Source organism: Maribacter aquimarinus, assembly GCF_047345505.1.
Classification (GTDB): Bacteria; Bacteroidota; Bacteroidia; order Flavobacteriales; family Flavobacteriaceae; genus Maribacter.
In genome coordinates, this window is sequence record NZ_JBLFEO010000001.1 from 288,358 (window position 1) to 346,028 (window position 57,671).

General features: G+C 52.4%; 44 protein-coding genes (1 of these 44 running past the window's edge). 33 read left to right on the forward strand and 11 right to left on the reverse strand.

The window, feature by feature from the left end; all coding sequences use genetic code 11:
• The 7 genes from ACKWCC_RS01215 to ACKWCC_RS01245 form a co-directional block, all read left to right on the forward strand.
• Nucleotides 1-2,082 carry the 3' portion of a bifunctional alpha,alpha-trehalose-phosphate synthase (UDP-forming)/trehalose-phosphatase gene (locus tag ACKWCC_RS01215; RefSeq protein WP_413994063.1) on the forward strand. 132 nt of this gene lie to the left of the window's left edge, so the window shows 2,082 of its 2,214 coding nt (coding positions 133-2,214); its start codon lies beyond the left edge, outside the window; its stop codon occupies nucleotides 2,080-2,082.
• A gap of 17 nt (nucleotides 2,083-2,099) precedes the next feature.
• A complete protein-coding gene (locus ACKWCC_RS01220) occupies nucleotides 2,100-3,629 on the forward strand; it encodes a nuclear transport factor 2 family protein (RefSeq protein ID WP_413994064.1) in 1,530 nt (509 codons plus the stop codon).
• 8 nt (nucleotides 3,630-3,637) lie between these two features.
• Nucleotides 3,638-4,828 (forward strand): MFS transporter, encoded by a 1,191-nt coding sequence (locus tag ACKWCC_RS01225; protein WP_413994065.1) that lies wholly within the window; start codon nucleotides 3,638-3,640, stop codon nucleotides 4,826-4,828.
• A gap of 161 nt (nucleotides 4,829-4,989) precedes the next feature.
• Nucleotides 4,990-5,334: a DUF3024 domain-containing protein gene (locus ACKWCC_RS01230; protein WP_413994066.1), complete on the forward strand. Its 345-nt coding sequence runs from the start codon at nucleotides 4,990-4,992 to the stop codon at nucleotides 5,332-5,334.
• Nucleotides 5,331-5,759: a UPF0158 family protein gene (locus tag ACKWCC_RS01235; protein ID WP_413994067.1), complete on the forward strand. Its 429-nt coding sequence runs from the start codon at nucleotides 5,331-5,333 to the stop codon at nucleotides 5,757-5,759. Before ACKWCC_RS01230 ends, ACKWCC_RS01235 begins: the two co-directional genes overlap by 4 nt.
• 70 nt (nucleotides 5,760-5,829) lie before the next feature.
• Entirely contained in the window at nucleotides 5,830-7,161 is a 1,332-nt protein-coding gene (locus tag ACKWCC_RS01240; RefSeq protein ID WP_413994068.1) for a M28 family peptidase, read from the forward strand.
• A 29-nt stretch (nucleotides 7,162-7,190) separates the two neighbouring features.
• The gene (locus ACKWCC_RS01245; RefSeq protein ID WP_413994069.1) at nucleotides 7,191-8,852 is read left to right on the forward strand and encodes a M1 family metallopeptidase; all 1,662 of its coding nucleotides are present in this window, start codon (nucleotides 7,191-7,193) and stop codon (nucleotides 8,850-8,852) included.
• Between the two features lie 50 nt (nucleotides 8,853-8,902).
• On the opposite strand, the gene ACKWCC_RS01250 is transcribed toward ACKWCC_RS01245, so the two are convergent.
• Nucleotides 8,903-10,198 (reverse strand): sensor histidine kinase, encoded by a 1,296-nt coding sequence (locus ACKWCC_RS01250; RefSeq protein WP_413994070.1) that lies wholly within the window; start codon nucleotides 10,196-10,198, stop codon nucleotides 8,903-8,905.
• A gap of 452 nt (nucleotides 10,199-10,650) precedes the next feature.
• On the opposite strand from ACKWCC_RS01250, the gene ACKWCC_RS01255 reads away from it, so the two are divergent.
• Nucleotides 10,651-11,742, forward strand: coding sequence for a glycosyl hydrolase 53 family protein (locus ACKWCC_RS01255; protein WP_413994071.1), 1,092 nt, complete (start codon nucleotides 10,651-10,653; stop codon nucleotides 11,740-11,742).
• 63 nt (nucleotides 11,743-11,805) lie between these two features.
• Here ACKWCC_RS01255 and rimO read toward each other — a convergent pair whose 3' ends face one another.
• The gene (gene rimO, locus ACKWCC_RS01260; RefSeq protein WP_413994072.1) at nucleotides 11,806-13,113 is read right to left on the reverse strand and encodes a 30S ribosomal protein S12 methylthiotransferase RimO; all 1,308 of its coding nucleotides are present in this window, start codon (nucleotides 13,111-13,113) and stop codon (nucleotides 11,806-11,808) included.
• A 123-nt stretch (nucleotides 13,114-13,236) separates the two neighbouring features.
• Between rimO and ACKWCC_RS01265 the strand changes: the two genes are divergently transcribed.
• The 3 genes from ACKWCC_RS01265 to ACKWCC_RS01275 all read left to right on the forward strand — a co-directional run bounded on the left by ACKWCC_RS01265 (nucleotide 13,237) and on the right by ACKWCC_RS01275 (nucleotide 16,236).
• Complete coding sequence (locus ACKWCC_RS01265; RefSeq protein WP_413994073.1) at nucleotides 13,237-14,334, forward strand: serine hydrolase domain-containing protein; 1,098 nt, start codon at nucleotides 13,237-13,239, stop codon at nucleotides 14,332-14,334.
• 646 nt (nucleotides 14,335-14,980) lie between these two features.
• Nucleotides 14,981-15,253 carry a hypothetical protein gene (locus ACKWCC_RS01270; protein WP_413994074.1) on the forward strand — a complete coding sequence of 91 codons (273 nt, stop codon included), beginning with the start codon at nucleotides 14,981-14,983 and terminating at the stop codon, nucleotides 15,251-15,253.
• Nucleotides 15,254-15,423: 170 nt separating this feature from the next.
• The gene (locus tag ACKWCC_RS01275) at nucleotides 15,424-16,236 is read left to right on the forward strand and encodes a copper resistance protein NlpE N-terminal domain-containing protein (protein ID WP_413994075.1); all 813 of its coding nucleotides are present in this window, start codon (nucleotides 15,424-15,426) and stop codon (nucleotides 16,234-16,236) included.
• Between the two features lie 10 nt (nucleotides 16,237-16,246).
• Here ACKWCC_RS01275 and ACKWCC_RS01280 read toward each other — a convergent pair whose 3' ends face one another.
• Nucleotides 16,247-18,946 (reverse strand): carboxypeptidase-like regulatory domain-containing protein, encoded by a 2,700-nt coding sequence (locus ACKWCC_RS01280; protein WP_413994076.1) that lies wholly within the window; start codon nucleotides 18,944-18,946, stop codon nucleotides 16,247-16,249.
• 207 nt (nucleotides 18,947-19,153) lie between these two features.
• The gene (locus tag ACKWCC_RS01285) at nucleotides 19,154-19,996 is read right to left on the reverse strand and encodes a GLPGLI family protein (RefSeq protein ID WP_413994077.1); all 843 of its coding nucleotides are present in this window, start codon (nucleotides 19,994-19,996) and stop codon (nucleotides 19,154-19,156) included.
• A gap of 96 nt (nucleotides 19,997-20,092) precedes the next feature.
• Here ACKWCC_RS01285 and ACKWCC_RS01290 point away from each other — a divergent pair, with 96 nt between their 5' ends.
• The 9 genes from ACKWCC_RS01290 to ACKWCC_RS01330 all read left to right on the forward strand — a co-directional run bounded on the left by ACKWCC_RS01290 (nucleotide 20,093) and on the right by ACKWCC_RS01330 (nucleotide 29,768).
• Nucleotides 20,093-21,115 (forward strand): sugar phosphate isomerase/epimerase family protein, encoded by a 1,023-nt coding sequence (locus tag ACKWCC_RS01290; protein WP_413994078.1) that lies wholly within the window; start codon nucleotides 20,093-20,095, stop codon nucleotides 21,113-21,115.
• A gap of 25 nt (nucleotides 21,116-21,140) precedes the next feature.
• Nucleotides 21,141-22,337: a Gfo/Idh/MocA family protein gene (locus tag ACKWCC_RS01295; protein ID WP_413994079.1), complete on the forward strand. Its 1,197-nt coding sequence runs from the start codon at nucleotides 21,141-21,143 to the stop codon at nucleotides 22,335-22,337.
• 58 nt (nucleotides 22,338-22,395) lie between these two features.
• Nucleotides 22,396-24,093, forward strand: a complete 1,698-nt coding sequence (locus ACKWCC_RS01300; RefSeq protein ID WP_413994080.1) for a GMC oxidoreductase — start codon at nucleotides 22,396-22,398, stop codon at nucleotides 24,091-24,093.
• Between the two features lie 38 nt (nucleotides 24,094-24,131).
• Complete coding sequence (locus ACKWCC_RS01305; protein ID WP_413994081.1) at nucleotides 24,132-24,680, forward strand: gluconate 2-dehydrogenase subunit 3 family protein; 549 nt, start codon at nucleotides 24,132-24,134, stop codon at nucleotides 24,678-24,680.
• A gap of 119 nt (nucleotides 24,681-24,799) precedes the next feature.
• Entirely contained in the window at nucleotides 24,800-25,597 is a 798-nt protein-coding gene (locus ACKWCC_RS01310; RefSeq protein ID WP_413994082.1) for an SDR family NAD(P)-dependent oxidoreductase, read from the forward strand.
• Nucleotides 25,594-26,508, forward strand: coding sequence for an ROK family protein (locus ACKWCC_RS01315; RefSeq protein ID WP_413994083.1), 915 nt, complete (start codon nucleotides 25,594-25,596; stop codon nucleotides 26,506-26,508). The genes ACKWCC_RS01310 and ACKWCC_RS01315 overlap by 4 nt, the downstream gene beginning before the upstream one ends.
• The gene (locus ACKWCC_RS01320; protein WP_413994084.1) at nucleotides 26,505-27,305 is read left to right on the forward strand and encodes a sugar isomerase domain-containing protein; all 801 of its coding nucleotides are present in this window, start codon (nucleotides 26,505-26,507) and stop codon (nucleotides 27,303-27,305) included. The genes ACKWCC_RS01315 and ACKWCC_RS01320 overlap by 4 nt, the downstream gene beginning before the upstream one ends.
• Nucleotides 27,295-28,668 (forward strand): FAD-dependent oxidoreductase, encoded by a 1,374-nt coding sequence (locus ACKWCC_RS01325; protein WP_413994085.1) that lies wholly within the window; start codon nucleotides 27,295-27,297, stop codon nucleotides 28,666-28,668. Before ACKWCC_RS01320 ends, ACKWCC_RS01325 begins: the two co-directional genes overlap by 11 nt.
• Nucleotides 28,669-28,796: 128 nt before the next feature.
• A complete protein-coding gene (locus tag ACKWCC_RS01330; protein WP_413994086.1) occupies nucleotides 28,797-29,768 on the forward strand; it encodes a phosphotriesterase family protein in 972 nt (323 codons plus the stop codon).
• A gap of 90 nt (nucleotides 29,769-29,858) precedes the next feature.
• Here ACKWCC_RS01330 and ACKWCC_RS01335 read toward each other — a convergent pair whose 3' ends face one another.
• Nucleotides 29,859-30,569, reverse strand: a complete 711-nt coding sequence (locus ACKWCC_RS01335; RefSeq protein ID WP_413994087.1) for a GntR family transcriptional regulator — start codon at nucleotides 30,567-30,569, stop codon at nucleotides 29,859-29,861.
• Between the two features lie 31 nt (nucleotides 30,570-30,600).
• Nucleotides 30,601-31,500 (reverse strand): nucleoside hydrolase, encoded by a 900-nt coding sequence (locus ACKWCC_RS01340; protein ID WP_413994088.1) that lies wholly within the window; start codon nucleotides 31,498-31,500, stop codon nucleotides 30,601-30,603.
• Nucleotides 31,501-31,620: 120 nt separating this feature from the next.
• On the opposite strand from ACKWCC_RS01340, the gene uvrA reads away from it, so the two are divergent.
• The 6 genes from uvrA to ACKWCC_RS01370 all read left to right on the forward strand — a co-directional run bounded on the left by uvrA (nucleotide 31,621) and on the right by ACKWCC_RS01370 (nucleotide 43,681).
• Nucleotides 31,621-34,458: an excinuclease ABC subunit UvrA gene (gene uvrA / locus ACKWCC_RS01345; RefSeq protein ID WP_413994089.1), complete on the forward strand. Its 2,838-nt coding sequence runs from the start codon at nucleotides 31,621-31,623 to the stop codon at nucleotides 34,456-34,458.
• Between the two features lie 23 nt (nucleotides 34,459-34,481).
• Nucleotides 34,482-35,168, forward strand: coding sequence for an LOG family protein (locus ACKWCC_RS01350; protein ID WP_413994090.1), 687 nt, complete (start codon nucleotides 34,482-34,484; stop codon nucleotides 35,166-35,168).
• Nucleotides 35,169-35,170: 2 nt separating this feature from the next.
• Entirely contained in the window at nucleotides 35,171-38,026 is a 2,856-nt protein-coding gene (locus ACKWCC_RS01355) for a gluzincin family metallopeptidase (protein ID WP_413994091.1), read from the forward strand.
• 353 nt (nucleotides 38,027-38,379) lie between these two features.
• Nucleotides 38,380-40,791, forward strand: coding sequence for an alpha-ketoacid dehydrogenase subunit alpha/beta (locus tag ACKWCC_RS01360; RefSeq protein ID WP_413994092.1), 2,412 nt, complete (start codon nucleotides 38,380-38,382; stop codon nucleotides 40,789-40,791).
• 208 nt (nucleotides 40,792-40,999) lie between these two features.
• Entirely contained in the window at nucleotides 41,000-43,267 is a 2,268-nt protein-coding gene (locus ACKWCC_RS01365) for an aminotransferase class III-fold pyridoxal phosphate-dependent enzyme (protein ID WP_413994093.1), read from the forward strand.
• Between the two features lie 36 nt (nucleotides 43,268-43,303).
• A complete protein-coding gene (locus ACKWCC_RS01370) occupies nucleotides 43,304-43,681 on the forward strand; it encodes a DoxX family protein (protein ID WP_413994094.1) in 378 nt (125 codons plus the stop codon).
• A gap of 1 nt (nucleotide 43,682) precedes the next feature.
• On the opposite strand, the gene holA is transcribed toward ACKWCC_RS01370, so the two are convergent.
• A complete protein-coding gene (holA, locus tag ACKWCC_RS01375; protein WP_413994095.1) occupies nucleotides 43,683-44,684 on the reverse strand; it encodes a DNA polymerase III subunit delta in 1,002 nt (333 codons plus the stop codon).
• Here holA and ACKWCC_RS01380 point away from each other — a divergent pair.
• The 3 genes from ACKWCC_RS01380 to ACKWCC_RS01390 all read left to right on the forward strand — a co-directional run bounded on the left by ACKWCC_RS01380 (nucleotide 44,684) and on the right by ACKWCC_RS01390 (nucleotide 47,113).
• A complete protein-coding gene (locus tag ACKWCC_RS01380) occupies nucleotides 44,684-45,157 on the forward strand; it encodes a type I restriction enzyme HsdR N-terminal domain-containing protein (protein ID WP_413994096.1) in 474 nt (157 codons plus the stop codon). The two genes, holA and ACKWCC_RS01380, sit on opposite strands and share 1 nt — an antisense overlap.
• A gap of 12 nt (nucleotides 45,158-45,169) precedes the next feature.
• The gene (locus ACKWCC_RS01385) at nucleotides 45,170-46,171 is read left to right on the forward strand and encodes a glycosyltransferase family 2 protein (RefSeq protein WP_413994097.1); all 1,002 of its coding nucleotides are present in this window, start codon (nucleotides 45,170-45,172) and stop codon (nucleotides 46,169-46,171) included.
• Between the two features lie 84 nt (nucleotides 46,172-46,255).
• Entirely contained in the window at nucleotides 46,256-47,113 is an 858-nt protein-coding gene (locus tag ACKWCC_RS01390) for an OmpA family protein (RefSeq protein WP_413994098.1), read from the forward strand.
• Nucleotides 47,114-47,405: 292 nt separating this feature from the next.
• On the opposite strand, the gene ACKWCC_RS01395 is transcribed toward ACKWCC_RS01390, so the two are convergent.
• Nucleotides 47,406-48,026: an L-threonylcarbamoyladenylate synthase gene (locus ACKWCC_RS01395; RefSeq protein ID WP_413994099.1), complete on the reverse strand. Its 621-nt coding sequence runs from the start codon at nucleotides 48,024-48,026 to the stop codon at nucleotides 47,406-47,408.
• A 110-nt stretch (nucleotides 48,027-48,136) separates the two neighbouring features.
• Nucleotides 48,137-50,464, reverse strand: a complete 2,328-nt coding sequence (locus ACKWCC_RS01400) for an ATP-dependent helicase (protein ID WP_413994100.1) — start codon at nucleotides 50,462-50,464, stop codon at nucleotides 48,137-48,139.
• Between the two features lie 134 nt (nucleotides 50,465-50,598).
• Here ACKWCC_RS01400 and ACKWCC_RS01405 point away from each other — a divergent pair, with 134 nt between their 5' ends.
• The 4 genes from ACKWCC_RS01405 (at nucleotide 50,599) to ACKWCC_RS01420 (ending at nucleotide 54,238) form a co-directional block, all read left to right on the forward strand.
• Nucleotides 50,599-51,150 (forward strand): DsrE family protein, encoded by a 552-nt coding sequence (locus ACKWCC_RS01405; protein WP_413994101.1) that lies wholly within the window; start codon nucleotides 50,599-50,601, stop codon nucleotides 51,148-51,150.
• A gap of 9 nt (nucleotides 51,151-51,159) precedes the next feature.
• Nucleotides 51,160-52,461, forward strand: coding sequence for an amidohydrolase (locus ACKWCC_RS01410; protein ID WP_413994102.1), 1,302 nt, complete (start codon nucleotides 51,160-51,162; stop codon nucleotides 52,459-52,461).
• Nucleotides 52,462-52,655: 194 nt separating this feature from the next.
• Nucleotides 52,656-53,426 carry a hypothetical protein gene (locus ACKWCC_RS01415; RefSeq protein ID WP_413994103.1) on the forward strand — a complete coding sequence of 257 codons (771 nt, stop codon included), beginning with the start codon at nucleotides 52,656-52,658 and terminating at the stop codon, nucleotides 53,424-53,426.
• Nucleotides 53,427-53,719: 293 nt separating this feature from the next.
• Nucleotides 53,720-54,238: a DUF7935 family protein gene (locus ACKWCC_RS01420; protein WP_413994104.1), complete on the forward strand. Its 519-nt coding sequence runs from the start codon at nucleotides 53,720-53,722 to the stop codon at nucleotides 54,236-54,238.
• A gap of 389 nt (nucleotides 54,239-54,627) precedes the next feature.
• On the opposite strand, the gene ACKWCC_RS01425 is transcribed toward ACKWCC_RS01420, so the two are convergent.
• Together ACKWCC_RS01425 and ACKWCC_RS01430 are read right to left on the reverse strand one after the other, a co-directional pair.
• Nucleotides 54,628-55,542: a patatin-like phospholipase family protein gene (locus ACKWCC_RS01425; protein ID WP_413994105.1), complete on the reverse strand. Its 915-nt coding sequence runs from the start codon at nucleotides 55,540-55,542 to the stop codon at nucleotides 54,628-54,630.
• Nucleotides 55,539-57,632: a M1 family metallopeptidase gene (locus ACKWCC_RS01430; RefSeq protein ID WP_413994106.1), complete on the reverse strand. Its 2,094-nt coding sequence runs from the start codon at nucleotides 57,630-57,632 to the stop codon at nucleotides 55,539-55,541. Before ACKWCC_RS01430 ends, ACKWCC_RS01425 begins: the two co-directional genes overlap by 4 nt.
• Nucleotides 57,633-57,671: the final 39 nt, after the last annotated feature.

Consider the following 57,671-nt stretch of genomic DNA (forward strand, 5'->3'; position numbering starts at 1 on the left):
CTGTGGATCGGTTGGAGCGGCCTAACGGACGAGGACATCCCAAAGGCGCTGGCACCCAAGATAGACCAGGCCCTGGCCGAGCACGGTTCTGCCAAGGTGAAGCTCACCAAGGCCGAGGTGGATGGGTTTTACTACGGTTTTAGCAACCGAACGGTATGGCCCTTGTTCCACTATTTTTTGGAGTATTCGGAATTTGAGCTCTCCAATTGGGAAACCTACAAAAAGGTGAACCAAAAGTTTGCGGACGCCATTTTGGAGCAGGCCGGCGATGATGACATTGTCTGGGTGCACGACTACCAGTTAATGCTGGTGCCCCAGATGGTTCGGGAAAAGCGGCCCAAGGTATCCATTGGTTTCTTTTTGCACATTCCCTTCCCTTCCTTCGAGATTTTCCGCACCCTTCCCTGGCGCCGTGAGATCTTGCAGGGGCTCTTGGGATCGGACCTCATAGGCTTCCACACCTATGACTACGAACGCCATTTTCTAAGCTCGGTTCGGCGACTTTTGGGCCTTGAGGTGAGCTTTAATGACATTTACCAAGACGATCGGGTGATCAAGGTGGACAGTTTTCCCATGGGCATCGACTACAAAAAATTCAACACGGCGGCCAAGGAGCACGCCCAGCGCAGTGAAGCTGAAAAGTCCGACCTGCAAAAGCGGCTGGACACCCACAAGAAATCGGCCCCCGATGCCAAGTTCTTCCTGTCCATAGACCGGTTGGACTATACCAAGGGCATTGCCAAACGACTTAACGCCTTTGAGTATTTTCTGAACAAATACCCCCAGTACAAGGAAAAAGTACGGCTCATCATCCTGGCCGTGCCCTCCCGCTCCAACGTGCCACAGTACCAAGTGCTGAAACGTGAGGTGGACGAACTGGTGGGCCGCATAAACGGGGAACTGAGCACGGTGAGCTGGACCCCCATCTGGTATTTTTACCGATCCCTGCCCTTTGACAGTCTCATAGACCTGTACACCAGCTGTGACATTGCCTGGCTCACGCCCATACGGGACGGGATGAACCTGGTGGCCAAGGAATACGTGGCAACGAGAACGGACCGCACCGGAGTGCTCATATTGAGCGAGATGGCGGGCTCCGCCAATGAGATGAACGAGTCCCTGCTCATAAACCCCAACAATTTTGAGCAGATCGCAGATACCCTCTACGAGGCCATTAACATGCCGGAAAAAGAACAACAGGCCAGAAACAAGATATTGCAGAAGCGCCTGGCACGCTACAACGTGGAAAAATGGGCCAATGATTTCATGACCTCCCTGGTGCAGCAGAAAGAGAAAGAGGCCGTATATGTGTCCCGTAGGCTGTCCGTGGATTTGATGAACACCATCATGAAACGCTATATCGATGCCAACAGGCGTCTGGTCTTCCTGGACTATGACGGTACGCTGGCCAATTTTCACAAAGACCCCCAAAAAGCAAACCCGGACAACGCCCTCTATGCCCTATTGGACGAGGTGGCGGCACAGCCCAACACGGACATGTACCTGATCAGCGGACGGGACAAGGAGACCTTTGGCAAATGGTTCCTGCACAAAAAGTACAACATGATCGTGGAGCACGGCGTTTGGATATCACAGGGTGGCGAGGAGTTCCGCATGTTGGAAAGCGTTAAAAAAGACTGGATGGAAAAAATTCTTCCCGTACTGGAGTCTTTCGTGGATCGCACCCCGGGCAGTTTCATTGAGGAAAAAAACTACTCCCTGGCCTGGCACTACCGCAATACCGACCCCGATTTTGGCCAGAAACGCTCCGTGGAGCTCAATACCGTCCTTACCAGCCTCATTGCCAATGACGATCTCAGTGTATTAAACGGCAACAAGGTCATGGAGATCAAGAGCAGCAACGTGAACAAGGGCAGGGCCGCCATGCGCGTCTTTGCCGAGGACGAATACGATTTTGTGTTTGCCATTGGCGATGACTGGACGGATGAGTTCATGTTCCAGGAACTGCCGGAAGAGGCCATTACCGTGAAAGTGGGGCGGCAGAAAACGGTGGCCAAATATTTTGTGGACAACACCAAGAATGTGCGCGACATCCTCTCTCGCTTTGCCAACAACCGTTGAACCAATCCTTACATAAGATGAAGCATCACTTGTTTTTTCTGGGGCTACTGTCCCTTTTCCCCTTCCCTGTGCTGGGCCAACAGGAAACCGAAGTGTTTTTGGTGGAAATGGGTTGGGAAGAAAAAGGCCCTGTTTTTGGCATCCCCATCAACCTTTCCAAGAATCACGGGTATGACAACCAGCCCAGCTTTGATGGGCCCGATCACCTGCTCTATGCCGCCACGCGAAATGGGCAGACCGATGTGGTTCGCCAACATCTTGTGGACCATACCAAACAATGGCTCACCCAAAGCCCCCAGGGCAGCGAGTATTCTCCCACCAAAATGCCCGTTGGCCCCGGTTTTTCCACCATACGGTTAGATACCAGCGGCTTGCAGCGTTTGTATGTCCATGAGACAAAAGACGCTCCGGGGCGCATGCTGCCAAAGGACGCCAAGATCGGGTACCATCTCTGGTATTCGGCCAACGAGCTGGTGGCCACGGTATTGGTGCAGAACAGGATGGACCTGTTCCTCTTTGATGTGGAACGGAACTCCCGCAAGCAGCTGCACCAAAATGTGGGACGTTCCCTGCACCGGCTGCCCCATTCGGAGATGATCAGTTTCATTGCCTTGAACAACAAGGAAAAGACCCTCTTTTCCCTACATCCCATATCTGGAAGAAAAGAGGCCATTGCCCCTTTGCCCAAGGGCACCGAGGATGTGTGCTGGCTCCCCAATGGCAACGTGCTCACCGGGGTAAAAAACACCATCCTTCAGTGGGATCCAAAGACCTCAAGGGACTGGGCGCCCCTTCATTCCTTTTCCCAAGATCACGTGAACGACATCAGTAGGATGGCCGTGGGCCCCGAAGCAAAAAGGATGGCCTTTGTGAGTTCGCTCACCCCACCACAGCTCATAGACAAGCAGATGGCGGCCTTCAGCAAGAAAGAACTGGATGTTTTCTCCCAATGCTTTTCCAAGGAAGTCCTGGTCACCCGCTTTTGGGCAGATACGCTGCACACCGGCAGGGATGCCGTAAAGGCACATTACAGGAACTTTTTTGCGGAACACGACCCGGTGGGCGCCTCGGCCGGCAACAGGATACGGCTGGGAAACACGGTCATTGACCACGAAACGGTGATCAAGGGCGACCAAACCAAGGTCCAGGCCGTGATCTACCAGGTTCAAGATGCAACCATAGACCGCATGGACTTTGTTGCCCTGACGCCCAACGAGGGCACCGATGCCGAAAAAGTGGTGCAAGAACAACTGGAGGCCTACAACCAAAGGGACTTGGATGCCTTTGTGGCCACCTATGCGGAAGATATTTCAATATACAATTACGGCGGCAACTTGCTTTATAAAGGCCATGATGCCCTACGGGCCGGGTATGCCCGCTTCTTTGAATCTGCTCCGGACCTGCATTGCCAGATTCAGAACAGGATCGTTCTGGGCAACAAAGTGATCGATCTGGAGCACGTGACGGCCAGGGGGTCACAGTTCCAGGCCATTGCCATTTATGAAGTGAACGGTGGAAAGATAACCAAGGTCACCTTTATCAGATAAGAGCGAACTTGAGGCCCAAACCCCACATTCTCCCGGTCATCATCGGCTCCCAATTTGCCTGCACCTCCCTTTGGTTTGCCGGGAATGCGGTAATGGACGATTTGGTGGAAAAAACGGGACTTGGGCCACAGATCATGGGCTATGTGCTGTCTTCCGTGCAGTTGGGCTTTATTGTGGGGACCCTGGTGTTCTCGGTGTTCACGGTGGCCGATCGGTTCAGTCCCTCCCGTGTTTTTTTCTGTTGCGCGCTCCTGGCGGCGACCTGCAACGCCCTCTTGCTCTTGAACCCCCTAACTGCATCACTGCTGCTGTTGGCAAGGTTTGGCACCGGGTTTTTCCTGGCGGGCATTTATCCGGTGGGCATGAAGATTGCCGCCGATCACTTTGAGAGGGGCCTGGGCAAGGCCTTGGGGTTTTTGGTGGGCGCCTTGGTGCTGGGCAGCGCCCTTCCCTATCTCTTGAGCGGAGTGTTCTTGGCACAACCCCCGGCGCGTATTGTCCTGGGCGTGTCCCTCTTGGCCGTTTTTGGGGGCGCACTGCTGTGGGCCATGGTACCCAACGGTCCGTTCAGGGCGCCCGGTAGCGGCCTTCGATGGCGCCGGGGTGTTCAGCTTTTTAAAATGCGCCCTTTCAGGAAGGCCTCCTTTGGTTATTTTGGTCATATGTGGGAACTGTACGCATTCTGGGCCTTTACCCCATTGGCACTGTCGCACTACGCACAATGGCACAACACTTCCCTGAACGTACCCCTGTGGACGGGCATCGTCATGCTCTTGGGAGCCCTTTCCTGTGCTTGGGGCGGTATGCTATCCCAGAAATACGGTAGCGGAAAAGTGGCCTTCGTGGCTCTGGCCACCTCCGGCGCCTGTTGCTTGTTATCGCCCTTCTTCTTCTTTGCCCAGACCCCTCTTTTTCTTTCCATTTGGTGTTTTTGGGGAATGGCCGTCACGGCAGACTCCCCCCAATTTTCCAACTTGGTGGCCGGGTCTGCCCCGCCAAACATTAAGGGCACGGGGCTTACCTTGGTCAACGGCATTGGCTTTGCCATCACCATTGGAAGCATACAGCTCTTGGAGTCACTGGGCAACCACGTGCCCGTGCACGGGATGTTCACCATATTGGCCCTTGGCCCCATCATTGGTCTTTGGCAGCTCGGCGCTGGCCCCAACAGAAAGATGGGGCAGCGCAGCAGAACATAGCCACAACCAAAGATGGGCTGCACGCCCCATCACCAAAAAAGCCCCTGAAAATTATGGGCAGTGAACACGGAAGCCCACGGGAAACCCATCAGCAAGGAAGACCGGAAGGGACATGGTTTGGATTAATTTTGATATCTTGCTGTTCCAATCCCATTACGCCAATGGACAGCAGTACAACAGATATCAATGAGCTTACCATAAGGGACTATATTGAGTCGCTAAGGCCGGAAGACCCTGAAATACGGAAGGAGCTGGATTACGGCCACAGCTTTGACGGCAAGGTGGCCGAACTGTTTGCCCTGCGGCCCGTATTCGATGATCCGAATACCATTCTGCAACTTCCCTTTGCGAAAGTGCGGTATTTTAAGTCCAAGCAGCTATGGCGGCTGTACTGGAAACGCGCCCGCGGTACTTGGGAAATCTATGAACCCTATCCCGAGGCCACGCACCTTACCCCTTTGTTGGAGGTGGTACAAAAGGACGATCACGGTTGTTTTTTTGGATGATGGATACCAAAAGCCTCATCACCGAAATTGCCTCCCAATGGGAATGTGGGTACAATTGTTACCTTGACCCCACCTCCGGCGAGCTCATTTCCATTCCTTCCGTTTCCGGGGTAATGGACGAGGACGCCATGCAAGACGCTTTCGCGGCCGAACTGAAGAAACTGGAAGAGGCCCCGGGCTCGTTTGTAAGGTTTGAAGTTCCGGCTTCGTTTGAAGCCTTTGCCATAATGGAGCGTTTTGCAGACCAATTGGAAGAGGGCTCCTTAAAAGAAAGCTTGCAGAAAGCCCTGTACCATAGAAAACCTTTTCATCACTTTAAAAACATCATAGACCGATCCCCGATGAGGGAAGACTGGTTTCGGTTCAAGGCAAAAGAGTATCGGCTCTTGGTGGAGCAACAGTGGGCAGCGATGGACGGGGGCTGACCCCAATGTCCATTTTAGCCTACGGTCTTCAACAATAAACTAAAGAACATCACCCTAAAAAACATCGAAAATGAAAAAAATCATGGTTCTCACGGTATGGCTATCGGCGCTATCGCTTTCGGCACAGACCGATCCACGTTTGTACGACATTATCAATGCCGTGTCTGCCGAACGCATTGGCAAGGATGTGGCCACCCTGGCCAATTTTGGCACCCGCCACACCTTGAGCGATACGGTCTCCCCAACCCGGGGCATTGGGGCGGCCAGAAGATGGATCAAATCGGAATTTGAGCGCACCTCGAAAGCCTGCAAGGGTTGTCTAGAAGTGTTTTACCAAAGAGATTTCGTGGAAAAAGGCACCAACGCGCGCATTGTCAAGGATGTGGAGGTGGTGAACGTATTGGCCATACAACGGGGCACCAAATACCCCAACCGCTACATTGTCATGAGCGGTGACATTGATACCCGGGTGAGCGATCCCACCAACTATACGGACGACTCCCCCGGGGCCAATGACAATGCCAGTGGCATGGCGGGCACGCTGGAGGCCGCACGGGTGCTCTCCCAATACCAATTTGAGAACAGTATTATCTATATGGGGCTTTCCGGCGAGGAACAGGGGCTCTTTGGGGGTGCCGGAGTGGCGGCATACGCCAAGGAAAAGGGCTGGGACATCATTGGGGTGCTCAACAATGATATGATCGGCAACATAAAGGGCGTGGACGGCGTGGTGAGCAATACCGATTTCAGGATATTTTCCGAGCCCGTGCCCCCCACGGAAACGGAACAACAACGGAGGGCAAGGCGCTTTTACGGGGGCGAGGTAGATGGCATCTCCAGACAGTTGGCACGGTATGTGCACAAAATGACCAAGACCTATATGCCCGAGATGAACCCCATGCTCATTTACCGCTTGGACCGCTTTGGGCGCGGTGGGCACCACAGGCCCTTCAATGATGTTGGTTTTGCCGGCATACGGATCATGGAGGCCCATGAGAACTATACCCAGCAGCACCAAGACATAAGAATGGAAGATGGCATTGCCTACGGGGACGTGCTGGAGCACGTGGACTTTGACTATGCGGCCAAGCTAACGGCTGTGAACGCCATATCCCTAGCCGCCATTGCCTGGGCCCCTCCCGCCCCAGAGGAAGTGAAGATAGGGGGCATTGTGGAACCCTCGGCCAAGTTTGAGTGGAGTCCGGTGGACGGGGCCGTGGGCTATAAGATCTATTGGCGGGACACCACCAGCCCCACCTGGGACCACAGCCGCTACGTGGGCAAGGTCACCGCCTTTACCTTGAAAGGCATTGTGGTGGACAATTACCTCTTTGGAGTGGCGGCCGTGGGCAAGGACGGCCACGAGAGTCCGGTGGTGTTCCCCAACGCCATCTTACGTTAATTGGGCAACGATTTAAAACGAAACACACCATGGCAACAAATAAAGAGATGATGAGAAAATTGGCAGTCGCCGTAACGGCAACCCTGGTCTTTTCAAGTACCGGGAGCGGCCAGCTGCTACAGCAAAAAACCACCTTTACCGAGCAGGACACCCTAAGGGGCAGCATTACGCCAGAGCGCGCCTGGTGGGACCTGAACTACTATCATTTGGATATTGAGGTACAACCGGACCATAAGTACATAGCCGGCAAGAACACCATCCGGTACAAGGTGCTACGGCCCAACAATGTGCTTCAGATAGACCTCCAAGCGCCACTGGTCCTGGAAAAAGTGACCCAAGACGGCAGGCCCCTAAACGTAAAGAGCAAGGGCAACGCCCATTTCATCACCTTGGAAAAAGAACAGCGGCCAGGAGCATACCATGAGGTGGTGGCACATTACTCCGGACACCCCAAGGAAGCCGTGAACGCCCCCTGGGACGGTGGGTTCTCCTGGAAACGCGACGCCAACGGCAAGCACTTTGTGGCCACCTCCTGCCAAGGGCTAGGGGCCAGCGTCTGGTGGCCCAACAAGGACCATATGTACGATGAGGTGGACAGCATGCTGATCAGTGTAAAAGTGCCCAAGGGCCTCACCCAAGTGGCCAATGGGCGTTTGCGCCATCTGGATACGCTCTCCAACACCTCCCATTGGTTCGTTTCCAACCCCATAAACAACTACGGGGTAAACGTGAACATTGGCGACTATGTACACTTTGGCGAAATACACCAGGGCGAAAAAGGTCCCCTGGAGATGGACTATTGGGTCTTACGGGACGATCTGGAAAGGGCCAAGGAACATTTTAAGGACGCGCCCAGGACCATTGAGGCATTGGAGCACTGGTTTGGCCCCTACCCTTTCTACGAAGACAGCTTTAAATTGGTACAGGTGCCCTATTTGGGGATGGAGCACCAAAGCTCGGTGACCTATGGCAACCAATTCTTGCGGGGCTACCTGGGACGGGACCTCTCCGGTACCGGCTGGGGACTAAAGTTCGATTTTATCATTGTCCATGAAATGGGCCACGAATGGTTTGCCAACAACATCACCTACCGTGACATTGCCGATATGTGGATCCACGAGGGCTTTACCTCCTATTCGGAAAACCTTTTTCTGGACTACCACTACGGCACCCGTGCCGCAGAGGACTATGTCATTGGCCTACGGCAGAACATTGCCAATGACGCTCCCATCATTGGGCCCTATGATGTGAACCAGGAGGGGAGCAAGGATATGTACTACAAGGGATCCAACATGCTGCACACCATACGGCAACTGGTTCGGGACGATGAGCAATGGCGACAAATCCTCCGGGGCCTGAACAAGGACTTTTATCACCAGACCGTGACCACGCAACAAATTGAGGCCTACATTTCGCAGAAAGCGGGCATGGACCTCTCCAAGGTCTTTGATCAGTACCTGCGAACGGCCCAGGTGCCCGTGTTTGAATATCGCGCCAAAGGCAAAAAGCTGCAGTACCGCTACACCGATGTCTTACCGGGCTTTGATATGCCCTTGAAGGTATCCATCAATGGCAACGCACAATGGTTGGCACCCACCACCAAGTGGCAGACCCTAAAGGAACCGCAGACCATAACCGAGTTATCCGTGGATCGTAACTTCTATGTGAACACGGAAGAAAAATTGGAATGAGCCTATGGGAAACAGGCCATAATGGTAAAATGACCGATCCCTTTCGGGCATCATTCGCCATCCTTGTCCTTTGGCTTGGGAAGGGTAAAGTAAAACGTGGACCCAACCCCTGGTTCACTTTCCAACCAAACGGCCCCTTGGTAAACATCAATGATCCTTTTCACGATGGAAAGTCCAACGCCGGAGGAGGTACTGTCCGCATCCAGTTTGTGGAATACCTTGAAAATACGATCAAAGTATTTTTTCTCGATACCCATGCCGTTGTCCCTCACAAAAAACTCAAAATAACGGTCCCGAGCTGTACATCCAATGTGCACCACCACCTTTTCCGAAGTGGAAAAGGTTATGGCATTGCCAATGAGATGGTTAAAAACCTGTTTGACGTGCCATGGGTTTCCCGTGATGCAGGGTAGGTTGTCCTCCACCGAAATCGTGGTTTCCCCGGGCAGGGTGATGGCTTCCAAGACCTCTTGGACCAAGACATTGCAATCCAATACCTGTTCTTCAGATCGGACCCTGCCGATGGTGGAATAATCCAGCATGCCCTTGATGAGCGAGTCCATTTTTTCCACGTTGAAAAGCACTAGGCCAAGGGGCCTTAGCTCCTCTGGCGTTAGTTTGTCCTTTTGATCGGCCATGAACCAGCTCACCAGGGTATGGATATTGGTTATGGGCGATTTTAGGTCGTGCGATACCACATGGGCATATTCGCTGAGTTCCTCATTTTGTCGGGACAGACTGCTTAACAGTTCTTCTTTTTTCCTTTCCTGCGCCTGGATGTACTCTTCGTTCTCCTTGCGCTGAATGACATTGACCAACATGTTGGCAAAGACAAAGAGAATTTCTTTTTCGTTCTCGCTGTAGGCATTTATCTTTCTCACCGAATCGAACCCGATGAAGCCAATGAGCTCATTGTTCTTTATCTTGGGAATGGTGATCAGGCTCTTTATGCCCTGTGGCTCCAGGATGGCCCGTAGCCCATGCTCGCCATCCTCCGGCAAATGGGCCACGTTCTCCACATAAAAGGCTTGGCCCTTACGGTGTGCTTCTAGCCATTGCGGAATAAATTCTGTGGGCACCTGCTGTAAATTATCAAGTTCAGGTTTAATTCCCTCGGCGCACCATTCATAGGTATTGGAGGTGGTATGGTTCACAAAGTCGTAGGAAAAAATATAACTGCGGTCCGCCCCCACAAATTCCCCGATCTGCTTTAGGGAGCCGTTTACCAGCCGGTCGATGTCCGAAAGATCCGAGTTGATGTACTTCGTGGAAATGGCCATTAGCAATTCCTGAAAACGAAGCTGTCGTTCTATGATTTTGTCCTTCTCCAACTGTTGTAGGTGCATATCCCTTTATCTAAAATGGAAAAATGTTTCCAACTTGCTATTTTCCGGTGGTCTTGCGTTAAAGCCAAAAAATGGCCCGAGCCGTTTCACACTTATCAATTTGAGCATATAACGTGACAATCAAAATAGGTATTGCCTTACTTTACCATCTTATATCCAGAACACCGGGTTTCCACTTCCAAAATAGCACATTTTGGTCCTTTGTTCAATAGGCAAGATTTCCAATGGACCACCAAAACCCGTAGATGTCCTGGGAAACAAAACGATTACGAATTAGACACCCCTGGGCCGTAGCTTCGGCCAAAGGGGGCTGGGGCAGTGCAATTTTCTGTAAACCGATGCCCAAAGTTGCGGTTTTAAGAGAAATAGGACGCAATAAACACCTGCTTTACAGCGTTTTACATTAGCTACAGAAAGCACTTGAATTCAGTAGCGCAAAACAACCCATTGCCATGAAAGCCAAGCACCTGCCCTATCTCTTTATCCTAGGCCCCATATTTTTGGGCTGCTCCGGCAATGGCGATGATACCGCTGCGGAGCACACCCAACGAACCTTTGGAATGGGCTTCACCAGTTGGAGCTTTGGCCCCCAAATGCAGGATGTGGACGCTACCTATGCCTTCATTGAAAACAACGCGGACATCTACACCGAGCACATCGATACCAACATCCCTTGGAAAGCCTGGATGGACAACGGGATACTGCCCACCCCATTTACCAACGACATCTTGGGCAGGTCCAACCGAAGAATGCCCAACAAACAGCTCTTGCTATCCGTGAGTCCGTTGAACCAGAACAGGGACGAACTGGCCCTTGATTTTGATGGCACACTTCCCGAATACACGAGCCTGGACGATGCCAACATAGCCAATGCCTACGTAAAGCACATCAACTATCTGGTGAACCAGTTTGCACCGGACTATCTGGTCATTGGCATTGAGGTAAACGAGCTGCGAATGCGTAGTCCCGAAAAGTGGCAGGGGTACACTGCGTTAATGGAAAAAGTTACCCTTCGCATAAAGGAACAACATCCAGACCTCCCCATCTCACAATCCATTTCCCTGCACAATTTTTATGGGCCCATAGTGGCAAAACCGGAACAATTCATTGAGGATATTGTACAACATATAGACCGCTTGGACTTTGTGGCCATTAGTTTTTACCCATTTTTCAAGAACCAGGCTACTCCGGAAGAATTTCAGGCCGCCTTCAACTTTCTGCACCAGCGCACCAACAAGCCCATTGCCATAGTGGAAACCGCACATCTGGCGGAAGACCTGTCCGTACCGAGTTTAAATGTGTCCATAGCGGGCAACGAGGCCCAACAAAACCGCTACCTGCAAACGCTGTTTGCCAATGCCCAGCAAGAAGGTTACCTTTTTGTTATCTGGTGGGCGCACCGGGACTTTGACCGCCTTTGGGAAACCTTTCCCGAGGAGGTGAGGGATTTGGGCAAACTGTGGCGCGATACCGGGCTTTTGGATGAAGGCGGGCGGCAACGCCAGGCCTTTGGTACGTGGCAAGCACATTTGAACAGGCGCTAACGGGCAGCGCAACCGGCGACTCCGCTTGTGCCCTTATGGCATCAGATTGTTTTGGGGTCGGGCTCACTCGGTCACGGGCACACCGTACAGGTCAAAATCTGCCGCCTCGGTGATCAGAACCTCCACAAACTCGCCCTGTTTTACGTAGTGTTTGGCCGCATCAATGAGCACCTCATTGTCCACGTCCGGGGAGTCGTGTTCGGTCCTGCCCACAAAGTGGTTGCCTTCCTTTCGGTCTATGATGCAGCGAAAGGTCTCCCCTATTTTCTGTTGGTTCAGTTCCCAAGAAATCTGTGATTGCAATTCCATGATGGCATTGGCGCGTTGTTGTTTTACCGCTTCGGGAACATCATCCTCCAAGTTGTAGGCATGGGTGTTTTCCTCGTGGCTGTAAGTGAAGCAGCCCAGACGCTCAAACCGCATTTCTTCGACCCATTTTTTCAGGGTCTGGAAATCTTCTTCCGTTTCTCCCGGGTAGCCCACGATCAAGGTGGTGCGTATGGCCATTCCGGGCACGGCGGCCCTGAAATCTTGCAAGAGCTTGGTGGTCTTGGCCTGGGTGGTGCCCCTGCGCATGCTCTTTAGAATGGCATCTGAGATGTGCTGCAGCGGAATGTCCAGGTAATTGCAAATTTTTGGTTCGCGCTTCATCACCTCCAGCACATCCATGGGGAAGCCCGTGGGAAAAGCGTAGTGCAAGCGTATCCACTCAATGCCGTCCACCGCGGCCAACCGCTCCAAAAGTGCTGCCAAATGGCGTTTCTTGTACAGGTCCAGCCCGTAGTAGGTAAGGTCTTGGGCGATCAGAATAAGCTCCTTTACCCCGTTAGCGGCCAATTTCTCGGCCTCCGTCACCAATGCTTCCATCGGTTTGCTCTTGTGCTTGCCCCGCATGAGCGGTATGGCGCAAAAGGAACAGGGCCGGTCACAACCCTCGGCAATTTTCAGGTAGGCGTAGTTCTTTGGGGTGGTGGTCAGGCGCTCGCCTATGAGTTCGTGCTTATAGTCGGCCCCCAGGGCCTTTAAAAGGCTGGGCAGTTCACTGGTGCCAAAATAGGCGTCCACATTGGGAATTTCCCGCTGTAGATCGGGCTTGTAGCGCTCACTCAGGCAACCGGTCACAAAAACCTTGTCCACCACCCCGGCTTCCTTCTTCCCCACATATTCAAGAATGGTGTTTACGCTCTCTTGCTTGGCATTGGCTATAAAGCCACAGGTGTTGATCACCACCACATTGCCCTCGGCTTCGTGGGCCACTTCCTTTTTGTTGGCGCGCAGTTGGCCCATGAGCACTTCAGAGTCATAGACGTTCTTACTGCACCCTAGGGTAACCACGTTGATCTTGTTCTTTTTGAGTGATTTTGTACGCATAGCCTTCCAATGGGCTGCAAAAATACGATAAGGGAAATAAAGGCAACGGTTTCCTGAACTATTTCTTGCGGAACGGCGTTAAACCTATGGACCCATTGGAGGTCTTACCCTAAAAAAAATCTTATGTGGCATAAACAAAACCTTTCTGTACTGTCTTTATTATGTATGATGTTGGGCTGCTCCAATGCTACGGAAACCTCCACGGAAACAGAACCGGACAAGGTTTCGGATGCGCTTTACTTCCCGCCATTGGCTAGGGACAACTGGGAAACCATTGCCCCCGAAGCCCTTGATTGGAATGCTGAATCCCTAACGGAACTGCAGACCTTTCTGGCGTCAAAGAACACCAAGGGCTTTCTGATCCTTAAGAATGGTAAAATGGCCATGGAGTGGTATGCCGATGGTTTTACCAAGGATTCCCCTTGGTACTGGGCTTCGGCCGGTAAGACCCTGACCGCTTTTACCGTGGGCCTTGCGCAGGATGAAGGTTATCTGGGCTTGAACGACCGCACGGCCGATCATCTGGGCCCGGGCTGGACAGCACTGCCCCAGGAAAAAGAGCAATTGATCACCATATGGCACCAACTTACCATGACCAGTGGCATGGACGATGAACAGGGAGATTGCAAGACACCCGATTGCCTAACCTATGTGGCCGATGCGGGAACAAGATGGTCCTACCACAACGCTCCCTACACCCTGCTGCAAGATGTGGTGGCACGTGCGGCCAATACGGATTTTGAAACCTACTTTGACCTCAGGTTGAAATCGCGTGTTGGCATGACCGGACAGTGGATCACCACCAATGGCAGCAACAATGTTTTTTGGAGCAACGCAAGGAGCATGGCCCGTTTTGGCTTATTGAATCTGAACAACGGCCAATGGGAGGAAACCCCCATTTTAGCCGATGGACAATTTATGGAAGCCATGCGCAACACCTCGCAAGACCTCAATAAATCGTATGGGTATCTATGGTGGTTAAACGGGAAGGAAAGTGCCATGCTGCCCCAATCGCAATTGGTATTTAACACGGTCCTCATCCCCAATGCCCCGGACGACCTGTACGCAGGGCTGGGCAAGAACGATCAAAAACTCTACATAGTGCCCAGTGAAAATCTGGTGGTGGTGCGTTTGGGCGAATCAACAGGCGAGCCCACCTTGGGCCCATCCAGTTTTGACAATGAGCTCTGGGGGCTACTGGGTGCCCTAATGGATTTATAAACCTTGGCAGAAGGCTCACGGCATGCACCCATATCCATTGGCCAGCGCAATTAAACCAATGGGGCAAGACCACTTGTCCGCCTCGATCTTGTAACTGCGGGCCACCTTAACCCAGATCATGCACTAAACTTTCGTTATGAACTGTGTATGCCGAGTACTGGGGACCAATAAAATCAAGACTTTTGCGATTGAGGCGCCCGCCTGAATGGATCGGTCGGGCAGGCCAGCGCTGCGGTGAGTGGGCAAAAGTCAGTGCAACGATCGGTTTTGCAGGGATTTGCAACCATAATGGAATTTCCATTGCTTCATCTGGGTTTAAACATTGGGCATCTCAACAGCGATGTTGCCTAAAACAAGTGGAATTTTTTTTTGAATTCACGATAATGTAATTTCTTTGTTCCTGGTATCTCCATTTACAAACCTAGGCAGTGCAAAGGGAGCTGTACCAAAGTCCTTTTGGGAAGGCCCACATCAAATGATCTATATGTCCAAAAAAACACCAAGCCCATCCGTCATGCTCTTTAGTGTGCTCCTTCTTTTTTGGAACTGCAAACCGGAAGCAAAAAAAGAAACGCCCCCCCAAGAAATTCCCCGGCAAACCACCGAAACGGTCCTGCTTCCCGACTCCGGGGAAAAAAAGCAAGACATGCGGTTTAACCAAAACATCCCGGATTGTTTCCAGGACCAGCTACGTACCGGAAGCATCGCGAGCCTCTACAGCTATACATTTGGGGAAGATGAACTGGTGTACCTGGTCACTTTTACCGAGACCATGGACAAGGGCAGTACGCTTTTTGATGCCAATTGTGAGCCAATATGTGACTACGAAATGGACACCAACACTTGGCAGCACCCCTGCGCCAGTTTTCCGCAAAGAAGCGACAATGAAACAAGATTGTATCCGAATCCGTTGGACTGAGCAGAGACCCACCCATCCCATGCTTTGTCCACTTTTGCCTCCGTGCCGGAACATAAAGTACACTATGGCAAGGTAAGCGAAACGGATTTTCAAACCCAATGCCTTATTTTTGTGGGAAATAGGAGTCTTTTTTAACCAATGGACCCCAGTTAACGAATAAAAAAAGAAAAATGAAGAAAGGACTGTTTTACCTCTTGGCGGTTGTGCTTTTGGCCTGTGGGGAAACCAAAAAGACCACGAACACCACGGAAACGGATGGTGAGGGCCACACCTCCAAAGAAGCGCTACCTGCACCGGACATGCACAGCAGTGAAAACGCGCTGGACTGGAGCGGCACCTACAGGGGCGTTGTCCCCTGTGCCGATTGCGAGGGCATTGCCACCACGGTCTCCCTGATGGAAAATGGCCAATTTAGCCGGGAGACCACCTATTTGGGCAAGGGCAATGAAACCTTTACCAGCACGGGCAGCTTTGTCTGGGATGCCGACGGTAGAAAAGTGACCCTCACGGAAACCGATGGCACAACCCACAAATATCAAGTGGGCGAAAATATACTGTTTCACCTGGACAGGGAGGGCAACCGCGTCACCGGCGAGCTGGCCGATCACTACCGCCTTATGAAGCAAGTGCCCGATCCCCTTGTGGAAGGGAAGAAGTGGCGCTTGGTCCAATTGCAAGACCAAAAAGTGGCCTTGGAAGGAGCGGATACCGCCCCGCACCTCACCCTAAATGCCGAGGACACCAGGGTCTTTGGCAGTACCGGTTGCAACAATTTTTCCGGAGCGTACGTTCTTCTTGCCGGCAACCAATTGACTTTCGGTAAGATTGCGGCCACGATGCGGGCCTGTCCGGACATGGAACTCCCCACGGCCTTTAAGAAAGTACTGGAGCGCACGGCACAATATGCCCTTGACAATGGGGTGCTCCACCTAAAAACCGATCAAGGGGAGACCTTGGCCCAGTTGGAGCAGGTCCAGGAATAAGTGCCCTTCCCTAAAGGGTATATACCACCCGAAAGGTCAAGAAACGGGGCAGGATAAAGGTCTCCGAAGTAAAGACCGAAATGTTGTTGGCGCTGTTGCGCACTTGGGCGTCAATGTTCAGGATATTGGTGGCCCGTACCTCATATTCCCACTTGGCATCCCTGTCCTTCCTGTAGCCCAGCGTGGCGTCCCAGTTTTGAAAGGATTGGGAAACCCCGTTTTCCAAACGCTGCTCCGTATAGGTGTAATTGCTCTTTAAGGTCACGGATTTCCAAATATAGGCGTCAAAGGAGGCCCTGGGGGCGTGGGTTATGAACTTGGTGCTACGCCCACCTTGGTCGTTGTCCGTTACGCTGTAGCGGTAACTGATGTCTATATTGGGGGCCACCTTAAAATTGGTGCGCAGGCCGGGGGTATAGGTCTGGGTAAAGCCCTCGTTCAGGGAGCGGCGGTTTTGAATGAACTGGTTGATCTTACTGTAATTGAAGCTGCTGTTCAAGGTGGCCCTTATCTTACCAAAGGTGCGCTGTACGCGGCCAAACAAACTTGCGGTCTCATCTGCAAAACTACTGTTAAAAAAGGTGCTGGTACGGATCACGTTCTCAAAATTGGTAAAGCTCCGAATCTGGTCTATGTTGTTGGAATAGGCCGCACGCGCAAAGACATTGGTATAGTTAAAGAGGTTAAAACTGCTGTAGAACAGGCTCACGTTGTGCGAGAGGGCATTTTGCAGCTCCGCCTCGCCAAACTGCAAACTGTTAAAGTTGTTCAGCACCAACCCTTCCGCCAGGCGGGTCACGTCCGTGAACTGGTTGCGCATGTTGTAGGTCAGGGTAAGGGACTCACTGGTCTTAAACTGCATCCGGGTCTCGAACTCGGGCAGGAACCTGAAAAAGTTTTCCTTGAACCCCTCGTTGAACTGTTCGTTTTGGTTACCATAGGCGTGCACGGAAAAACCTGGGGTCAGGGTAAAGATGCCCGCCTTGAGCCGGTAGCGCACGCCCAGGTAAACATCACTGAAATCATACCGGGTGTCATTGCTGGCCCTACCCTCGTTAAAACTGGGCTCAGGGGAAAGTGCCGTGCCATTGTCCAAAAATTGGAAGATGTTGGAGTTGAATTCCTGCCGGCTCAAAATGGTGCCCAAGGTAAAATTGAGGTTGCTGGTTTTGTTCAAAATGTGGTAATAGTCCAACTTGGCGTCCAACTGATTGGAGCGAATGCGGCGCTCCTGATCAATGTTATAGGTGGCCTGGAGCGTGTTCAGGCCAAGGGCATCGGCCGTGTTGTCAAAGGCATCGTCGCCATTGGGGTCGTTCAACAAAATGGCATTGTAAAAAGGATCTTCGTTCTGCAGCAGGTGCTGGGCCTCAAACGCAAAGATATTGTTCTCGTCCAGGGTGTAATAATAGTTGATGTTCTGGTTGATGCGGTACGGGGTCACCTCATCGCGCTGTTGGGTGCTTCCCAGAACGGAGGAAACCAGGTTCTGGTCTTGGGAGTCATTGGATATCCGGGCCAGTACATCATAGTCCAACTGGTTGTTCACATTGGGCTGATACTTGGCACTCAATTTCAGTAGGCCTTGGTTGGATCGCTCCCTGCTGGTCTGTTCCGTGGCCTCGTCCGGTATGCCCAGGTCGGCATCCGTGTACTGTATGAAGTTGAGTTCCCGCGACAAGATGCGACTGCTGTTAAAAATGGCAAACCCGCTGAGGTCCAAGGTGCTTTTGGGCGAGTAGCTAAAGTTTCCGGAGAGCAATTTGTTGTCAATGTCCACCGCGTTGCCTTGGCTGGTGAGAAAATTTAAACTGTTGTCCCCCAGGTTCAGGGCCGTACCACTGTCCCTGCTGGGCGATCGCAGGCCACCGCCAAAATTCCTGATGTCCCTCCGGGTCAGGGCCGCTTCCCCGGTATTGTTCATGTCCCCGATGAAGTTAAGGCTGTACTTGGGGCTGTAGTAGAACAATTTGGGCTGGGCAATGTAAAGGGCTTCTTCCGGGGAGGCACCCGCACCGGCCGTCACCGTCCCGAACCAAAAACTTTCCTTGCCCTCCTTGAGCTTTATGTTCATGGCCACGTTGTCCTGGTTGTTGGTCACGCTGCGCAACTGGCCCACCTCGGCATAGTTCCGAAGCACCTGGACCTTGTCCACCGCATTGCTGGGAATGTTCTTGGTGGCCAGTTTGGTGTCCCCATCAAAAAAATCCTTGCCGTTCACCATCAGCTTGTTCACCACCTTGCCCTCTACCTCGATCTGTCCATCTTCATTGATCTCCACCCCGGGCAGGTTTTCCAGCACGTCTTCCAACTTGCGCTCGGTGCCCCGGTTAAAGGAGTCGGCATCATAGACCAGGGTGTCGCCCTTCACCGCCACCGGCATTTTATAGACCACCTCGGCCTCGTCCAGGGCTATGGAAGATTGCAAGATAAAATCCTTACTGATGTCCTCTTCTCCGGTCACCACCACCTCCTTCAGGGTCTCCAGACCTATATAACTGATCTGAAGCTCGTAAGTGCCCTGTTTTCCCAGTTTCAATTTAAACTGGCCGGCTTGATCCGTGATGCCATAGCTCTCCAGGCCCTTGGTGGCCTGGTTTATGGCAATGACGTTGGCCAGTTCCAACGGATTGCCTATACTGTCCAGCACCTTCCCCTGAAAAGTGACCTGCCCTGTGGCGGAAGTAAACCCAAAAAAGAGCATTGACATCAATGGGCCCAAGAGATAAGGGCACTTAACAAAAATGGAATAAGGGTTCAATGAGCGCATAGAGAGGTTGGCAAAAGATGTATAGGGAGTGTATGACCCAAAAATGGGGAAATGGTTTAAGGGTGTTTAAATTTAGGGCTACCACTGCCCCCAACCAAGGGGGCGCAAACAATGGGAAGGGTTTATTTACCAAAGGGGGACCAATGCCTACCTGCTGCGTCTTCTGCCGCGGTTGTCCCTCATTTCCTGCATTTTCTCAATGATGGTGGCCTTATAATCCATTTTGGTGATGGATTTTCCCTTGTCCGGGGCCTCGATCTTTATTTTTTCGGCAGGATTCATCACCACCTCCGAACACAGCATCACGGTCTGGCCCGCGCTCACCTCCAAAATGAGCCCCGGCAGCCCGTAAAACTCTGCCGGTCCGTGCGAGACGGGAATTTGCGGGGTGTACCAGGCCTCTACCAAGATCATTTCCACCTCGGGTTCCCCACCCGCATTTCCGGTGGAATCCTTGGCCCGTTCCCGGTTGCGGAGCTCGCCCCAGGAGAAATCGAACCATTTCAATTCCTCGTAGGGGATCGTGGCCATCGCCTTGAAGCACATGTACTGTCCTATCTGTTTGCTCTCCTCCCCCATTTTCCAGTCTATCCGGTACAGTTCATCCTCCACCAAAAATTTTTTGCCATAAAATTCCTGGCTTTGCACCAAACTGTTTTCCTTTACGTTCTTGTACTGTTTGCCACGGGCAAAATTTTTGCCCCATGAATCCGTGGCGCCGGACATGGCATCCAATTTATCCTCCTCGTAGAACACGGAGGCCTCCCGGTTAAAATTGAGCACATAGCTTTTCTCCAAGCGGTTCTTTAAGCGCGCTTGGACTTCCTTTTTCTGGGCCTCGCTCATTCTGGCGCCCCACCGTCCCAGTTCCATCGTGCTTTTGGCAAAATAAACGGCCTTACCCTGAAATTCCTGTGGGGGCGGTGTGTAAGACATGATCAAAAAAGCCAAAGCGGCCCCAAGAACTCCCATAAAACCAAATACTTTCATAATAAGACACAACTTTGTTTAACGAATATAACCAAACAGTTAACAGGAATACGGCTCTTATCAAAAGATTAACAAACAAGCAGGGGAATCGTCAACTTGTACATACAAGTTAAAAAGACTATTTTTACCAAAGATGTGTTCAATAGGGTTTCCGAAGCCACGGAAGACCGCCTGCTAAACCAACGACCTTTGAAACAAACCTCCAGAAGGGCCTTTATTCAAAAAACAGCGCTGGGCTCCGCTGCCACAGTCCTGCTCCCCTCTTGTTTGGGGGCCGCACGCCCGGCAAGGGCCAAAAATACCGTTCCCATAAGCGGGCATGTTTGGGTGTATGCCAGTAATTTTCCGCCCCATTGGGACTGCACCCCCATTTTGGAATCGGTTTTTTCCGACTTTCGCTACGCGGGAATGGATGGGGTGGAACTTATGGAGGGCCAATTGCGGCATGACGATGCGGTACAGCGCATAGGCGCCCTTTCAAAAAAGTACGGGGTTCCCGTCACCGGGTCCTCCTACGGGGTGGGCCTTGGTATGTGGGACGCCTCCCAACACAAGTCCATCATAAAGGACCTTGAAACCGTGGTGCCGCGTTTGGCACAATTGGGCGGGACCACCTTTGGCATCTCCGTGGGCAGCAAAAAAGAAACCCCAAAGACGGAAAAGGAACTGGATGCACAGGCCTATCTTCTCAACATCATAAGGGATCGATGCAAGGACCATGGCATTGTGGCCAATTTGCACAACCACACCTATGAAGTGGCCAATGACATGCACGATCTCAAGGGCACCCTACAGCGTCTTCCCGACTTTAAATTGGGGCCGGACATCAATTGGCTCATCAGGGGCGGTGTAGATCCCCTTTCCTTTATTGAGACCTACGGGGAACAGATCGTGTACCTGCACCTCAGAGATCAGTACGCAGATGGGGTCTGGACAGAATATGTGGGTCAGGGCAGTACGGATTTTGGGGCCATTGCGGCGGCCCTCAGGGCCAAGGAATTCTCCGGTAGCTGCGCAGTGGAATTGGCCTTTCCAGCCAAGTTTGAACCCCAACTGCCCCTAAAAAAAACCTGGAAAAAGAGCAGGAAGTACGTGGAACGGACCTTTGGATGGTCCTGATGCCTCCTCCCAAAATAGCGATGATATGAAGATAGCAATGCTTGGTTCGGGCTTTATAGCCCGATTTTATGCCGAATCCCTTCACGCACAGCGACGTAAGGACAAAGTGGTCATGGTGTACTCCAGAAGCGAGGAAAACGCAAGGCGCTTCGCCAAGGACTACGGCCTGCCCCATTTTAAGACGGATATGGAGGCCGCCATTGGGCATCCCGATGTGGAGGTGGTGCTGATCGCCCTTCCCAACCATTTGCACGAGGAAGCGGTGATGGCCTGCGCCGCAGCAAAAAAACACGTGATCTGTACCAAACCGCTTGGCAGAACCGCCAAGGAGGCCAAGCGCATGCTCGATGCCGTGGAACAAGCTGGCATCTTTGCCGGATACCTGGAAGACCTATGTTATACCCCTAAATTCCTGAAATCCATGGACAGCGTAAAACGGGGCGATATTGGAAGGGTGCTTTGGACAAAATCCAGGGAAGCCCATCCCGGGCCGCACAGCGACTGGTTCTGGGACAAGGAAAAATCGGGCGGTGGTGCCATCATCGATCTGGGCTGCCACTGCGTGGAGATCGGCAGAAATTTTATAGGGAAGCACATAAAGCCCTTGGAGGTCATGTGCTGGGCAGACACCCAAGTGCACCCCATAGACGCCGAGGACCACGCCATAGGCTTGGTAAAATATGCGAACGGCGCCATAGGTCAGTTTGAGGTGAGCTGGACCTTTAGGGGCGGCATGGACCTCAGGGACGAGGTCATGGGCACGGAGGGCAGCATTTGGCTCAACAGTTTTCTACGAACCGGCTTTGAAATGTTCACCACTGGCAAGGGCGGGGACGGCTACGTGGCCGAAAAGGCCGAAAGCAATACCGGATGGCTCTTTCCCGTGGGCGATGAGGCCCACGAGCTGGGCTATCCGCACATGTTCACGGACATGTTCCAGGCCTTGGAAGAAAACAGGGAGCCCTTGGAAACCTTTTATGACGGCTATGTGGTGAATGCCATCCTGGACGCCGCCCTAACGTCCGCGCAAAGCAAAAAATGGGAACCGGTGATCCTGGAAGATTGGCGTGGCGATGCCCCCGGCGAGAATACCGTGGAGAAAAAATCCTATGATGCCGATCATTACCTGGTAAAAGAAGAGGTTTTGCCCAACGGCGATAAGAAACTGATACTCAAACATAAAAAAACGGGGGCCATCACCCAAAAAACCACCTTGGCCTAACGGCAATGGGCACTATCGCGGCAGTTTGCGCACCGTGCCCATCCCCACAAAAAGCATTATGAACATCAACGGAAAAGCAAAAAAGGAAAACACCTATGACGCCATTGTCATAGGTTCGGGCATAAGCGGTGGCTGGGCGGCCAAGGAACTCTGCGAAAAGGGACTGAAAACCTTGGTGTTGGAGCGCGGAAGAATGGTGGAGCACATAAAGGACTACCCCACGGCCACCATGCACACTTGGGAGTTTAAGCACCGTGGGCGCATACCGCAAAAGGTAAAGGAAGAGAATCCGGTGCTGAGCCGGTGCTATGCCTTCAACGAGGCAACGGAACACTTTTTTGTAAAGGACAAGGAACACCCCTACGAACAAAAGAAGCCCTTTGATTGGATCCGGGGATACCAGGTGGGCGGAAAGTCCCTGCTCTGGGCAAGGTGGACCCAGCGTTGGGGGGAAATGGATTTTGAGGCCAATGCCAAAGAGGGCATTGGGGTGGATTGGCCCATTCGCTACCGGGACATAGCCCCTTGGTACACCTATGTGGAGCGTTTTGCGGGCATCAGCGGCAACAGGGACGGCCTTCCCCAGATCCCAGATGGCGACTTCCTGCCCCCAATGGAAATGAACTGTCTGGAAAAACACGTAAAAGCACGTCTGCAAAAACTGTACAAAGACCGGCACCTGGTCATATCCAGGACGGCCAACCTCACCGTAAGCCACCAAAACCGCGGACCTTGCCAATACCGGGACCTTTGCAGTCGTGGCTGTCCCTTTGGCGGTTACTTTAGCAGCAATGCCAGTACCCTCCCCGCAGCGGAGGCCACGGGGAACATGACCTTAAGGCCTTTTTCCGTGGTCCAGGAAATACTGTTTGACAAGGACTTGGGCAAGGCCACCGGCGTCCGCGTCATGGATGCCCAGACCAAGGAGGTGATGGAATATGGGGCCAAGGTCATTTTTGTGAACGGCTCCACGCTGAATTCCACCCTACTGCTCCTGAACTCCACCTCAGAACGATTTCCGCAAGGAATGGGGAACGATTCCGGTGAACTGGGCCACAACCTTATGGACCACAACTACAACTGCAAGGTGGAAGGTGAGTTCGAAGGGTTTGCAGACCAATATTATTATGGAAGGAGGCCAACCGGAACCTATTTGCCCCGCTTCCGAAATTTTGGCGATGATCGGCAAAGCTCCTATAAGAGGGGCTATGCCTATGCGGCAGGTGCTTTTAGGCCATCTTACTCCGCCCTGAGCGAAACGGCCATTGGCGAGGAACTGAAACGGGACCAGACCCAGTTGGGGCCCTGGAAATTTGGTTTTAGCGGTATGGGGGAGTGCCTGCCCTACCACGAAAACAAAGTGAGCCTGAGCCCAGATCAAACGGATGAGTGGGGCATGCCCCTCTTGGAAATTGATGCAGAATACAAGGAAAATGAACATGCAATGACCAAGGACATGGTACAGACCGGAATGGAGATGTTGGACCGCATGGGCTTTAAGAACATCACGGACAAAAAAGAATTCAGGAATATAGGGCTCAACATTCATGAAATGGGAACGGCCCGGATGGGACGGGATCGGAAAACCTCCGTTCTAAATGGCAACAACCAGGTTTGGGGCGCAGAAAACGTCTTTGTCACCGACGGCGCCTGCATGACCTCCAGCGCCTGCCAAAACCCATCGCTGACCTATATGGCGCTAACGGCACGTGCTGCCGATTTTGCCGTGAACGAACTCAAGAAAAGGAACCTGTAGGCTTAAGTAGGATGCAAAGAAAAAAATTCATAAAGTTGATGGGCCTAGGCAGTGGGGCCGCATGGAGCCTGCCAGCGGCCGGACTGTTGCAAAGTTGCGACCATACCCCCAGACTTCGCACAACACTGGGCACCGAAGACCTTCCCTTGCTTACCGAAATAGGGGAAACCATATTGCCCACAACGGCAACCTCCCCGGGAGCAGGGGCCGCCGGCATTGGGGAGTATCTGTTGTTGATGTACCAAGACGGTTTGCCCCCGGAGGAGCAAGCCATACTGCTGGAAGGCCTGAACCTGCTGGATGCGCGGGCGGCCAAAAGCCTAAAGACCTCCTTTGAAAAAGCGTCCAAAACAGAACGTCTGTCATTGCTCAAGGAGTTTCAACAAGAAGCAACCGCCCACAAGGAAAGAAATGCGGAAGTACCGGAGGCCCCTCCCCACTTTTTCGATGTTTTGAAAGGACTTACGCTAACCGGATATTTTACCTCTGAGATCGGGATGACCCAAGCGCGGGAGTACCTACCCGTGCCCGGACGCTACGAAGGCTGTGTTCCCCACGGGAACGGGGACAAGGTTTGGGCCCTTTAACAGCAAGATGATATGGGGCACCATGGCCAACCCAAATGTTCGCCTAAACCAAAAATACAAACGACAACCGGAGCACGGGCCCGTTGTGGCACCAAACCACTACAAAAAAAACAGCGCATATGGATTTTAAGAACACCTCTTACCTCATCATGGGGGGCACCACGGGGATGGGCCTTTCGGCTGCCCTGGCCCTAAAGCGCGCCGGCGCCAACGTGGCGGTGGTGGGCAGGAGCATGGACAGTTGTAAACTGGCGCAAGAAACCTTGGGGCCAGGAAGTATTTTTTACTGTGGGGACGCCACGGATCCCAAAACAGTCGATGGCGCCATGGAAATGGCCTTGAAAGCCTTCGGTGCTTTGGATGGCCTTTTTCATGTGGCGGGGGGCAGTGGCAGAAAATGGGGCGATGGCCCCTTGGACCAAATGACCTTGGAGGGTTGGAACAAGACCTTGGAACTCAACCTTACTTCCATCATGCTTTCCAATAAGGCCATGGTCAATTATTTTAAGGAACGGGGCAAAGGGGGCAGCATCCTTAACATGGGCTCGGTATTGGGGTTCTCCCCCAGTCCCAGGTACTTTACCACCCACGCCTATGCCGCGGCCAAGGCGGCCATTGTGGGGTTTTCAACCTCCATTGCCGCCCATTATGCCAAGGACAACATCCGCGTAAACGTCTTGGCCCCCAGCCTCTTTATCACCCCCATGGCCCAACGCGCCGCCAAGGATGGGGCCATTTTATCCTTTTTAAGGACCAAACAGCCCCTGGATGGTGGCAGGCCGGGCCATTCCGAAGACATTGACAACGCCGTGCTCATGTTCCTTCACCCAGATTCCAAGTTCATTACCGGCCAGGTGTTGGCCGTGGACGGGGGGTGGTGTTTGAGCGAAGGCCAATACAACGCCCCTACCCCATGAGCAAAACGTATTTGGGGGTGGATGTGGGCGGTACCCAGATAAAATGGGTGCTGTTGAACGACCAAGGGGACCTCTTGGACAAAGGGCGCATGCCTACCGATGATGGGGACACGTCTGCCGGGGCCTGGAAAGCAAAAATAAGCCGTTTAATGGGGGAAATGGTGCACAGGCAAACCTCCAAGGGCGCACCGGCCCCTTCCCTTGGCCTCTCTGCCCCGGGACTGGCCAATGATAAAAACACCATGATCTTGCACATGCCCAAACGGCTCCAGGGGCTGGAAGGGCATGATTGGTCCAAGACCTTGGGAATGCCCGTAACGGTACTGAACGACGGCCACGCGGCCTGTCTGGCGGAATATGAGGCCCATTACAAACCCTTGGGCATACAACATTTCATGATGCTGACCCTGGGCACGGGCGTGGGCGGAGGCCTGGTGCTCAACGGCAAGCTCTACCAAGGGCATTTGCAGCGTGCGGGCCATTTGGGCCATGCCACGGTGAACATGTACGGCGCGCCCACCATGACCAACATGCCCGGTAGTCTGGAGGACGCCATTGGAAATTATTCGGTGGCCCAGCGCACAGAAGGTCGGTTTGGGAGCACCAAAGACCTGGTATCGGCCTTTGCCCAAGGGGATGAAAAGGCAACACAATGTTGGTTGACTTCCGTGGATGCCCTTGCAGTGGCCCTTGCCAGTCTCACCAACATCATTGCCCCTGAGGTCATTGTACTGGGCGGCGGTATTGCCGCAGGTGCGGGACAACACCTCCTGACCCCCCTAAAAAAAGCAATGGCTTCCTACGAGTGGCGGCCAGGGGGCGCAAAAGTAGAAATAAAACTGGCAAAATTGGGGGGCCTCGCAGGAGCAACGGGCGCCGCCCATTTTGCAAAAAACAACCTAAAAATATGAGTGTCACACAAGAATACTTAAAAAAGAGCCAGGACATTTTGGCCTCGGTAAAAGCCCAGGAACCAGTGATAAAGGAAGTGGCCCAATGCTTTGCAACATCCATTTTAAAAGGGCGCATGGTACATTTGTTCGGGTCGGGCCACAGCCGGATGTTGGTAGAGGAAATGTGGCCGCGCTACGGTTCCTTTCCCGGGTTCAACCCCATTGTGGAGCTTTCCCTCTCCTTTCACAATTTGGTGGTGGGCGCCAACGGTCAAAGACAGGCCATGTTCTTGGAAAACGTGCCCGGCCTCGCCTCCCGCATTTTAAGGAATTTCGACACCTCTACCCAAGATGCCGCCCTTGTGGTCTCTTCCAGTGGCTGCAATGTGGTGCCCATAGAAATGGCCCACGAGTTTCAAAAGCGCAAAATCAAAGTGGTGGCCCTGGTGAGCAAGCTGCACTTGGAGGGCAGCACCTCCAAAAAGGCAGACGGCAAAAAGCTCACCGACTTTGCCGATCATGTCCTGGACACGGGCGCACCCTTGGGCGATGCCATGATCTATTTAAATGGTATGGACGCCCCAGTGGCCCCCGGATCTACCTTGGGCGGTGTCATGCTCATAAACTGTATCAAGGCGGAGGTGGCCAACATCTTGCACCAAAATGGAAAAACGCCCAAGGTGCTCAGCAGCGGCAAGATCGTGGGAGAGAACCGTGCCGTGGAGCTGTTTGAATCTGCCTATGACGAACACGCCCACCTCATGGCAAAACTATACGCCAACGTGGGCCCAAAAGAAGATGGGCATGCACTTTAGCACCACACTGGCAAAAACCTTGACCACGGACATTCTTGTCATTGGCAGCGGCAGTGCCGGGGCCACAGCGGCCATAGCCGCGGCCTCGGGCAAACACAGGGTGACCTTGGTGGAACGCTACGGATTCCCGGGAGGTACCGCTACGCAAATGCTGGACACGTTTTATGGGTTTTTCACCCCGTCTGACGCGCCCAAGAAAATTGTGGGCGGCATCCCGGATACAATCGTGAACGCTTTGAATGCCACCGGAGATGTGTTCCTAAGACCAAACACCTACGGGGCGGGCACGGGCGTGAACTATAATCCAGAACGCCTGAAATTGGTCTGGGACCAGTACTTTCAGAAAAATGGCATCAATCTGTATTACCATACCTCCCTAGTGGGGGTGGAATCCTTGGGAGAGACCAGCAACTGTATTTTCTTCCACAAGGGCATCGGTTTTTTTGCCATCGCCGCAAAACGGGTCATAGACGCCTCCGGGGATGCCGACTTTTGCCACTGGGCGGGTCTGCCCTATGAAAAAGCGGGGGAAAAGGAACCCGCACAGAGCATGACCACCACCTTCCGGATGGCCAATGTGGACTTGGACCAATTTGAAAAAGCCGGTGGCAAGGAGATGTTGAAACAAAAAATGGCGACCTCCTTTGATGCCGGCACCCACGGGCTGCCCAGAAAGGAAGGATCCGCGCATGAAATGTGCCAGCCCAAATGCATTTCCACCGTGGCGGTAAAGGTGGTGGACCATGATGCCCTGGGCGAGAAAAGCCTTACCCAGGCCGAAATGGAGGGCAGAAAACAGGCCTTTGCCTTTGAAGACTTCTTCCGCGACATGGTGCCCGGATATGGAAATTCGAAAATCATTGGGCTCAGCCACCAGATCGGTGTCAGGGAAACCCGGCGCGTCTATGGGGAATACCGGCTAACCAAGGAAGACTGTATGAACGCCAGAAGGTTCAAGGATGACATTTTTCTCTGCGGTGCGCCCATAGAGGACCACAGAAAATCGGACGACGGGGCATCGGAAACCTTTTGGCAATATGTGCCCAAGGGCGGGGTCTATGGCGTTCCCTACGGCACCATAGTCCCCAAGGACAGCCGTACCGTATGGGTGGTGGGGCGCTGCTTCTCCGCCACGCATGACGCGCACGCCTCCTGCCGTTCCATGGCGCAGACCATGAGTATGGGCCAAGCTGCGGGCCTGGCCGCCGTGCTTTCGCTGAACGGGGATATGGCGGCAAACCAATTGAACACGGATGCCCTCAGGGAAGCGTTGGTAAAGATGGGGGCCATACTGGAATTGCCAAAAAAGACGGCGGACACCTCCAGGAATGGATGGGGCAACAATGGAAAAGGGCAACAATGAACCTATGGCACAGGACAAAAGAAGACTTCATAAAGAAGTGGTGAAGCACTGGGTCCTCCTCCCGGCAAAGCAGCGCCTTCTACAAAATGTTAATAAAGAACAAGTTTAAACAACACAAGGCCCACCCGATGAAAACAAGATTTTGCAGGACCGTATTGGGCGATGTTCCCATTAGCCGGATGGGGCTCACCTATGCCCATGAACATATTGTCATAGACGACTGCTATGTCACGGCCAAACACCCCGAGTTTTTACTGAACGATGCCGAAAAAATAAGCACGGAGCTAACGGATTTTTACGAGCTTGGCGGGCGCACGGTGGTAGATACGATGCCGGCGAACAGCGGGAGAAACGTTTTGCTCTCGGCACGGGTGAGCCGCTCCAGCAAGGTAAACATCATTGTGCCAACGGGCATTCACCTAGAAATGTACTACCCCCAAAACCATTGGCGGTACACCCTTTCCGAAGATCGGTTGACCCGGTTGTTCATTGCCGATATTGAAGAGGGCATTGACCGGTTTGATTATTCTGGCCCCGTGGTGCAACGTACCGAGCATAGGGCCGGACTCATTAAATTGGCCACCGGGAACGAGGCCTTTACCCCACACCAAGAGCTCATCTTCAGAGCGGTGGTAAACGCCCATTTGGAAACGGGCGCACCCATTCTCACGCACACCAATTTTGGAAAACAGGCCTTGGAGCAGGCCCTTCTTTTTGAAAGGCTTGGGGCCAAATTGGATCATGTGGTGCTTTCCCACGTGGATCGGGCCAAGGACGTGGGATACAACAGGGCCGTTTTGGAGACGGGTGTCCGCCTGGAGTACGACAGTACCTTTAGATGGGCATTGAAGGGGGAGGAAAACCACACCCTTACCCTGCTGGAACATTTATTGCCGGCGTTTCCAGACCAGATCACCATGGGCATGGACATGGCAAAAAACGCCTATTGGAAGAGCTATGGCGGGGCGCCCGGACTTGGCTATTTGATCGAAACGCTGCCCACCTTCTTAAAGTCGAAGGGAATGGAAGCCTATTTTGAGAACATTTTTTATAAAAACCCTGCACATTTGTATGCCTTTGCACCCCCCACAAAGGGTTGATGCCCTGGCACAAGGACGAAGCTGGATAGGAGTCTGCCCATTTTAGGTCCTCCCCGGCAGGGCACGGCTTTGCACGTGCTGGCAAAACCATCAAACAGAATAACTGTTTCTTATGGGATATTCCGTGGTGGTACAGTAGAGGGCACCGTACAGGTTCAGTTCTGGTAGGCTGGTCCGGAAGCGCACGGTAATGTGCAGAATGGGACTGTTCACCGCCACTTGCAACTTTTTGGCCAGTTCCGCAGTGGCCGTTATGGCCCGTAACTCCTGTTCTGCCCCCATGATCTCTATGAGGTGTTTTTGGCTCAAGGTCTTAAAGAACGAGCCCTCCACAAAATCGGCCGCGTCAATGGGCTCCAACACGGAGGCCGCATACCAATTGTCCTCCACCACCACAGGCTTTCCGTTAATGTTGCGAATGCGTTGAAAATACACACAGTCGGACGCCTCTTCGGTATCGGACAAGGCAAAGGACCGCATAGTTGGCCAGGAGGTGATGTTCGGTGGCACGGAAATGACGGTGTTCACATCATAGTCAATGGCACCGGAAAAGCCCTTTACCGTGAGCAATCCCAAAGACTTGCTGCGCTCCAGTACCTTGCTCCCGCGCCCGTGCTCCTTTTGTATGAATCCCTCGCGCAACAGTTCTTCCAGTGCGCGCCTTACCGTGGTCCGGGTGGTATTGAACTGCTGGCAGAGCTCGTTTTCCGAGGGCAGGAAACTGCCCACGGCATAATTCCCCGTTTGGATGCGCTCCTTGATGTACCCCATGATTTCCCGATACTTGGTCTTGTTGGCCATAGCTGAGTTGCGTGCACTGCCCAGGGGTCTCCTAATCCGTGTTGGAAGCCTTTAGGGTTTGGTAAAAATCTTGATAGATTTCCTTTGCATCAATTTGTTTGTAGAAGGTAATGTTTCGATCTCCGCTGTCCCGTGAGGTCTTTACCACGGTGGTCTGGGCAAGTTCCGGCCTCAAAAAGGCGGCAATGAGCCCCAAGTCCCACAGCACCCTGTCTTTTCTTCCCCCATCAATATGGCGCTGCCAACGGTCCATTAAAAAACGGCCCAAGGGCAGCATCCCTATTTCCTGTGCCATCTGCTCCCGCTCAATGGTAAGGGCACTGGCCACATTGATGGGCATGACGTACATTTCGGTATCGGATTCCAACATCAGGTCCAGGGCAAAGGGGTCCATAAGGCTGTTGAAATCGTTTCGCTTCAAGACCCCTTTGTTAAAATCCATGGTGCTTCCCAGCCAATATACCTTTAGTTTTTTGTCCAGTTCGGGCTTTAAGAAAAGGGCCGATGCCACATTGGTGAGGGCACCCAATACCAAGATGGTCAGCTTTTCCCCATTTTTCAACTTGCCCGCCCGCTCCATGATCTGGTAGGTAGCGGCAGAATGTTGGGCACGGTCTCCCCAATCGTACATTCGGGCCGGAGCCCCGCGAAAGGTGGGCACCGAGAGGCCCATTTCCCCCAGTAGTTGTTGGTTGAGCCTGTGGCTGTTCTCCATGGACCGCGGCTCGGTCCAGTGGCTGGTCTGCCAATGGGCGGCATTGAGCGCAATGACGTCCACACCGGGCTCCATCAAGATCCGGGCAAGGGCAAAAAGGTCGTCCACTTCGTTGCCGGTATCCGCGTCCACAATGACCCGGGTCTGGGCCGTGGCCCCGCAAAGGCCCATCAACAGGAAAACAATGAAAGATAGGGTTACAAAAGGGTTTCTCACCGGGCACATTGGTTTAGGCTGAACTTGGGGTCAATTTAAGACAATATTTTAAATTGGGCGAGCTTCTTGGGTTCCCTGTTCCAAGCCATTATTGTACTTTTGCACCCTTGCTATGGACAAATGATCAAATACGAGGAGAATATTGAGGTCAAGGGTGCCCGCGTGCACAACCTTAAAAATCTGGATGTGACCATTCCACGGGAAAAACTGGTGGTGATCACCGGCCTTTCCGGCAGCGGGAAATCCTCTTTGGCCTTTGATACCATCTATGCCGAGGGCCAACGCCGCTACATTGAGACTTTTTCGGCCTATGCCCGCCAGTTCTTGGGCGGTCTGGAACGCCCCGATGTGGACAAGATAGACGGTCTTTCGCCCGTAATTGCCATTGAGCAGAAGACCACCTCAAAATCGCCCCGGTCCACCGTGGGCACCATTACCGAGATCTACGATTTTCTGCGGCTGCTCTACGCCCGGGCCGCCGATGCCCACAGCTACAACACCGGTGAAAAAATGGTGAGCTACAGTGATGAGCAGATCAAGGAACTGATCATGACCTCCTTTCAAGGAAAAAAGATAAATGTACTGGCGCCGGTGATCAAGTCCAGAAAAGGGCACTATCGCGAACTCTTTGAGCAAATTGGAAAACAGGGCTTTGTCAAGGTGCGCATTGACGGGGAAATCACCGACATTGTAAAGGGCATGAAGGTGGACCGGTACAAGGTGCACGATATTGAGATCGTCATAGACCGTCTCAAGGTGGCCCAAGACCAGGAACTGGACAAACGGCTCTCCGAAACCATCAACACCGCCATGTACAGCGGGGACAATGTTTTGATGGTCTTGGAAGAGGGCGCGGAAGAGCCGCGGTACTTCAGTCGGGACCTGATGTGCCCCAGCACGGGCATCTCCTACCCCACGCCCGAGCCCAATACCTTTTCCTTTAACTCGCCCAAGGGCATGTGCCAAAACTGCAGCGGCCTGGGGCATGTGTACGAGGTGAACAACGGAAAGATCTTTCCCGACAAAAGGCAATCGATACAAAAGGGCGGCATAGCCCCGTTGGGACCCTATAAAAAGTCCTGGGCGTTCAAACAAATAGAGACCATTGGCCAGCGTTATGGCTTTAAGCTCACGGACCCCATTGAAAAAATACCCAAGGAGGCCATGGACGTACTGCTCTACGGAGGTCAGGAACGCTTTTCCGTGGATTCCAAGACGCTGGGGGTCAAAAGAACCTACAACATTGACTACGAGGGCATATCCAACTTTATAAAGAGCCAGTTCCGAACGGCGGAGACCACATCCATAAAGAGATGGGCCAAGGAATATATGGACAAAGTGCGCTGTCCGGAATGCGAAGGGGCCCGCTTGCGCAAGGAGTCGCTCTATTTTAAACTGGACAACCAGAACATAGCCCAACTGGCCCATATGGACATTACCCAGCTGGCCCATTTTTTTGAGGGCCTGGGCAGCAAACTAACTACCAACCAATTTAAGATCGCGGAGGAAATATTAAAGGAAATAAAGACGCGCATACAGTTTTTGTTGGATGTGGGACTGGACTATCTGTCCCTGAACCGCAGCTCCAAAAGCCTTTCCGGGGGCGAGGCACAGCGCATACGCCTGGCCACGCAGATAGGATCGCAATTGGTGGGCGTGCTGTACATTTTGGACGAGCCCAGCATTGGGCTTCACCAAAGGGACAATGCCCGCCTGATCCGTTCCCTGGAATCCTTGCGAGACCTGGGCAACTCCGTTATTGTGGTGGAACACGATCGGGACATGATCGAATGTGCGGACCATGTGATAGACATTGGACCAAAAGCCGGAAGGCACGGCGGCGAGATCATCAGTGAAGGACCTCCAGAAGACCTTAAGCACCACCACACCCTAACGGCAGACTACATTACGGGCGCCAAGCGCATTGCCGTTCCCAAAAAACGGAGAAAGGGAAACGGCAAGAAAATAACCTTGAGCGGCTGTACGGGAAACAACCTCAAGAACATTAGCGTTAGTTTTCCCTTGGGCAAGATGATCGGGGTCACCGGGGTTTCCGGCAGCGGAAAATCCACTTTGATCAACGAGACCCTCTACCCCATCATGAACGCCCATTACTTCAATGGCGTTAAAAAGCCCATGCCCTACAAGAAGATCAGCGGTCTGCAACATGTGGACAAGGTCATAGACATTAACCAATCTCCCATTGGAAGGACACCAAGGTCCAACCCGGCCACCTACACTGGCGTCTTCAGTGAAATACGCGCGCTCTTTACCAAGACGCCCGAGGCCGCCATCCGGGGGTACAAGCCCGGCAGGTTCAGTTTCAATGTAAAGGGCGGGCGTTGCGAGACCTGCCAAGGAGGCGGGCTGCGTGTCATTGAAATGAACTTCTTGCCCGATGTGCACGTATCCTGCGAAACCTGCAACGGCAAACGATTTAACCGGGAAACCCTGGAGATCCGGTACAAGGGCAAATCCATTGCCGATGTGCTGGAGATGACCATGGACGAGGCAGTGGAGTTCTTTGAGCCCATCCCCAAAATATACCGGAAACTAAAGACCATACAAGATGTGGGACTGGGCTATATTTCGCTGGGGCAGCAATCCACCACGCTGAGCGGGGGCGAGGCACAGCGCATTAAACTGGCCACCGAGCTCAGCAAGAGGGACACGGGCAACACCTTTTACATCCTGGACGAACCCACAACGGGGCTTCATTTTGAAGATATTAGGGTTTTGATGGAAGTTTTGAACAAATTGGTGGACAAAGGGAATACCGTACTCATCATAGAGCACAACCTGGACGTGGTGAAAATGGTAGACCACATCATAGATATTGGATATGAGGGGGGGCGGTCCGGGGGGCAATTGGTGGCCCAGGGCACCCCAGAAGAGGTTTCCAAAGATAAAAAGAGCCATACGGCAAAGTTTTTGAGGAAAGAACTGGAATCGACCTAAATTTAGGCGCTAAATAAAACTGGATGAGATCAGAAAAACACCACAAGGGATGGAACGAGATCAAGACAAACGATTCGTGGGCCATCTTTAAGATCATGGGCGAATTTGTGAACGGGTTTGAGCGGATGAGCCAAATTGGCCCCTGCGTTTCCATTTTTGGATCGGCAAGGACCAAACCGGACCAGCCCTACTACAAGATGGCCGTGGATGTCGCCGAGGCCTTGGCCAAGAGCGGTTACGGGGTGATCACCGGGGGCGGCCCGGGCATTATGGAAGCGGGCAACAAGGGGGCCAACAAAGCCGGGGGCACCTCGGTGGGGCTCAACATTGACCTGCCCTTTGAGCAACATGACAACCCTTGGATAGACCCCGACAAAAGCCTGGATTTCGACTACTTTTTTGTCCGTAAGGTCATGTTCGTGAAGTATTCCCAGGGTTTTGTGGTGATGCCCGGCGGCTTCGGGACCCTGGATGAGCTCTTTGAGGCCATAACCCTGATACAAACACACAAAATAGGCAAATTCCCCATTGTTTTGGTGGGCAGCGACTATTGGAGCGGCTTATTGGATTGGATCAAGAACACCATGATCACCGGGATGACCATAAGCCCCGAAGACATTGACCTGATCAAGTTGGTGGACACCCCGGAGGAAGTGGTGCACATCATTGATGAGTTCTATCGCGGCCATACCATGAGCCCCAATTTCTGATTTTGGCAACAAAAAAACAACATATTGCAAAGCTCTGGGCGCTTTTTGTGCTCTGCGCCTTGCTGCCCTTCTGCGCTGTGGGCCAGAATGAAATAAAAATAAGGGCCACCCTGAACGCGCTGGCCAACGAATTGGATGTTTCCCAGGAATTTGTGTACCACAACAACAGTCCGTACAGCTTGGGGCTCATTTATTTCAATGACTGGGCCAACGCCTATGCCAGTAAGAACACCGCCTTGGCCAAGCGCTTTGGCCAAGAATTTAAAAGAAGCCTGCACCTGGCCAAAAAGGAAGAACGCGGCTACACCACCATTGTGAGCACCGTGGGCGAGGACTACACCGGACTGCAATGGGAACGCACCAGTGCCGGGGACATCATTAAGGTAAGACTGAACAAGCCACTGGCCCCAGATGCCTACACGAAGATATACATTACCTATAAGATCCAACTGCCGCCCAACAAGTACACCCCTTACGGCTATGACAACAAGGGCAACATCTACCTCAAGGACTGGTACCTTACGCCCGCCGTCTATGACGGTAAGTGGCACTTGTACTCCAACAAAAACCTGGAGGACCTCTACACGGAAATCACCGACACGGAAATTATCCTGAACTATCCGGAAGACCTGTTCCTAACCTCTAACTTTGACAAGGTGGCCACCGATCCCCCCAGCAGTGGCAAAGTGGCCAAATTGGTGGGAAAGGACAGAAAAAGTGCCGAGGTGCTGCTCAGGAAGGAAGACCTGTTCAGAACGCACACCACACCGCACATGACCTTTGTGACAGACCTGACCGAGGCGCGCTATGACCCCATAGAACAGGCGCTTTCCAAAACAAAGATCGCCAATTTTATCCACGAAAACTTAGGGGACTATCCGCACGCAAAGGTACTGGTGAGCAACCTTGACTACCAAAAAGACCCCCTTTATGGCATTAACCAGCTGCCGGCGTTCATAAGGCCCTACGAAAAGCAATTTCAGTTTGAAATGAAGTTCCTTAAAACGGCCCTGAACAGTATTTTAAGGGAGACCCTTTTTCTAAATCCCAGAAAAGAGCAGTGGATAAACAGTGCCATTGCCAACTACATCATGATCGCCTATGTGGAAAAATACTATCCGGACCAGAAGCTGTTGGGCAATCTTTCAAAGATATGGGGACTTCGAAGCTTTAACCTGGCCAAAATGGACTTCAATGACCAGTATTCCTTCCTGTACAACCTCACGGCAAGGCAAAACCTGGACCAGGCCCTGAGCACGCCCAATGATTCCCTGATCAAATTCAACCAAAAAATAGCCAATAAATACAAGGCCGGTTTGGGGTTGGCCTATCTGGCGGATTATATAGGGGATGAAAAAGTGGCCGAGAGCATAAAGACCTTTTACAAGTACTACCAGCGCAATGATGTAAAACAGCAGGATTTTAAGTCGATTTTGAAAAGGTCCACCCAAAAGGACATCAATTGGTTTTTTGACGATTACATCTCCACGGACAAGCGGATCGACTACAAAATAAAGAAGGCCAGGAAGACAGAGGACAGCCTACGGGTGACCATAAAAAACAAAAAGGGCACCAATGTGCCCATTTCCATGTACGGCCTAAGGAACGATTCCGTGGTCTCCAAATATTGGTTCCAGGACATTGCCCTGGAGGAGACCTTTACCATACCCAACCAGGAAGAGGATCGTTTGGTGTTGAACTACAACCAAAAAATACCCGAGTTCAACCAAAGGGACAATTGGAAATCCCTGGGCGGCTTTCTATCGAGCAACAAAAAACTGAAGTTCACCTTTTTCAAGGATTCCGAGAACCCTTACTACAACCAGGTGTTCTATGTGCCCGCGCTCAATTTTAACATCTATGACGGCTGGGCACCGGTAATGCGGCTCTACAACAAGACCCTGCTGGAGCGCCCCTTTGTGTTCGATATTGCCCCCTCCTACTCGTTTCGGGAGAAAACACTGGTGGGGTCTGCCGGATTCAATTACCGTAAATATCTGAACAAAAGCGGCCTTTACGTGTCCAATTACGCCCTGGGCGCCTCCACCTCCCACTTTAACGTAAATTCCCGCTACACCTCCGTTACCCCCTCTGTGCTCTTTGGCTTTAGGCCCGCAGACCTGATATCGAACAAACGGGAGTTCCTACGGTTTAGATGGGTGAACATCTTCCGGGATTTTGACCCCAGCCTGCAGGGCCTGGCCAATGATTCCGAAAACCCCGATTACAGCGTGTTCAATGCCCGCTACACCAATAGGGACAACCACATATTGGACTATAGGTCCTGGTCGGTGGACTTTCAATTGGCCGGAAACTTTAGCAAACTGGCCTTTGAGTACGAATACCGAAAACTCTTTGAGAGCAACAGGCAGCTCAACATCCGGTTCTTTGCCGGTAAATTTCTGAGCAACAATACCGATAGTGATTTCTTCAGCTTTGCCCTGGACCGCCCCACGGATTATCTTTTTGACTATGGGTACCTGGGCCGATCGGAAGAGTCCGGCATCTACAGTCAGCAACTGATCATTGCCGAGGGCGGCTTCAAATCCTTTTTGGATGAACAATACCGGTTTTCGGACAATTGGCTCAGTACCGCCAATGTGAGCTTTAACCTCTGGCGATGGATCGAATTGTACGGGGACATCGGCTTGGTAAAGAACAAGGGGGCAAAAGAAAAGTTCGTCTATGATTCCGGCATTCGCCTTAATCTGGTGACCGATTTCTTTGAACTCTACTTCCCGGTACATTCCAACAACGGTTGGGAAATTGCACAGCCCAACTACGGAGAACGCATCCGTTTCATCATCACCGTGAGCCCGCGCACCCTGACCGGTCTCTTTACCAGGCAATGGTTCTAGGCCCCTTGGCGCCGGACCATTGGCTTCACGTTGGCCCAAGGAGGCATACAACCCGCGGAAACCCTTGCAGGGTAGCCCAATAAAAAAATAGGGCCGGTCCGTTTTTCGGGATATACGCCCGCCTTAAGCTTTGGCCACGGCACCGGTGCAGACCACTCCCATCGTTTTAAGGACAATGCACACCAATCACTTTTAGAACTTTAACATATTGATAATGAACAAGGGTTATTTTATCATTTATTTAAAATATGTTTACCAAACACCCCTTAAAGTTGTCATATCTTTAAATAAAATTACATCTCGGGTATTGCAATAGTCCTTTAGTTTCGGTATTTTTGTGGAAACGACCCGAAATGAACGTTTCTTCCAAAACCAGTAATGACATCTCCTTTGAGGATTTTCGTGCGCAGATCATCCAGGACTACGAAATTGCCTTTCTGAGTCGCACCTGCAGCCTTATGGGCCGCAAGGAAGTGCTTACGGGAAAGGCCAAGTTCGGTATTTTTGGAGACGGGAAGGAACTTCCGCAACTGGCCATGGCGCGTGCCTTTGAAGATGGCGATTTCCGAAGCGGATACTACCGAGACCAAACCTTCATGATGGCCATAGGAAAATTGAGCCCACAGGCTTTTTTCCATGGGCTGTACGCCACAACGGACATTTCCAAGGAACCCATGAGCGCGGGCAGGCAGATGGGAGGCCATTTTGGCACCTACAGCCTCAATGAGGACGGGAGTTGGAGGGACCTGACCAAACAAAAAAACAGCAGTGCGGACATTTCCTGTACCGCGGGCCAGATGCCCAGGCTGTTGGGCTTGGCACAGGCCTCCAAAATATACAGGGAGCTTCCGGACCTGGACAGCTCAAAATTTTCGGTGAACGGAAACGAGGTGGCCTGGGGAACCATAGGGAACGCCAGCACCAGTGAGGGCATGTTCTGGGAGACCATCAATGCGGCCGGGGTGCTCCAGGTGCCCATGGTGATCAGTATCTGGGACGATGAGTTTGGGATTTCGGTGCCGGCAAGGCACCATACCACAAAAGAGGACATTTCCAAGATATTGGGAGGGTTTCAGCGCAAGGAGGACGAACCCGGCTTTGAGATCCTAAAAGTGCAGGGATGGGACTATACCGCACTGATGCACGCCTATGACAATGCCTCTGACATTGCCCGCCAAGAACACGTGCCCGTGGTGATCCACGTGACCGAGCTCACCCAGCCCCAAGGGCACTCCACCTCGGGTTCCCACGAACGTTACAAAGATGGCGCTCGTTTGGAATGGGAACGGGAACACGATTGCAACAAGCGATTCAAGGAGTGGATCTTGGCTTCCAAGATAGCCACGCAGGAAGAGTTGGACCAACTGGAAAAAGACATAAAAAAAAGGGTCCGGGAAGCCAAAAAGGAAGCTTGGGCCGCCTATTTATCGGAGCACCTGCAGGCCAAGAAAACCGTGGTGCAGCTCATTGACAACGCCGCTGCGGCCAGTCTCAACAAAAACTTCATAAAAAAAATAAAGAACGACCTCATAGCCGTGGAGGAGCCCGGAAAAAAGGACATTGCCGTGGCCGCCAGAAAAGCCCTGCGGTACCTTATTGGGGAAAGCACCCAGGCCAAAGAGGCCCTTTTGGAATGGACCAATGACTACCTGGACGCATCCCAGTCCAAGTTCAGCAGCCACCTGTACAGCGAACAACCCAATGCGGCCACCAACATAAGTGCCGTTCCGCCCACGTATGACGCCAACAGGGAAATGGTGGACGGACGTGTGATCCTCAGGGACAATTTTGATCAACTGTTCCATAAATACCCCAATACACTGGTTTTTGGGGAAGATACCGGGGCCATTGGCGATGTGAACCAAGGTTTGGAGGGCATGCAGCAAAAGTATGGGGCCCTGAGGGTGGCAGATACCGGCATACGCGAAACCACCATCATAGGACAGGGCATAGGAATGGCCCTTCGCGGTCTAAGGCCCATAGCCGAAATACAATATCTGGACTATATATTTTATGCCCTGGCCACCCTGACGGACGACCTCTCCAGCCTGCTCTATAGAACCTATGGCAAGCAGAAAGCCCCCTTGATCGTGCGTACCAGGGGACATCGTCTGGAAGGCATCTGGCATTCCGGATCAGAGATGGGCGGACTTATCCACGTCTTGCGGGGCATGTACATTCTGGCCCCCAGGAACATGACCCAGGCGGCGGGCTTTTACAACACCCTGTTAAAGAGCGATGAACCGGCCCTGGTCATAGAAAGCCTAAATGGGTACAGGCTAAAGGAGCCCAAACCCAACAACCTGGGGGAACTGTGCACCCCCATTGGCGTGGTGGAAACCTTAAAAACCGGAAAGGACATAACCCTGCTCTCCTACGGATCTACCCTCCGCATTGTACAGCAAGCGGCCAAGGAACTCTTGGAGGTGGGCATTGATGCCGAAGTGGTGGATGCCCAGACACTGCTCCCGTTCGATACGGCCAAGGATACGGTAAAAAGCCTAAAAAAAACCAATAGATTATTGGTGGTGGACGAGGATGTCCCAGGAGGATGCTCTGCCTACCTGCTCCACGAAGTGGTGGAGAAGCAAGGCGGTTACCAATATCTGGACAGCGCCCCACAGACCCTTAGCGCCAAAGCGCACAGACCGGCCTACGGAACCGATGGGGACTATTTCTCCAAGCCCAACGTAGAAGATGTGTTTGAAAAAGTCTATGCCATGATGCACGAGTCCAACCCACGGGAATACCCAAAATTGAGATAAGCCTTTCCCTTGGGCCCGCCGTCTTGCGCAAAGGGGCCTTTTTCATAGGTGTCCCATACGTCAGTAAAAAAGGAAAGACAGCCTATGCCAAATTTATGGCAGCCCTGCCCGCCCCAGGGCCTTCAGCACTTTGAGCCTGCCACATCATCCCAGGGTATTGCCCAAAACGCACTTTTTTCATTTGTTTTTTTCTTGTAAGTTAGCACGTATGGTAAAACGATCGAACGCGCAACTCAGGAACCTGCTCAAAAGGCACTACCAACTGGAGGTCGCGGAACTTTTGGACATGGAGGGTTATGACAGCAGCAACACCAAGGTCATAGGCCCCAAGGGGATTTTTGTGCTGAAGCGATACCCTTTTACAGAAGCTGCCCTGGAGCTGCTCCAAGGCGAAAACAAGATACTGGCATCCCTGCAGGGGCTGGACGGCATGGCCTTTCCGAGCGTTGTGCCCTGTGCAGACGGTAAGCCCGCCCTGGTGCAGGACGAATGTATTTACAGACTGCTCACCTTTGTGGAGGGTTCTTTTTTGGGCGATGTGGAACACACGCCAAAACTGCTCCGCTCCCTGGGCACCTTTTTGGGAAAAATGGACCAACGTACCGTTGGGGCGTACCATGCCGGCATACGGGCGCACCAATCCCAGTGGGACCTACAATATTTTGAGCGCAACCGAAAATTCCTGCCCAAAATAGCCCTGGCCAAGGATCGGCATTTGGTGGAATATTTTTTCATGCAGTATCAAGAGCAGGTACACCCCTTTGCCCAAGAGCTCAGAAAAGGCATCATTCACAACGACGGCAACGAATGGAACGTGCTCACCAACGGAAAGGTGGTCACCGGCATTATCGATTTTGGGGACATGTGCCACACCTGGATCATCAATGAGCTGGCCGTGGCCCTGCCCTATATGATGATGGGAAAGGAAGATCCCCTGAACGTTGCCCTGCCCATTGTTCAAGGATATCATGAACAATTCCCTTTGTTGGAGCAAGAGCTGAACCTGCTGTATTACCTCATTGCCGCCCGCCTGTGCACCACGGTCTGCAACGCCGCCCACGCCAAGTCCCTAAAACCGGATTCTGCCTATGTGACCGTGAGTGAGAAACCGGCCTGGGCCCTTTTGCGCAAGTGGCTCACCATAAACCCATTACGGGCAAGGGACAGGTTTCGGAAGGCGGCCGGCTTTTCCAAGTTTCCCACTGCCCCGCTGGGGCAACAATTGGCACGTAGAAACCGCAGCTTTAGCAGTTCGCTCTCCCTGAGCTACCGCCGGCCCATACCCATGGTGCGATCGGCCTTTCAATACATGTACGACGCAGAGGGAAACACCTTCCTCGATGCCTACAACAACATCATGTTGTCCGGGCATTGCCACCCCACCGTGGTGCAGGCCTCGCAGCGCACCATGGCCCGTCTCAACACAAATACCCGCTATCTGTACAACGAGCTACTGGACTATGCAGAGGCGCTTTTGGCCAAGTTCCCCGAACCCTTGAACAAGGTGTTCTTGGTAAACTCCGGCAGTGCGGCCAGTGACCTTGCCATAAGAATGGCGCAGTACCACACCCAACAGAAAAAAATAATGGTCATGGAGCATGGCTACCACGGCAATACCAGGTTGGGCATAGACATTAGCCATTACAAATACCACCAAAAGGGCGGTACCGGAAAGCAAAGGGCCATTGTGGAAGTTCCCATGCCCAAGGCATTCGGTTCAGGATACGCGGACGATGGGAGCGCCGGGCGGCATTTTGCCAAGATGGCCTTGGCGCGCATGGAGCAGCACAAGGACCAGCTGGCCGCCTTTATCGCAGAACCCATCATAGGCTGTGGTGGGCAGGTTCCCCTTCCAAAGGAGTACCTGGAACAGCTGTATCCCAAAATAAGGGCGCAAGGGGGTATTTGCATCAGCGATGAGGTACAGGTGGGCTTTGGCAGGTTGGGCAGCCATTTTTGGGGCTTCGAAATGTTGAACGTGGTGCCCGATATGGTGATCATTGGGAAACCCATGGGGAACGGCCACCCCATTGGAGCCGTCATTACCACGGACGCCATAGCGCGCAGCTTTGAGGAAGGCCCCGAGTTCTTCAGCTCCTTTGGCGGCAATCCCGTAAGCTGTGCGGTGGGGCAGGCCGTGCTTCAGGTGATCGAGGAGGAACAGTTGCAACAGCACGCATTGGACACCGGAAACCATTTAAAGGCGCAGCTGGGCCAACTTGCCAAAGACTTCCCCGAATTGGCGGACATCCGTGGAGCCGGCCTGTTCTTGGGCGTGGAAATCCTGAACCGCCAAGGCCAACCCGATACGGCCCGGGCCGCCTTCATAAAAAACGGACTGCGTGAAAAACACATACTGCTCAGTACGGATGGCCCTTATGACAACGTCTTAAAAATTAAGCCGCCCCTCTCCTTTTCCAAAGAGAATTGCGATACCCTTGTGCTGGCATTGAAAAAACTGCTCAAAAGCAAATAAAATTGGCTACTTTTATGACGTGTTAAACAATTGATGATGAAAAACCCCCTACTCAAAGACCTTGGCCTAGCCTTATTGCGAGTGAGCATGTCTGCCATGATGTTGGCGCACGGCTACCCAAAACTACAAAAACTCATTGCGGGAAATTTTGAATTTCCCAATCCCTTGGGCATTGGTGAGGCCCCTTCCCTATTCCTTGCCGTGGTCACGGAGTTTGTATGTCCCATTCTGGTCATCATTGGCTTTAAGACCCGTTGGGCCGCCATCCCGGTCGCGATCACCATGGCGGTGGCCGCCTTCATTGTGCATGCAGACGACCCCTTTGGCTCCAAGGAAAAGGCCTTGATGTACCTGGCGGCCTTTGTGTCCATTTCCCTGTTGGGGCCCGGCAAGTTCAGTGTGGACCGAAAATAACCTAGATTATCTTTACGAGCAGTTCCTTGAGCAAATCGGCCTGATGCAGGTTCTGGGCGCCCACGCCCTTGCTCTTCATGTCCATTTCCCTGATGTGCCCCACGATCTGGCTTACCCTGCGCATGGGGTAATTCTTGGCCGCGGTCTGAAACTCCCGCACAAAATAAGGGTTTATGCCCAGTGCCTGTGCCACGTTCCTGGGATTGTGGTCCGTTAGCCCGTGGTATTTTAACAACTGGCTAAAAAAAGTGTGCAGCAGGGTTATGGTGAGCACAAAAGGATTGTCCTTGGGGTTCTGTGCAAAATAATGGATGATACGCGTGGCCTTGGTGATGTTGCGCTCCCCTATGGCCCGTTTCAGCTCAAAATTGTTATAGTCTTTACTGATGCCTATATTGGTCTCAATATGGCTGGGGGTAATTTCCGTTTCCTTGGGCAAAATCGCCTTTAGCTTGTCCAGTTCGTTGTTGATCTTGCCCAGATCGGTTCCCAGGTACTCCACCAGTAAAATGGCCGCTTTGTGGGAAATGGGGTATCCGTCTGCGAGCAACTTGTTGCGCAACCAGTCGGTTACCTGGTTCTCATAGAGTTTTTTGCTCTCCATACAGCGCCCATTTTTTTCAATGGCCTTGTAGAGCGCTTTCCGCTTGTCCAGTTTTTTGTATTTGTAGCAAAAGACCAAGACCGTGGTGGGCTGGGGATTCTTGGCGTAGGGCAAAAGCTGGTCAATGTTTCTGGAAAGGTGCTGTGCCTCCCGCACGATCACCACTTGCCTATCGGCCATCATGGGGTAGCGCTTGGCGTTGGCCACCACATCGTCCATGGACACATCCTTGCCATAGACCACCATTTGGTTAAACCCACGTTCCTCTTCGGTCAAGATACTGTTGCCAATGAATTCGGCCAATTTATCAATAAAATACGCCTCCTCGCCAAAAAGGAAATAAATGGGCTTAATGTCCCCTTTGCGTATTTGGCCCACGATTTGCTTTACTTCATCCATTGGAAAAAAATCATCAATTTTGCGCCATGATACGGCTCAACTTTCCCGCGTACGACTTTAGGTTCAAAAATAGTCAAAATAAAACCCTGATCTTTGATGGCATTCGGAAAAAGTTTGTGGTGCTCACCCCAGAGGAATGGGTGCGCCAGCATACGGTACAATACCTCATCTGCCATAAAAAGTACCCCAAGAGCATGATCAACGTGGAAAAACAGTTGTTGGTGAACGGACTTAGAAAACGGTACGATGTGGTCGTGTTCCACCCCAACGGAGGCATCTGCATTCTGGTGGAGTGCAAGGCCCCGGGCATACCATTGGACCAAGGCACCTTTGACCAAGTGGCGCGCTACAATCTGAGCCTAAGGGCAGAGATGCTGATGGTGACCAACGGAATGCAACATTATTACTGCAAGATGCCCACGGGCGAGGAAAAGTATGCGTTCTTAAGGGATATTCCTGAATTTAGCCGTTAATTTGTGCCTGGTTTGAAGCTAGCTGTCGTCATATTGAACTGGAACGGGGAAACCCTTCTTGAGCGTTTTTTGCCCAATGTGGTGAAGCACAGCCCGCAAGCCACCATCTACCTGGCGGACAATGCCAGTACGGATGGGTCCATTGCCTACGTAAAAACCCATTTTCCAGACATACACATCATCCGGAACCGGGAGAACGGGGGCTTTGCCAAGGGCTACAACGATGCCCTGCCCTTTGTTGATGCCGATGTTTTCTGCCTCTTGAACTCCGATGTGGAAGTAACCCCAGACTGGCTCGTTCCCGTCCAAAAGAAATTGGCCGAGAATCCGCGGGTGGCCATTTTGCAGCCCAAGGTGCTGGACCTCTTGAAAAAGGACCATTTTGAGTATGCCGGGGCCGGTGGCGGATACATAGACCAACTGGGCTACCCCTTCTGCCGGGGGCGCGTCTTCCAAACCTTGGAAAAGGATAGGGGCCAATATGATGATGACCGGGAAATCTTCTGGGCCACGGGAGCGTGCATGTTCATAAGAAAAGCCGTTTTTGATGAACTGCGGGGTTTTGATGGCGACTATTTTGCCCACCAGGAAGAGGTAGATCTTTGCTGGCGGGCCAAAAACAGGGGATATCAGGTCTGGTACACCGCCCAGAGCACCGTGTACCATCTGGGGGGCTCCACCCTGAGCAACATGAACCCCAAGAAGACCTTCCTCAATTTTAGAAATTCCCTTTTTTCCATTACCAAGAACCTGCCCAGGAGGAAGGCCCTCCCCATCATTGCACTGCGCTTGATCCTGGACGGGGTGGCGGCGGCCCGCTTTGTGCTGCAGTTCAGATTCCGGCACTTTTTGGCCATCCTACGGGCGCACTTCAGTTTTTACGCCCAATTTGGGCGGATGTACAAAAAACGCGAAAAAGAAACTTTCCTTAAAAACAGCCCCCCTGTAAAATCCATTGTATTGTCCTACTTCGTATATAGGAAAAAGCATTTTACGGATTTAGTAAAAGATTAACGATAGAGCGCTTCCAACCCCTGTTAAATTGTATAAATTTGAGGTTGGTATCACAATAAATAACAATTAAAACAGAACAGAATTATGAAAAAAGTCATTTTAGGATGTCTGGGCCTAACCCTGATGTTATCGTCATGTGTGTCCCAAAAAAAATACGCCGACCTGGAAGCCAAGCACAAAGAGGCCCAAGACCTGTTAAACTCCGCCACGGTTAAATTGAACAGTTGTTTGGAGGAAAGTGCCACGGCAACCGCCAGACTACAGACCCTGGAAGACCAAAATGCCTTCTTAAAGGCCAACAACCAGGAACTGATCAACAACATGGGCAACCTGACCACCTTGACCACCAAAGGCGCCGAAAACTTGGAGAAATCCCTGGAAAGCCTACAGGAAAAGGATTTGACCATAAGGAAGTTGAACCAAGCCATTACCCGAAGGGACTCCGTGAACCTATCCCTGGTACAGAGCCTCAAGGGCGTACTGGGCAACTTGGACGACGAGGACATTGAGATCAGCGTGGAGAAAGGGGTGGTTTTCGTATCCATCTCGGACAAACTGCTCTTTAGCAGCGGAAGCTATAACGTAACCCGTAGGGCCAAAGAGGTCTTGGGCAAGGTGGCCAAAGTGGTGAACAACAAGCCCGATTTTGAATTTATGGTGGAGGGCCACACCGACGATGTGCCCTACCGCGCCGGTGGCGTATTGAAGGATAACTGGGATTTGAGCGTTAAGCGCGCAACCTCCGTGGTAAGGATCCTTCAGAACGACTTTGGGGTAGATCCCAAGCGAATGACGGCCGCAGGACGCTCGGAGTACGTCCCCGTTTCCATGACCGAGAAATCCAAGAACAGAAGAACTCGCATTGTGGTACTGCCAAAAATAGACCAGTTCTACAGCATGATCGAAGAGGGAATGAAGGATCCCGCGATCGGCGGCAACTAAGCCACATAACCGATTAAGGCAAGACGGCACCGAGATTCGGTGCCGTTTTTTTTTGTCCTGGCAGAGGAAATGGTTCCGGTGCAAGCACGACCTGGGACGGCCCCGATTCCAGACCCGGAAAGGAAACTGCCGTGGTATGCACATTTATGGTAGGGTGTTGCCCAGGGATTGGGGCCTGTGGTTCCCGAAGTTCGTTTTAAACGGGCAGATCGTGCCCAGGCATCCCGGTATGCGCCCTAACAAAGGAAGGCACCATCCGGGCACCTTGGCCAAAACGGCAGGGGCAAAATGATCAAAGTAGGTCCAAGGAACCCTTGCCCTCGCGCACCACCGTGGGTTCGCCCTGGGAAAGGTCAATGATGGTAGAGCCCACATTGCCGCCATAGCCACCGTCTATCACCACATCCACCAAGCTGCCCCACTTTTCAAGAATGAGCTCCGGGTCGGTGGTATATTCCAGGACATCGTCATCGTCCCTGATGGAAGTGGACACTATGGGGTTGCCAAGGCCCTGCACCAAGGCCCGTGCAATACTGTTGTCCGGGACACGGATGCCCACCGTCTTCTTCTTTTTAAAATCCTTGGGCAGGTTGTTGTTTCCGGGGAGGATAAAGGTGTAGGGCCCCGGAAGGGCCCTCTTTAAGATTTTAAAGGTGGCCGTATCTATTTGCCTCACATAGTCGGAAAGGTTGCTCAAATCGGCACAGATAAAGCTCCAATTGGCCTTGGCCAGTTTAATGCCCTTTATTCGCGCTATTTTTTCAAGGGCCTTGGTATTGGTAATATCACAGCCCAGGCCGTACACCGTGTCCGTGGGATAGATGATCAGGCCGCCCTTTTCCAAAACGGAGACCACCCGGGCCACCTGCTTGGGGCTGGGATTGTCCTCATATATTTTTATGAATTCCGCCATCTGTGGGACGCTACCGTCCTTGTTTTGTCACGAATTAAACTTTTGGGCAAATAAATACATTTTAGTTAGCTAAAAATAAACCAGTTACGACTCATCAACCAAAGTAAAAGTTAAGCAATTATTTCCAGTTTTGCAAAGCGCAACAGCAGTTTCTTTATACTGCCTTGGTCAAACTGGATCTCTGCTTTCCTATCATTTCCGGCCCCTTCCAACTTCAACACCTTTCCCCTACCAAAACGGGTATGGTTCACCATGCTGCCCACCTCCAGGTTGGGGTCTATGGCATTGGTGTTTCCAACGGGCTCTGCCAATTGAGGTTTTATCCTCCGCAATTTTCGCAATTGCTCCGCATTGGGCTTGCCGGCCACCGGTGGCGTTCCGCGTTTGGGTTTCTCCTGTCTCAGGCGGCTCTTGTCCACCTCCCCAAAAATGTCGGCGTCAATGAGGGATTTGTAGCGGTAGCCCCCATCCAGGGGTGTTAGGTTTTCCACGTACTGCTCATCGATCTCCTCCAGAAATCGGCTGGGCTCGGCATCGATCAGTTTTCCCCAGCGATAGCGGTTCTGGGTGTAGGTGAGGTAGGCCTGTTTCTCCGCGCGGGTCAGGGCCACGTAAAAAAGGCGGCGTTCCTCTTCCAGTTCGCTCCGGGTGTTCATGCTCATGGCAGAGGGAAAGAGGTCCTCTTCCATTCCCACAATGTAAACGAAGGGAAACTCCAGTCCCTTGGCCAGGTGAATGGTCATCAGTGCCACGCGGTCATCGTCCCCGGTATCCTTGTCCAGGTCCGTGGCCAGGGCCACGTCTTCCAGAAACTCCGCGATGCTCCCGTCGGCATCGGCCAGCTCCTTTTGCCCTTCCACAAAATCCTTGATACCGTTAAGCAGTTCCTCTATGTTCTCCATACGGGCAATGCCCTCTGGCGTACCGTCTTTTTTGAATTCCAGCAGAATCCCCGTCTTTTTGGACACGTGCTCTGCCAGGGTAAAGGCATCCGCGCCCTCGCTCATGATCTGGAAGCTTTTGATCATGGTCACAAAATCTTCCAGTTTTCTTTTGGTGCCCGAGTTTATCTTTAAATCGATCTTGGAGATGTGCTCCATGACCTCAAAAATGGAACGGTCGTAGTGCTTGGCGGCCACCACGAGCTTGTCCACCGTGGTGCTCCCTATGCCCCTGGCGGGAAAATTGATGACCCGCTTCAGGGCCTCCTCGTCCTTGGGGTTAATGACCAGGCGCAGGTAAGAAAGTACGTCCTTGATCTCCTTGCGTTGGTAGAACGAGAGTCCGCCATAGATGCGGTAGGGAATGTCCCGCTTCCTCAGGGCATCCTCAATGGCACGGGACTGGCTATTGGTGCGGTACAGTACCGCAAACTCCCCGTTGCCCATCTGCTCTTGTATGCGGTGCTCCCAAATGGAACCGGCCACAAAGCGGCCCTCCTCGGCATCGGTGATGCTTCGGTGCACCTTAATGGGCGCCCCGTGGTCGTTCTGGGTCCACACCACTTTCTCCAACTGGTTCTTGTTCTTGGCTATGATGCTGTTGGCCGCATTGACAATGTTCTTGGTAGATCTGTAGTTCTGTTCCAAACGGTACATTCCCACATTGTCATAATCGCGCTGAAAATTGAGGATGTTACTGATGTTGGCCCCCCGGAAGGAATAAATGCTCTGGGCATCATCGCCCACCACACAAATATTCTGGAAACGGTCTGCCAGGGCCTTTACGATCAAGTATTGGGAGTGGTTGGTGTCCTGGTACTCATCGACCAGAATATAGCGAAACCGGTCCTGGTATTTCATGAGAACGTCCGGAAAACGGGTCAGGAGCTCATTGGTGCGCAACAGCAGATCATCAAAGTCCATGGCACCGGCCTTAAAGCAGCGCTCCACGTATTCCTGATAGATCTCGCCCACCCGCGGTCTTTTGGCCATGGCATCGGCCTCCATCAGTTCGGGATTGTTAAAATAGGCCCTTACGGTAATGAGGCTGTTTTTAAAGGAAGAAATCCTGTTCTGTATCTGTTTGTGTTTGTACACGTCCTTGTCCAGGCCCATTTCCTTGATGATGGAGGCAATGAGGCGCTGGGAGTCCTGGGTATCGTAAATGGTGAAATTGCTGGGAAAGCCCAATTTGGTGCCGTCATAGCGCAAGAGCTTGGCAAAGACGGAATGGAAGGTGCCCATCCAAAGGTTTTTGGCCTCGGAGGCGCCCACAATGTCCGCTATGCGCTTTTTCATTTCCCGCGCGGCCTTGTTGGTAAAGGTCAGGGCAAGAATGTTAAAGGAATCCACCCCTTGCTCCATCAGGTGCGCAATTCTGTAGGTGAGCACCCGTGTCTTTCCCGATCCTGCACCGGCAATGACCATTAAGGGCCCTTCCTTGTGCAGTACCGGTGCTTTTTGGGCGTCGTTCAGTTCCTCTATGAATGCACTCAACTTGTTTGCTGTTTTAGCCCGTGAAATTAGCCATTATTTGGCCATGGTAAAAATGATGTTTTCAGTTTTATGAACAATGGATGGTATTTGACTCCATTTTGAATATATTTAGGCGTTCATTGACCAGCCAAAGCATGAAAAAAACAACCACAGCGCTCCGTTGGGTTCCCGCGCTATTGATCATTACGGCCTGTACGGCCTTTGCCCAAGAGAAGAAAGCGGGACCCATCATTGCCAATTATGGCCAAGTTTGGGAGATCAACGCCCCGGATTTTAAAACGGACACCGCCAAGACCTACCGGGCGGTGTTTGACGTTATGACCTCCCCGGAGGACCCGGCGCAAAGAAACCCCAGTTTGGAGACCGCTGCGCGCTTTCTGAACATGCACGCCCAGAGCGGCGTGCCGCAAGACCAGCTCAAGGTGGCCCTTGTGGTGCACAACAAGGCATCCAAAGACCTTGCGCACTCCGCCGCCTACAAGAAAAGATATGGGGTACAAAACCCCAACGCACAAATGCTGACCGATCTGATGGCCGCTGGCGTACAGGTCATTTTTTGCGGGCAATCTTCCCTCTCCCGGGGGTTTCCAAAGGAAGACCTCCTGGATGGGGTACAGATCTCATTGAGCGCCATGACGGCCTTGATACAATTACAGGACGAAGGATACCGATTTATTAAATTTTAAAAAAACCAAATGAGACAACTAGGATTTTTGGCCCTCTTTTTATTGGGGATGACGGCACAGGCGCAGAGCACCGACCTGGAAAAGGACATTAAGGCCGTTGAGAAAAAGGTCATTGAGTGGCGAAGGGACATTCACCAGAACCCAGAACTGGGCAACCGGGAATTCAAGACCGCCGAGAAGATAGCCAAGCACCTGAGAAGTTTGGGCATGGAAGTACAGACCGAGGTGGCCCACACCGGCGTGGTGGGACTGCTAAAGGGCGATAGGCCCGGCAAGGTGGTGGCCCTCAGGGCAGATATTGATGCCCTCCCCGTAACCGAGCGCAATGACCTGCCCTTTAAAAGTACCGTGACCACGGAGTTCATGGGAGAGCAAGTGGGCGTCATGCACGCCTGTGGCCACGATACCCACACCGCCATCTTAATGGGTGTGGCCGAGGTGCTCTCCAAGAACAAGGACAAGATAAAGGGCACGGTAAAGTTCATCTTCCAGCCCGCGGAAGAAGGTCCGCCACCAGGGGAAGAGGGCGGTGCCCTGATGATGGTAAAGGAGGGCGTTATGGAAAACCCCATAGTGGATGCCATTTTTGGCCTGCACATCAACTCTCAGACCCCAGTGGGCATGATCCGGTATAAGGCCGGGGGCACCATGGCCGCGGCCCAAAGCTTCACCATTAAGGTAAAGGGCAAACAGAGCCACGGTTCCCAGCCCTGGTCCGGGGTGGACCCCATTTTGATCAGTGCCAAGATCATTGATGGGCTGCAGACCATTATTAGCCGCGAGACCAACCTTACCAATGAGGCGGCGGTGATCACCGTGGGCAAGATCAAAAGCGGGGTACGGTTCAACATTATCCCCGAAGAAGCGGAAATGATCGGCACCATCCGTACGCTGGACTACGATATGAAAGAAAAATTGAACAAGCGCATGGTGGAAATGGTGGGCGATATTGCCAAGGCCTATGGCGGTGAGGCCACTTGCGAGATAAAGGACGCCACGGACATTACCTACAACAACCACGAGCTGGTGGACATGATGCTCCCCACCTTGAAAAGAGTGGCGGGAGACGCGAATGTGGTGACCCAAAAAGCAGTGACCGGTGCCGAGGATTTCTCCTATTTTCAGCGTGAGGCCCCAGGGTTCTATTTCTTTCTGGGCGGAATGACGCCCGGCAACACCAAATCCTTTCCGCACCACACACCGGATTTTATGATCGATGACAGCGGACTCCTCCTTGGGGTGAAGGCCATGACCCAGCTAAGCCTGGACTATCTGAACAGCGAACAGACCCCACGCTTGGAGTCCAGATAAGAAGCCATTTTTGGCACCCTGCCGTACGTTACCTTTCACAAAGCCCTTTTTTATGCAGAAAGAAGGGCTTTTTTACAACTACCTTGAAAACATTGCCGTGGAGCGGCCCCAGGGACACGGAACAAACTACCGGGCAATGGCTTAGAATTTAACGCGCAGTTTGTATCTTGCCGTCCATTTAACAATCCTACCACATGAAAAACATTTGTTTCTTTCTAATGGCCATGATAACGGTTGGCCAACTTACGGCACAACGAAAAAGCGAATTGATCGCACAGAACCAAGAGCTTAAATATCAGTTGGACTCCATTAAGCGCACCATATCCGACGCCCAGAAGGCGGCCAGGATCGCCACGACCCGATCCGAGGAAATGCAGGCCCAGGTAACAGAGCTGCAAGATGCCAATGCCACACTGATGAAGAACCTGAACAGTTTTGCCACCCTTTCCAGCCAGAACAGCAAGAACATTAACAAGACCTTGGCCACGCTAAAGCGAAAAGAGGCCCAGATCAGCACCATCATCAACGCCGGCAGCAGTCATGACAGCACGGCGGTGGTGGCCTTGACCCATACCAAAAAGACCTTGGGGGAAAATGCCAATGTCCAAGTGGTCTCGGGCGGTGAGATCATTATTTCGGAAAAGGTGGACTTCTTTTTTGACAATGGCATGGGGAGCCAACTGTTGGAAGCCGCGAAACCTTGGATCGGCAAGGTGGCCCAGATACTCAATGCCAATCCCAACACCCATGTCACCGTGGCAGGCCTTAGCATGACCGGGGAACTGGACATTGCCCTGCAGCAGGCCGCGGCCGTGGCCGCGGCCCTGATCAAGGAGCATGGCATAAGCGGCGACCGGGTGCACGCCAAGGGGGCAGACGGTGGCCTAAGGGAAGGCGTGCAGGTGCGCATCCATCCAGATTACAAAGGCTTTTATGCCAAGGCACGCGACGATGTAAAAGAGTGATTTCCATGCTGGTGCCCCCCGGTACATTTTTTACATCTCCAGAACCACTTATGCACCTTTCAAAGACCCAAGGGCCCTATGCGATCACCAACCAAAACAAAATAAAAAAGTACGGTAAAGCTGAGATTTGGCCATGGACCAGGGGCACGGGCACCCACGGAAAAAAGGCTTCCCGTACCCACGTGAAAAAGTCCTTCCCCTTTTTTGGCATTTCATCGATCGTTGGGCATACTAATTGGAAAAATTGGTCGTTTAACAACCATTGAAACCTTTAACAACACCAACGTAAGCCCATGGATTCCGATCACATTTTTCAACTCTTTGCCTACATGTTGCCCACGGTTGTCACGGGGGCCATTGCCTTTTACTTCTTTAAACAGCACACCAACAATGAGGAGGGCAGACGGCGCTTTCTGCTGCACAAGGACTCCCAGAAGGAAACCCTGCCCATACGGCTGCAGGCCTATGAACGCATGGCGCTCTTCCTGGAACGCATATCCATTCCCAACCTAGTGGTGCGCGTGGCACCAAAATCGGCCGATAAGGAAGCCTACGAATCCCTGCTCACAAGGACCATTGAAAACGAGTTTGAGCACAATCTCTCGCAGCAGATCTATCTGTCCGACGATTGTTGGAACATTATCAAAGCGGCCAAGAGCGCAACCATTCAAATGATCAGAAAGGCCGCCCTGAGCGATACCGATTCGGCCGATAAGCTACGGGAAGATATCCTGAACCAAACCATGGACAAGGCATCGCCCTCCGCCACCGCCCTTGCCTTTGTGAAAAAGGAAATAGGCGGGTTGTGGTAAGCCAAAGGCGCACGCCAGTGCCCAGCGGCCCCCTTTATCGGCAACGCCGGTAAACATTCGCCTCAAAAATGATTCTTATACCAGTTCTCGTTTAAAATGCAGCCATAGAAATTGAATTACTTTTTTGGCCTGCGAAAAAGAAAAATCGGGCGTGGCCCGGCTACGGCTTATTTTGAGGAAGGGCGTAAAACGAAAACATTCATCGGCTGGTTTTCAATTGAACATGGTATTTTAACCCCGGGTGATGGTTAAGGTCACCGCCACCTCTTTTGGCACGGCCCATTGCACCAACTGGAATGCATGGGCAATGTGTTTTGTTTTAAGGTGATGATGTGGCAAAAGGTGCTGTGCATGAACCCAAATGGGTTCGGCACGGACAAGGCCCTGCCCTACTCCTGCAATTCTGGCTGTATGGGCATGCTCTCCACATCTTTGTTCTTGGCGTAGAGGTAGCCTTTTTTCCACCAGAGCGTCATTTTTTCCTTGTTGAAGATCAAGGAATTGGTGGTGAGCACCGTAGGGGTATAATATAGGTTGATGATGGCCTTGTTCTGTGTAGCCGCCAATTTACCAATGCGAATGTTCTGATTCTCAATGCGGTCCAAGACAAAGGCCATCATGTTGGTGAGCAGCTCAAACGGGTTCTTGGAGGGCATTCGGTTGTAATAGCTCACCTCGGTGCGCAACACCACCACATCTACCTCAGTGGCGCCACGGTTGATCGCCTCCTCAATGGGCACCAGGCTCCCCAGGCCGCCATCGGCATATTCACAGCCATTTTTGCGCACCAGGCTCATAAAGGGGATGTAGTTGCTGGAAATCCATATCCAATCGCAAAATTCCTCATAGGTACATTCCTTGAGCGACTTGTATTCCACCTGGTTCAGGGAGAGGTTGCTCACGGTGACCACCACATCGGTGGCACTTGCCCGCAGTTCCTTGAACTCTTGTGGGGTAAGGCTCTCATAGATCAGTTTCCGCAGGTTGTCGCTCTCACCAAAAGTCTTGCTTCCCTTGGCCATGTTCTTTAGAATGTTCCAATGGTTCATTCCAATGATATCGCTGCCGTACTTCTTTTTTATGGTGAACGGGCAGTTGCTAAAAATGCTGTCCTGGTTCACGGAAGAATAGATTTCCTTGATCTTGTCTATTTTTCCCAGTGCCAAATGCGATATTAAGAGGCTCCCGGTGCTGGTGCCAATGAAGATGTCATAGGTATTGCCCACATCTTGCAGTAAATATTGGGCCACGCCCCCTGCAAAGGCACCCTTGCTACCACCGCCCGATATCACCAACGCTCTCATTCTGTACCTGATTTTTGGTTTAAGTAAGGAATCTCCCCTGGTTTTAGCCGGGCTTGGATGTCCTTGATGGCCGCCCTGCCCCCGTCCTCTTTCCAAAGCGCATCGACCAAATTCCGGCTAAATTTACGAAACTGCCAAGAATGGTGCCCCGTTGCCCTCAGCAATTCTTCCAGTGGCTTCCCCTGTAAGACCCCCAAATTCATTAGGTAGCCAAAGGCCGTTTGCCGTATCTCAGGGTGGTACAAGGGACTGGTATAAGCCGCGAGTTCCTGAAAAAATCGTGGCTTCTGCGCATCTTCATAGTTCGGGGTCACCAAAGCCAAGGCAAGCCATAACAGCCGTACGTTTTTACTGGGAAGCCCCACCACCCCTTGGGTTAGCTCCAAATACGCAGATCGGTTTTCTTCAAATTGGCTCCACAGGGTGTAGAGCAGCTGTTCTTGGGTAACATAACTTCCCCGCCCCAGCATCCCTTCCAAAACGGGCCTCATTTCCGGGGAAATCTCCCTTAGTTGTTGTACAATGGCCTGGCGCACCTTTTCGGGGCCGTTGGCCAGTTCCCGCAACAGCACTTCTTTGGCGGTCCGGTGGGCATAGGTTTCAAAAAAATGTACCATAAAGGGCATTGGGGCGCCAGCCTGCCGGAAGGCATCCAAATCCGTTGTATGGAACACCGTCTTCGATGTGGTGTTCTTCTCCAAGTCCACCGCCCTTTTGATCCAGGGGCTTTCACGGGTAAGGTAGCCCAAGGCCTCCCCATAGGGGAATTGTACGGACTGCAACCACAATTTCTCAAAATGCGCCAGCTTTTTGCCACTGCTCTGCTCCATCTCCCGCAAAAACTGGGGCACGGTGGCGTTTTTGTGGGCATAGGTATTCAAATAACGGCGCATGCCCTTTTTAAAGGCGGTGTCTCCCATCTCATGGCGCAGTAGGGTCAGGGCCCAGGCCCCTTTTTCATAGAAGGTAAGGCTACTGGCCCCGGCATCGAGGAGGGATTCCCCTTCCCCGGCTTCGTCCATGGATTTCAATTGGCGGGCCGTATCCCACAGTTTCCACAGGAAATGTTCCTTTCCAAAAATGGATTTCTCGGCCAGATAGGCATAATATGTGGCAAAACCTTCGTGCAGCCAATGGTGCTCCGCATTTTTCTCGGTCACCAAGTTCCCGAACCACTGGTGGGCCATTTCATGGGCATTCACGTTCACGTAATTCCGGTCCATAAAGGCTGTGGAGTCCACCATAAAGCTATCGGAAAAAATGGTGGCCCCGGTGTTTTCCATCCCGGCATAGAGAAAGTCATGCACCGGTACCTGCTTGTAGTCCTGCCAGGGATAGGCCACACCGATCTCCGTTTCCAAAAAATCGAAGATCTCTTGGGTATGGCGGTAGGTGGGCTCCACCAGGAGGCTGTCCTTCGGATAAAAATAGTTGGTCAGGGGCACCCCACTTTTTGAGGTAAGCCCTTGTTGTGCGTACTGCCCTATGGCAAAGGCCAGGAGGTAGCTGCTCATGGGGCGCTGCATGTCAAAAAACCAGCGCATGTGCCCTTCGGTAGCGGCGGGTTCCCTTCGTTGCAGCTTCCCATTGGCAATGACCGTGGCCTCCTCGGGGGCGGTAATGCTAAGATCGAACTCCACCTTTTCTTCCATGGCATCAAAACTGGGCAACCAGTGGCTGGTGTATTTTCCCTGTCCCTGTGTCCAGATCTGTTCATTTCCCAAAACATTGTCCCCATATCCAAAAAAATAAACGGTCTGCTTTGGGGTGGCCAGGTACGCCAGGGACAAGTGGTGCGTTGTTCCGGTTTCCAGCGGTACGTCAAAAACAATTTTTCCGTTCGCGTAACGGTAGGGCACCGGCTCGCCGTTAAGGACAACCTCCTTAAAGACCATGTGGTGCGCATCCAGGAAAAAGGAGTCCACCTGCTCCATTGCCCTTAGGGCGTAGGAGACCTCACCGGCAATCTGCTTTTGGGTGGGAAGGGGCACCACATGCACCGAGGCCGTTAGAAAATTGAGCTTTTCCTGATGTTGGGCCATACCCCCGACAAGGAAAAAAAGGGCAAGCAACAGAAACAATGGTTTCATGGAACAACGGCTTTATGGATGCCAAAGTTAGCCTTTTCA

What these genes read in the sequence shown, in the direction of transcription:
- ACKWCC_RS01285 (WP_413994077.1), bottom strand. Translation starts at nt 19,996, where the DNA reads ATGAAAGTATTTGGTTTTATGGGAGTTCTTGGGGCCGCTTTGGCTTTT.
- ACKWCC_RS01280 (WP_413994076.1), bottom strand. Translation starts at nt 18,946, where the DNA reads ATGTCAATGCTCTTTTTTGGGTTTACTTCCGCCACAGGGCAGGTCACT.
- ACKWCC_RS01305 (WP_413994081.1), top strand. Translation starts at nt 24,132, where the DNA reads ATGGGCCTAGGCAGTGGGGCCGCATGGAGCCTGCCAGCGGCCGGACTG.
- rimO (WP_413994072.1), bottom strand. Translation starts at nt 13,113, where the DNA reads ATGCGTACAAAATCACTCAAAAAGAACAAGATCAACGTGGTTACCCTA.
- ACKWCC_RS01235 (WP_413994067.1), top strand. Translation starts at nt 5,331, where the DNA reads ATGATGGATACCAAAAGCCTCATCACCGAAATTGCCTCCCAATGGGAA.
- ACKWCC_RS01295 (WP_413994079.1), top strand. Translation starts at nt 21,141, where the DNA reads ATGAAGATAGCAATGCTTGGTTCGGGCTTTATAGCCCGATTTTATGCC.
- ACKWCC_RS01365 (WP_413994093.1), top strand. Translation starts at nt 41,000, where the DNA reads ATGGTAAAACGATCGAACGCGCAACTCAGGAACCTGCTCAAAAGGCAC.
- ACKWCC_RS01320 (WP_413994084.1), top strand. Translation starts at nt 26,505, where the DNA reads ATGAGTGTCACACAAGAATACTTAAAAAAGAGCCAGGACATTTTGGCC.
- holA (WP_413994095.1), bottom strand. Translation starts at nt 44,684, where the DNA reads ATGGATGAAGTAAAGCAAATCGTGGGCCAAATACGCAAAGGGGACATT.
- ACKWCC_RS01250 (WP_413994070.1), bottom strand. Translation starts at nt 10,198, where the DNA reads ATGCACCTACAACAGTTGGAGAAGGACAAAATCATAGAACGACAGCTT.
- ACKWCC_RS01325 (WP_413994085.1), top strand. Translation starts at nt 27,295, where the DNA reads ATGCACTTTAGCACCACACTGGCAAAAACCTTGACCACGGACATTCTT.
- ACKWCC_RS01220 (WP_413994064.1), top strand. Translation starts at nt 2,100, where the DNA reads ATGAAGCATCACTTGTTTTTTCTGGGGCTACTGTCCCTTTTCCCCTTC.
- ACKWCC_RS01425 (WP_413994105.1), bottom strand. Translation starts at nt 55,542, where the DNA reads ATGAGAGCGTTGGTGATATCGGGCGGTGGTAGCAAGGGTGCCTTTGCA.
- ACKWCC_RS01245 (WP_413994069.1), top strand. Translation starts at nt 7,191, where the DNA reads ATGGCAACAAATAAAGAGATGATGAGAAAATTGGCAGTCGCCGTAACG.
- ACKWCC_RS01255 (WP_413994071.1), top strand. Translation starts at nt 10,651, where the DNA reads ATGAAAGCCAAGCACCTGCCCTATCTCTTTATCCTAGGCCCCATATTT.
- ACKWCC_RS01230 (WP_413994066.1), top strand. Translation starts at nt 4,990, where the DNA reads ATGGACAGCAGTACAACAGATATCAATGAGCTTACCATAAGGGACTAT.
- ACKWCC_RS01315 (WP_413994083.1), top strand. Translation starts at nt 25,594, where the DNA reads ATGAGCAAAACGTATTTGGGGGTGGATGTGGGCGGTACCCAGATAAAA.
- ACKWCC_RS01265 (WP_413994073.1), top strand. Translation starts at nt 13,237, where the DNA reads ATGTGGCATAAACAAAACCTTTCTGTACTGTCTTTATTATGTATGATG.
- ACKWCC_RS01240 (WP_413994068.1), top strand. Translation starts at nt 5,830, where the DNA reads ATGAAAAAAATCATGGTTCTCACGGTATGGCTATCGGCGCTATCGCTT.
- ACKWCC_RS01420 (WP_413994104.1), top strand. Translation starts at nt 53,720, where the DNA reads ATGGATTCCGATCACATTTTTCAACTCTTTGCCTACATGTTGCCCACG.
- ACKWCC_RS01410 (WP_413994102.1), top strand. Translation starts at nt 51,160, where the DNA reads ATGAGACAACTAGGATTTTTGGCCCTCTTTTTATTGGGGATGACGGCA.
- ACKWCC_RS01390 (WP_413994098.1), top strand. Translation starts at nt 46,256, where the DNA reads ATGAAAAAAGTCATTTTAGGATGTCTGGGCCTAACCCTGATGTTATCG.
- ACKWCC_RS01430 (WP_413994106.1), bottom strand. Translation starts at nt 57,632, where the DNA reads ATGAAACCATTGTTTCTGTTGCTTGCCCTTTTTTTCCTTGTCGGGGGT.
- ACKWCC_RS01350 (WP_413994090.1), top strand. Translation starts at nt 34,482, where the DNA reads ATGAGATCAGAAAAACACCACAAGGGATGGAACGAGATCAAGACAAAC.
- ACKWCC_RS01395 (WP_413994099.1), bottom strand. Translation starts at nt 48,026, where the DNA reads ATGGCGGAATTCATAAAAATATATGAGGACAATCCCAGCCCCAAGCAG.
- ACKWCC_RS01360 (WP_413994092.1), top strand. Translation starts at nt 38,380, where the DNA reads ATGAACGTTTCTTCCAAAACCAGTAATGACATCTCCTTTGAGGATTTT.
- ACKWCC_RS01270 (WP_413994074.1), top strand. Translation starts at nt 14,981, where the DNA reads ATGCGGTTTAACCAAAACATCCCGGATTGTTTCCAGGACCAGCTACGT.
- uvrA (WP_413994089.1), top strand. Translation starts at nt 31,621, where the DNA reads ATGATCAAATACGAGGAGAATATTGAGGTCAAGGGTGCCCGCGTGCAC.
- ACKWCC_RS01335 (WP_413994087.1), bottom strand. Translation starts at nt 30,569, where the DNA reads ATGGCCAACAAGACCAAGTATCGGGAAATCATGGGGTACATCAAGGAG.
- ACKWCC_RS01370 (WP_413994094.1), top strand. Translation starts at nt 43,304, where the DNA reads ATGAAAAACCCCCTACTCAAAGACCTTGGCCTAGCCTTATTGCGAGTG.
- ACKWCC_RS01405 (WP_413994101.1), top strand. Translation starts at nt 50,599, where the DNA reads ATGAAAAAAACAACCACAGCGCTCCGTTGGGTTCCCGCGCTATTGATC.
- ACKWCC_RS01300 (WP_413994080.1), top strand. Translation starts at nt 22,396, where the DNA reads ATGAACATCAACGGAAAAGCAAAAAAGGAAAACACCTATGACGCCATT.
- ACKWCC_RS01330 (WP_413994086.1), top strand. Translation starts at nt 28,797, where the DNA reads ATGAAAACAAGATTTTGCAGGACCGTATTGGGCGATGTTCCCATTAGC.
- ACKWCC_RS01275 (WP_413994075.1), top strand. Translation starts at nt 15,424, where the DNA reads ATGAAGAAAGGACTGTTTTACCTCTTGGCGGTTGTGCTTTTGGCCTGT.
- ACKWCC_RS01415 (WP_413994103.1), top strand. Translation starts at nt 52,656, where the DNA reads ATGAAAAACATTTGTTTCTTTCTAATGGCCATGATAACGGTTGGCCAA.
- ACKWCC_RS01310 (WP_413994082.1), top strand. Translation starts at nt 24,800, where the DNA reads ATGGATTTTAAGAACACCTCTTACCTCATCATGGGGGGCACCACGGGG.